The organism is Streptomyces sirii, assembly GCF_045690365.1.
Classification (GTDB): Bacteria; Actinomycetota; Actinomycetes; order Streptomycetales; family Streptomycetaceae; genus Streptomyces; species Streptomyces sirii.
In genome coordinates this window covers 2,619,284-2,676,222 of record NZ_CP147982.1, presented here as the reverse complement: position 1 = coordinate 2,676,222, position 56,939 = coordinate 2,619,284, and the positions used below count along the sequence as shown (strand labels likewise).

The 56,939-nt window shown below is 71.4% G+C and carries 53 protein-coding genes and 2 riboswitches (2 of these 55 running past the window's edge); of the genes, 35 read left to right on the top strand and 18 right to left on the bottom strand.

Annotated elements, in window-relative coordinates; translation table 11 throughout:
• A protein-coding gene (locus WAB15_RS12120; RefSeq protein WP_407286208.1) for a cysteine desulfurase/sulfurtransferase TusA family protein crosses the window boundary here: on the bottom strand, nt 1-323 show its start. The gene continues 1,117 nt to the left of window position 1, outside the view; the window shows 323 of its 1,440 coding nt (coding positions 1-323); the start codon lies at nt 321-323; its stop codon lies beyond the left edge, outside the window.
• A 352-nt stretch (nt 324-675) separates the two neighbouring features.
• Here WAB15_RS12120 and coxB point away from each other — a divergent pair, with 352 nt between their 5' ends.
• From coxB to WAB15_RS12100, 4 genes are all read left to right on the top strand, one after another.
• The gene (gene coxB, locus WAB15_RS12115; protein ID WP_399150467.1) at nt 676-1,638 is read left to right on the top strand and encodes a cytochrome c oxidase subunit II; all 963 of its coding nucleotides are present in this window, start codon (nt 676-678) and stop codon (nt 1,636-1,638) included.
• The gene (gene ctaD / locus WAB15_RS12110; RefSeq protein WP_407286207.1) at nt 1,635-3,371 is read left to right on the top strand and encodes a cytochrome c oxidase subunit I; all 1,737 of its coding nucleotides are present in this window, start codon (nt 1,635-1,637) and stop codon (nt 3,369-3,371) included. The genes coxB and ctaD overlap by 4 nt, the downstream gene beginning before the upstream one ends.
• Nucleotides 3,368-3,766, top strand: coding sequence for a cytochrome c oxidase subunit 4 (locus WAB15_RS12105; RefSeq protein WP_399151190.1), 399 nt, complete (start codon nt 3,368-3,370; stop codon nt 3,764-3,766). The genes ctaD and WAB15_RS12105 overlap by 4 nt, the downstream gene beginning before the upstream one ends.
• A gap of 144 nt (nt 3,767-3,910) precedes the next feature.
• Complete coding sequence (locus tag WAB15_RS12100; protein ID WP_407286206.1) at nt 3,911-5,182, top strand: Ig-like domain-containing protein; 1,272 nt, start codon at nt 3,911-3,913, stop codon at nt 5,180-5,182.
• Nucleotides 5,183-5,220: 38 nt separating this feature from the next.
• Here the strand turns inward: WAB15_RS12100 and WAB15_RS12095 are convergent, their stop codons facing one another.
• Entirely contained in the window at nt 5,221-5,622 is a 402-nt protein-coding gene (locus WAB15_RS12095; RefSeq protein WP_407286205.1) for a hypothetical protein, read from the bottom strand.
• A 275-nt stretch (nt 5,623-5,897) separates the two neighbouring features.
• On the opposite strand from WAB15_RS12095, the gene WAB15_RS12090 reads away from it, so the two are divergent.
• The 6 genes from WAB15_RS12090 to WAB15_RS12065 all read left to right on the top strand — a co-directional run bounded on the left by WAB15_RS12090 (nt 5,898) and on the right by WAB15_RS12065 (nt 13,089).
• Nucleotides 5,898-6,518: a heme-copper oxidase subunit III gene (locus WAB15_RS12090; RefSeq protein WP_362614683.1), complete on the top strand. Its 621-nt coding sequence runs from the start codon at nt 5,898-5,900 to the stop codon at nt 6,516-6,518.
• A gap of 72 nt (nt 6,519-6,590) precedes the next feature.
• Nucleotides 6,591-7,400, top strand: a complete 810-nt coding sequence (locus WAB15_RS12085; protein WP_384441090.1) for a c-type cytochrome — start codon at nt 6,591-6,593, stop codon at nt 7,398-7,400.
• Nucleotides 7,397-8,461 (top strand): Rieske 2Fe-2S domain-containing protein, encoded by a 1,065-nt coding sequence (locus tag WAB15_RS12080; RefSeq protein WP_399151187.1) that lies wholly within the window; start codon nt 7,397-7,399, stop codon nt 8,459-8,461. Before WAB15_RS12085 ends, WAB15_RS12080 begins: the two co-directional genes overlap by 4 nt.
• Nucleotides 8,458-10,095 carry a cytochrome bc complex cytochrome b subunit gene (locus WAB15_RS12075; RefSeq protein WP_399151186.1) on the top strand — a complete coding sequence of 546 codons (1,638 nt, stop codon included), beginning with the start codon at nt 8,458-8,460 and terminating at the stop codon, nt 10,093-10,095. The genes WAB15_RS12080 and WAB15_RS12075 overlap by 4 nt, the downstream gene beginning before the upstream one ends.
• Before the next feature lie 140 nt (nt 10,096-10,235).
• On the top strand, nt 10,236-11,300 hold the full coding sequence (gene trpD / locus WAB15_RS12070) for an anthranilate phosphoribosyltransferase (protein WP_407286204.1): 1,065 nt from the start codon (nt 10,236-10,238) through the stop codon (nt 11,298-11,300).
• Between the two features lie 116 nt (nt 11,301-11,416).
• A riboswitch (SAM riboswitch) is annotated at nt 11,417-11,534 on the top strand.
• Nucleotides 11,535-11,715: 181 nt separating this feature from the next.
• A complete protein-coding gene (locus tag WAB15_RS12065; protein WP_407286203.1) occupies nt 11,716-13,089 on the top strand; it encodes an aminotransferase class V-fold PLP-dependent enzyme in 1,374 nt (457 codons plus the stop codon).
• Between the two features lie 412 nt (nt 13,090-13,501).
• Here WAB15_RS12065 and WAB15_RS12060 read toward each other — a convergent pair whose 3' ends face one another.
• Both WAB15_RS12060 and WAB15_RS12055 read right to left on the bottom strand, forming a co-directional pair.
• On the bottom strand, nt 13,502-13,783 hold the full coding sequence (locus WAB15_RS12060; protein WP_399151176.1) for an Lrp/AsnC family transcriptional regulator: 282 nt from the start codon (nt 13,781-13,783) through the stop codon (nt 13,502-13,504).
• Nucleotides 13,780-14,460 carry a rhomboid family intramembrane serine protease gene (locus WAB15_RS12055; protein ID WP_407289208.1) on the bottom strand — a complete coding sequence of 227 codons (681 nt, stop codon included), beginning with the start codon at nt 14,458-14,460 and terminating at the stop codon, nt 13,780-13,782. The genes WAB15_RS12060 and WAB15_RS12055 overlap by 4 nt, the downstream gene beginning before the upstream one ends.
• Nucleotides 14,461-14,784: 324 nt before the next feature.
• Here WAB15_RS12055 and WAB15_RS12050 point away from each other — a divergent pair, with 324 nt between their 5' ends.
• The 5 genes from WAB15_RS12050 (at nt 14,785) to WAB15_RS12030 (ending at nt 20,533) form a co-directional block, all read left to right on the top strand.
• The gene (locus tag WAB15_RS12050; protein WP_384441105.1) at nt 14,785-15,024 is read left to right on the top strand and encodes a hypothetical protein; all 240 of its coding nucleotides are present in this window, start codon (nt 14,785-14,787) and stop codon (nt 15,022-15,024) included.
• Between the two features lie 18 nt (nt 15,025-15,042).
• Nucleotides 15,043-16,416, top strand: a complete 1,374-nt coding sequence (locus WAB15_RS12045; protein WP_407286202.1) for an NYN domain-containing protein — start codon at nt 15,043-15,045, stop codon at nt 16,414-16,416.
• Between the two features lie 303 nt (nt 16,417-16,719).
• Nucleotides 16,720-17,745 (top strand): NlpC/P60 family protein, encoded by a 1,026-nt coding sequence (locus tag WAB15_RS12040; RefSeq protein WP_399151178.1) that lies wholly within the window; start codon nt 16,720-16,722, stop codon nt 17,743-17,745.
• Between the two features lie 309 nt (nt 17,746-18,054).
• Nucleotides 18,055-19,095 (top strand): NlpC/P60 family protein, encoded by a 1,041-nt coding sequence (locus WAB15_RS12035; RefSeq protein ID WP_407286201.1) that lies wholly within the window; start codon nt 18,055-18,057, stop codon nt 19,093-19,095.
• Nucleotides 19,096-19,147: 52 nt separating this feature from the next.
• On the top strand, nt 19,148-20,533 hold the full coding sequence (locus WAB15_RS12030) for a hypothetical protein (RefSeq protein WP_407286200.1): 1,386 nt from the start codon (nt 19,148-19,150) through the stop codon (nt 20,531-20,533).
• Here WAB15_RS12030 and WAB15_RS12025 read toward each other — a convergent pair.
• Nucleotides 20,490-21,740, bottom strand: coding sequence for a glycosyltransferase 87 family protein (locus WAB15_RS12025; protein WP_407286199.1), 1,251 nt, complete (start codon nt 21,738-21,740; stop codon nt 20,490-20,492). The genes WAB15_RS12030 and WAB15_RS12025 overlap by 44 nt on opposite strands.
• Before the next feature lie 176 nt (nt 21,741-21,916).
• On the opposite strand from WAB15_RS12025, the gene WAB15_RS12020 reads away from it, so the two are divergent.
• Nucleotides 21,917-23,059, top strand: coding sequence for a glycosyltransferase family 4 protein (locus WAB15_RS12020; RefSeq protein ID WP_407286198.1), 1,143 nt, complete (start codon nt 21,917-21,919; stop codon nt 23,057-23,059).
• 411 nt (nt 23,060-23,470) lie between these two features.
• Here the strand turns inward: WAB15_RS12020 and WAB15_RS12015 are convergent, their stop codons facing one another.
• Nucleotides 23,471-25,267, bottom strand: coding sequence for an AMP-dependent synthetase/ligase (locus WAB15_RS12015; RefSeq protein ID WP_407286197.1), 1,797 nt, complete (start codon nt 25,265-25,267; stop codon nt 23,471-23,473).
• A gap of 286 nt (nt 25,268-25,553) precedes the next feature.
• Between WAB15_RS12015 and WAB15_RS12010 the strand changes: the two genes are divergently transcribed.
• From WAB15_RS12010 to WAB15_RS11985, 6 genes are all read left to right on the top strand, one after another.
• A complete protein-coding gene (locus WAB15_RS12010; RefSeq protein ID WP_399147520.1) occupies nt 25,554-26,330 on the top strand; it encodes a metallophosphoesterase in 777 nt (258 codons plus the stop codon).
• Between the two features lie 197 nt (nt 26,331-26,527).
• The gene (locus WAB15_RS12005) at nt 26,528-27,022 is read left to right on the top strand and encodes an SRPBCC family protein (RefSeq protein ID WP_399147521.1); all 495 of its coding nucleotides are present in this window, start codon (nt 26,528-26,530) and stop codon (nt 27,020-27,022) included.
• A 2-nt stretch (nt 27,023-27,024) separates the two neighbouring features.
• Complete coding sequence (locus WAB15_RS12000) at nt 27,025-28,227, top strand: ArsA family ATPase (protein WP_407286196.1); 1,203 nt, start codon at nt 27,025-27,027, stop codon at nt 28,225-28,227.
• A gap of 190 nt (nt 28,228-28,417) precedes the next feature.
• Nucleotides 28,418-28,894 carry a DUF5304 domain-containing protein gene (locus WAB15_RS11995; protein WP_399147523.1) on the top strand — a complete coding sequence of 159 codons (477 nt, stop codon included), beginning with the start codon at nt 28,418-28,420 and terminating at the stop codon, nt 28,892-28,894.
• A gap of 56 nt (nt 28,895-28,950) precedes the next feature.
• Nucleotides 28,951-29,892, top strand: a complete 942-nt coding sequence (locus tag WAB15_RS11990) for an ROK family glucokinase (RefSeq protein ID WP_407286195.1) — start codon at nt 28,951-28,953, stop codon at nt 29,890-29,892.
• A 5-nt stretch (nt 29,893-29,897) separates the two neighbouring features.
• Nucleotides 29,898-30,656: an endonuclease/exonuclease/phosphatase family protein gene (locus tag WAB15_RS11985; RefSeq protein WP_407286194.1), complete on the top strand. Its 759-nt coding sequence runs from the start codon at nt 29,898-29,900 to the stop codon at nt 30,654-30,656.
• Between the two features lie 247 nt (nt 30,657-30,903).
• On the opposite strand, the gene WAB15_RS11980 is transcribed toward WAB15_RS11985, so the two are convergent.
• Together WAB15_RS11980 and WAB15_RS11975 are read right to left on the bottom strand one after the other, a co-directional pair.
• Nucleotides 30,904-31,464: a hypothetical protein gene (locus WAB15_RS11980; protein WP_407286193.1), complete on the bottom strand. Its 561-nt coding sequence runs from the start codon at nt 31,462-31,464 to the stop codon at nt 30,904-30,906.
• A complete protein-coding gene (locus tag WAB15_RS11975) occupies nt 31,451-32,257 on the bottom strand; it encodes an alpha/beta hydrolase (RefSeq protein ID WP_407286192.1) in 807 nt (268 codons plus the stop codon). Before WAB15_RS11975 ends, WAB15_RS11980 begins: the two co-directional genes overlap by 14 nt.
• Nucleotides 32,258-32,481: 224 nt before the next feature.
• Here WAB15_RS11975 and WAB15_RS11970 point away from each other — a divergent pair, with 224 nt between their 5' ends.
• The 5 genes from WAB15_RS11970 (at nt 32,482) to WAB15_RS11950 (ending at nt 37,740) form a co-directional block, all read left to right on the top strand.
• Nucleotides 32,482-33,216, top strand: coding sequence for a lysophospholipid acyltransferase family protein (locus WAB15_RS11970; protein WP_393494267.1), 735 nt, complete (start codon nt 32,482-32,484; stop codon nt 33,214-33,216).
• A 101-nt stretch (nt 33,217-33,317) separates the two neighbouring features.
• The gene (gene macS / locus WAB15_RS11965; protein ID WP_407286191.1) at nt 33,318-34,628 is read left to right on the top strand and encodes a MacS family sensor histidine kinase; all 1,311 of its coding nucleotides are present in this window, start codon (nt 33,318-33,320) and stop codon (nt 34,626-34,628) included.
• On the top strand, nt 34,625-35,296 hold the full coding sequence (locus tag WAB15_RS11960; RefSeq protein WP_399147529.1) for a response regulator: 672 nt from the start codon (nt 34,625-34,627) through the stop codon (nt 35,294-35,296). The genes macS and WAB15_RS11960 overlap by 4 nt, the downstream gene beginning before the upstream one ends.
• 212 nt (nt 35,297-35,508) lie before the next feature.
• On the top strand, nt 35,509-36,537 hold the full coding sequence (locus WAB15_RS11955; protein WP_399147530.1) for a 6-phosphofructokinase: 1,029 nt from the start codon (nt 35,509-35,511) through the stop codon (nt 36,535-36,537).
• Between the two features lie 186 nt (nt 36,538-36,723).
• Entirely contained in the window at nt 36,724-37,740 is a 1,017-nt protein-coding gene (locus tag WAB15_RS11950; RefSeq protein WP_407286190.1) for a 2-hydroxyacid dehydrogenase, read from the top strand.
• Here WAB15_RS11950 and WAB15_RS11945 read toward each other — a convergent pair.
• Nucleotides 37,706-39,664 (bottom strand): anthranilate synthase family protein, encoded by a 1,959-nt coding sequence (locus WAB15_RS11945; protein WP_407286189.1) that lies wholly within the window; start codon nt 39,662-39,664, stop codon nt 37,706-37,708. The genes WAB15_RS11950 and WAB15_RS11945 overlap by 35 nt on opposite strands.
• Nucleotides 39,665-39,930: 266 nt before the next feature.
• Between WAB15_RS11945 and WAB15_RS11940 the strand changes: the two genes are divergently transcribed.
• A complete protein-coding gene (locus tag WAB15_RS11940) occupies nt 39,931-41,280 on the top strand; it encodes a class II 3-deoxy-7-phosphoheptulonate synthase (protein ID WP_399147533.1) in 1,350 nt (449 codons plus the stop codon).
• Nucleotides 41,281-41,458: 178 nt separating this feature from the next.
• Entirely contained in the window at nt 41,459-41,746 is a 288-nt protein-coding gene (locus WAB15_RS11935) for a bacterioferritin-associated ferredoxin (protein ID WP_399147534.1), read from the top strand.
• Nucleotides 41,747-41,800: 54 nt separating this feature from the next.
• Here WAB15_RS11935 and bfr read toward each other — a convergent pair whose 3' ends face one another.
• The gene (gene bfr / locus WAB15_RS11930) at nt 41,801-42,277 is read right to left on the bottom strand and encodes a bacterioferritin (RefSeq protein ID WP_399147535.1); all 477 of its coding nucleotides are present in this window, start codon (nt 42,275-42,277) and stop codon (nt 41,801-41,803) included.
• A 155-nt stretch (nt 42,278-42,432) separates the two neighbouring features.
• On the opposite strand from bfr, the gene WAB15_RS11925 reads away from it, so the two are divergent.
• The gene (locus tag WAB15_RS11925; RefSeq protein ID WP_399147536.1) at nt 42,433-43,056 is read left to right on the top strand and encodes a sulfite oxidase-like oxidoreductase; all 624 of its coding nucleotides are present in this window, start codon (nt 42,433-42,435) and stop codon (nt 43,054-43,056) included.
• 46 nt (nt 43,057-43,102) lie between these two features.
• On the opposite strand, the gene WAB15_RS11920 is transcribed toward WAB15_RS11925, so the two are convergent.
• From WAB15_RS11920 to thiO, 5 genes are all read right to left on the bottom strand, one after another.
• Nucleotides 43,103-44,002 carry a deoxyribonuclease IV gene (locus WAB15_RS11920; RefSeq protein ID WP_399147537.1) on the bottom strand — a complete coding sequence of 300 codons (900 nt, stop codon included), beginning with the start codon at nt 44,000-44,002 and terminating at the stop codon, nt 43,103-43,105.
• A gap of 51 nt (nt 44,003-44,053) precedes the next feature.
• Nucleotides 44,054-46,042, bottom strand: a complete 1,989-nt coding sequence (pknB, locus tag WAB15_RS11915; protein ID WP_399147538.1) for a Stk1 family PASTA domain-containing Ser/Thr kinase — start codon at nt 46,040-46,042, stop codon at nt 44,054-44,056.
• 485 nt (nt 46,043-46,527) lie between these two features.
• Nucleotides 46,528-47,268 (bottom strand): thiazole synthase, encoded by a 741-nt coding sequence (locus WAB15_RS11910; protein WP_407289207.1) that lies wholly within the window; start codon nt 47,266-47,268, stop codon nt 46,528-46,530.
• Between the two features lie 111 nt (nt 47,269-47,379).
• Complete coding sequence (gene thiS / locus WAB15_RS11905) at nt 47,380-47,595, bottom strand: sulfur carrier protein ThiS (protein ID WP_399147539.1); 216 nt, start codon at nt 47,593-47,595, stop codon at nt 47,380-47,382.
• A complete protein-coding gene (gene thiO, locus WAB15_RS11900; protein ID WP_399147540.1) occupies nt 47,592-48,815 on the bottom strand; it encodes a glycine oxidase ThiO in 1,224 nt (407 codons plus the stop codon). The genes thiS and thiO overlap by 4 nt, the downstream gene beginning before the upstream one ends.
• A riboswitch (TPP riboswitch) is annotated at nt 48,813-48,925 on the bottom strand. Its footprint overlaps the gene before it by 3 nt.
• A gap of 223 nt (nt 48,926-49,148) precedes the next feature.
• On the opposite strand from thiO, the gene WAB15_RS11895 reads away from it, so the two are divergent.
• The 5 genes from WAB15_RS11895 to WAB15_RS11875 all read left to right on the top strand — a co-directional run bounded on the left by WAB15_RS11895 (nt 49,149) and on the right by WAB15_RS11875 (nt 53,918).
• Entirely contained in the window at nt 49,149-50,390 is a 1,242-nt protein-coding gene (locus WAB15_RS11895) for an NAD(P)/FAD-dependent oxidoreductase (protein WP_399147541.1), read from the top strand.
• A gap of 90 nt (nt 50,391-50,480) precedes the next feature.
• Nucleotides 50,481-50,846 (top strand): Rv2175c family DNA-binding protein, encoded by a 366-nt coding sequence (locus WAB15_RS11890; RefSeq protein ID WP_399147542.1) that lies wholly within the window; start codon nt 50,481-50,483, stop codon nt 50,844-50,846.
• A 109-nt stretch (nt 50,847-50,955) separates the two neighbouring features.
• Nucleotides 50,956-51,612, top strand: coding sequence for a thiamine phosphate synthase (gene thiE, locus WAB15_RS11885; protein ID WP_407286188.1), 657 nt, complete (start codon nt 50,956-50,958; stop codon nt 51,610-51,612).
• A gap of 194 nt (nt 51,613-51,806) precedes the next feature.
• Nucleotides 51,807-52,724 carry a methylenetetrahydrofolate reductase [NAD(P)H] gene (gene metF, locus WAB15_RS11880; protein WP_407286187.1) on the top strand — a complete coding sequence of 306 codons (918 nt, stop codon included), beginning with the start codon at nt 51,807-51,809 and terminating at the stop codon, nt 52,722-52,724.
• 36 nt (nt 52,725-52,760) lie between these two features.
• Nucleotides 52,761-53,918: a hypothetical protein gene (locus WAB15_RS11875; RefSeq protein ID WP_407286186.1), complete on the top strand. Its 1,158-nt coding sequence runs from the start codon at nt 52,761-52,763 to the stop codon at nt 53,916-53,918.
• A 112-nt stretch (nt 53,919-54,030) separates the two neighbouring features.
• On the opposite strand, the gene WAB15_RS11870 is transcribed toward WAB15_RS11875, so the two are convergent.
• From WAB15_RS11870 to WAB15_RS11860, 3 genes are all read right to left on the bottom strand, one after another.
• Nucleotides 54,031-55,548, bottom strand: a complete 1,518-nt coding sequence (locus tag WAB15_RS11870) for a phytoene desaturase family protein (protein ID WP_407286185.1) — start codon at nt 55,546-55,548, stop codon at nt 54,031-54,033.
• Nucleotides 55,549-55,790: 242 nt separating this feature from the next.
• Entirely contained in the window at nt 55,791-56,411 is a 621-nt protein-coding gene (locus tag WAB15_RS11865) for a DUF4126 domain-containing protein (RefSeq protein WP_393494211.1), read from the bottom strand.
• Between the two features lie 372 nt (nt 56,412-56,783).
• Nucleotides 56,784-56,939 carry the end of a TetR/AcrR family transcriptional regulator gene (locus WAB15_RS11860; RefSeq protein ID WP_399147547.1) on the bottom strand. 459 nt of this gene lie beyond the right edge of the window, so only the last 156 of its 615 coding nucleotides appear in the window; its start codon lies beyond the right edge, outside the window — the gene reads right to left on this strand; the stop codon is at nt 56,784-56,786.

Below are 56,939 nucleotides of genomic sequence, written 5' to 3'. Positions count from 1 at the left end.
TGGACCTCGGCGGCGTGCAGTACGCAGGAGTGTTCGACGGCGGAGTGCAGCAGCCGGCGGCCGACGCGCCGACGGGCCGCCAGCGCACCGGCGACTCCCAAATGCACCGCTTGCGTACCCGAAGGGGTGAAAACCAACTCGTCCGGTCGACAGCCGACCGCCTCGGCCGCGGCCTCGCGCGCGGCGTCCAGCAGCAGCCGGCCGCGGCGGCCCTCGCGGTAGAGGCGGGCCGGGTCGGCCCAGCCCTCGTCGAGCGAGGCGAGCAGCGCCTCACGGGCGACCGGGTGCAGGGGAGCGGAGGACGCGGCGTCGAAGTAGGGCACGTACGAGACGTTAGTCCCATGGGGTCCGCGGCGATGGCCCCCGCCCGGCCGGACCGCGGGCCCGGCCGCGGCGCCCGGTCCGCCGGGCCGGGGCGAACGGAGGCCGGTCACACCGTCAGATGCCTGGTGGGAGCGGGTAATCGGGTGTGGCGAGGGTGCCTCACGGAGGACCCGGCCACCCCTTAGGGGTGCGTCGCGGCGCGTTGGGCACCCTCCCCGCGCGACCCCAAATAGCGTCCAGTAGGGTTTGGTCCGCATAAACATCCAAACCCCTGCCCGACGCAGGGCGGCGACCGACCAGCGAGTAAGGCCGCAGCCGACCGCGCGGGCGAGACTCTCGGGAAGGCGCTACGTGAGTCCCAACGGCTCCGACCGCTCGTCGCGGCGCCCGATGCGGCGGAAGCTGCCGCAGGTGCTTGCTGCGGGCCTGGTCCTGGCGACCGCTACTGGTTGCACATATAAGGACTTCCCCCGCCTCGGCATGCCAACGCCCGTCACCGACGAGGCGCCGCGGATCCTCTCTCTTTGGCAGGGCTCCTGGGCCGCCGCCCTCGCAACGGGCGTGCTGGTGTGGGGCCTGATCATTTGGAGCGTGATCTTCCACCGCCGCAGCAGGACCAAGGTGGAGGTCCCCGCGCAGACCCGGTACAACATGCCGATCGAGGCGTTGTACACGATCGTCCCGTTCATCATCATCGCGGTGCTGTTCTACTTCACCGCACGTGATGAGAGCGCACTCCTGAAGACTTCCAAGAAGCCGGACCACGTCATCAACGTGGTGGGCTTCCAGTGGAGCTGGGGGTTCAACTACCTGGAGGACGTCGACGGCGACAAGTCGACCACGAACATCAACTCCAGCGCGCTCTCGGCGATCCCGGACAAGTGGAAGAAGACCGCGCCGGCCGGTGCCGACGGTGTCTACGACGTGGGCGTTCCGGGCACCCGGAACCCGCAGACCGGTAACCCCGGCCCGACGCTGTGGCTGCCGAAGGGTGAGACGGTCCAGTTCGTCCTCACTTCGCGCGATGTCATCCACTCCTTCTGGGTGGTGCCGTTCCTGTTCAAGCAGGACGTCATCCCGGGCCACACCAATGTCTTCGAGGTGACTCCCAACAAGGAGGGCACCTTCATGGGCAAGTGCGCCGAGCTCTGCGGCGTCGACCACTCCCGGATGCTCTTCAACGTCAAGGTCGTCTCCCCTGAGCGGTACCGGGAGCACCTGCAGGAACTGAAGAAGAAGGGCCAGGCCGGATACCTGCCGTCGGGCATCAAGCAGACGGATCACGCCAGGAATGCGGAGACGAAGAACCAGTGAGCATCCTCAACGAACCTCAGGGTGCCGCCGCCGATACGGCTCCGGCAGCACCGCCCGTACGGAAAAAGCAGCCCGGTATCGCTGCCGTGAAGTGGCTGACGACCACTGACCACAAGACCATCGGCACGATGTACCTGGTCACGTCGTTCGCGTTCTTCTGCATCGGCGGCGTGATGGCGCTGCTGATGCGGGCCGAGCTGGCCCGTCCCGGCACACAGCTCATGTCGAACGAGCAGTTCAACCAGGCGTTCACCATGCATGGCACGATCATGCTGCTGATGTTCGCCACCCCGCTGTTCGCCGGCTTCGCGAACTGGATCATGCCGCTGCAGATCGGCGCGCCCGACGTGGCGTTCCCGCGGCTGAACATGTTCGCCTACTGGCTGTACCTCTTCGGCTCGCTGATCGCGGTGGCCGGCTTCCTCACCCCGCAGGGTGCGGCGGACTTCGGCTGGTTCGCGTACTCGCCGCTGTCGGACGCGGTGCGTTCGCCGGGCGTCGGCGCCGATATGTGGATCATGGGTCTGGCCTTCTCCGGTTTCGGCACGATCCTCGGTTCGGTCAACTTCATCACGACGATCATCTGCATGCGGGCGCCCGGCATGACGATGTTCCGGATGCCGATCTTCACCTGGAACGTGCTGCTGACCGGTGTGCTGGTCCTGCTGGCCTTCCCGGTACTGGCGGCGGCGCTGTTCGCGCTGGAGGCGGACCGGAAATTCGGTGCCCATGTATTCGATGCCGCTAATGGTGGCGCTCTGCTGTGGCAGCACCTCTTCTGGTTCTTCGGCCATCCCGAGGTGTACATCATCGCGCTGCCGTTCTTCGGCATCATTTCCGAGGTCATTCCGGTGTTCTCCCGGAAGCCGATGTTCGGTTACATCGGTCTGATCGCGGCGACGATTTCGATCGCCGGTCTGTCGGTCACGGTGTGGGCGCACCACATGTATGTGACGGGCGGCGTGCTGTTGCCGTTCTTCTCGTTCATGACGTTCCTGATCGCGGTGCCGACCGGTGTGAAGTTCTTCAACTGGATCGGCACGATGTGGAAGGGCTCGCTGTCCTTCGAGACGCCGATGCTCTGGGCGATCGGCTTCCTGATCACCTTCACCTTCGGTGGTCTGACCGGTGTCATCCTGGCCTCGCCGCCGATGGACTTCCACATCTCCGACTCGTACTTCGTGGTGGCGCACTTCCACTACGTCGTCTTCGGCACGGTCGTCTTCGCGATGTTCTGCGGCTTCCACTTCTGGTGGCCGAAGTTCACCGGCAAGATGCTGGACGAGCGGCTCGGCAAGATCACGTTCTGGACGCTGTTCATCGGCTTCCACGGCACGTTCCTCGTCCAGCACTGGCTGGGTGCCGAGGGCATGCCGCGGCGTTACGCGGACTACCTCGCGGCCGACGGCTTCACGGCGCTGAACACCATCTCGACGATCAGCTCGTTCGTGCTGGGCCTGTCGATCCTGCCGTTCCTCTACAACGTCTGGAAGACGGCGAAGTACGGCAAGAAGGTCGAGGTCGACGACCCGTGGGGCTACGGCCGCTCCCTGGAGTGGGCGACGTCCTGCCCGCCGCCGCGGCACAACTTCCTCACCCTGCCGCGTATTCGCTCCGAATCCCCGGCGTTCGACCTGCACCACCCGGAGATCGCGGCCCTCGACGCGCTGCACAACGGTCACGGCACTGAGGACGACAAGTCCCTCGCCGGCGGCAAGGAGGCGGGCAAGTGAAGATCCAGGGCAAGATGTTCATCTGGCTCTCCGTCTTCGTCCTGGCCATGGCGATCGTCTATGGCCTGTGGTCGAAGGAGCCGGCGGGCACCACCGCGCTGTTCCTCGCCTTCGGCCTGTGCATCATGGTCGGCTACTACCTGGCCTTCACGGCCCGGCGGGTCGACGCGGGCGCACAGGACAACGAGAACGCCGAGGTCTCGGACGACGCCGGTGAGCTGGGCTTCTTCAGCCCGCACAGCTGGCAGCCGCTGTCCCTGGCCGTCGGTGGCGCGCTGGCCTTCCTGGGCGTCGTCTTCGGCTGGTGGCTGCTGTACTTCTCCCTGCCGGTGATCCTCGTCGGCCTCTTCGGCTGGGTCTTCGAGTACTACCGCGGTGAGAACCGCACGCAGTAAGGCGAAACGCACGGCTGACACGCCGCAGGGCGGGCCCGGACACCTCCAACAGGTGTCCGGGCCCGCCCCGTTTGGGCGGCAGGGACACACCCGTTTGCAGTCCTCCAGCGCGCTGAGACAGGTGATTCTTCATATTTTTGGGTCATGAGTCACAGACCTCGAACCCGGACGGTGCTGAGCTGCGGCCTCCTGCTCGTGCCCCTCGCGGTGAGCTCTGCCGCGTGCGGGGGCTCGGCGTCGGACGCGCTCTCCGCCGATCCCTACGACGCGGGCGACCAGATCACCGCCAACACCCCGGACGGAAAGCGGCAAGCGGACCCCGACAAGCCGCTTGAGGTCTCCGTCACGGACGACGAGGCGCGGATCACGGACGTGACCGCCACCGATTCCACCGGCCGCTTCGTGCACGGCGAACTCAGCGCCGACGGCAGGCACTGGCGCACCACCGGGCCACTGGCCGCCGGAACCCGCTACACGGTGCGGGTCAGCACCGAGGAGGACGGCACACCGGGCCGCAAGACGCTGGTGGTCAACACCAAGGACGTCGCGGGCCAGTTGACCGCGGCCTTCGGCCCGGAGAGCGGCGAGTACGGCGTCGGCCAGCCGATCACCGCCGAGCTGAGCAAGCCCATCAAGGACCCCAAGGCGCGCGCCGTCGTCGAGAGCGCCCTGAAGGTCGACTCCATGCCGCGGGTCGAGGGCGCCTGGCACTGGGTGGACGACAAGAAGCTGCACTTCCGCCCGAAGGTGTACTGGCCCGCCCACGCCACCATCTCGGTGCACAGCAACCTGGCTGGTCTGAAGATCGCCAAGGGGTTCTACGGAGGCGTCTCCAAGCCCGTCAGGCTCACCACCGGCGACCGCGTGGAGGCCGTCACGGACGCGGCGGCGCACCGGATGACGGTCAAGCGCAACGGCTCGACGATCAACACCATCCCCGTCACCACCGGCAAGCCCGGATTCTCCACCCGCAACGGCGTCAAGGTCGTGCTCGGCAAGGAGAGCTTCGTACGCATGCGCAGCTCCACCGTCGGCATCGCCTCCGGGAGCTCGGAGTCCTACGATCTGCCGGTCTACTGGGCCACCCGGGTGACCTGGAGCGGCGAGTACGTCCACGCCGCACCCTGGTCCGTCGGATCGCAGGGCGCGGCGAACGTCAGCCACGGCTGCACGGGCATGTCCACCAGCAACGCCCAGTGGTTCTTCAACACCGTGCGGGTAGGCGACGTCGTCAAGGTCGTCAACAGCGGCGGCGAGACCATGACGCCGTTCGACAACGGCTACGGCGACTGGAACCTGCCGTGGAACGAATGGCGCGCCGGCAGCGCCCTGAAGGGCAAGGCCGGCACCACCACAGGAGCCGCCGAGCGCCAGCAGAACCCCAGCGACGACGCCCGGCTGCGCCCGAAGATCTAGGGGCCGCCATAGGCCCTAAGAGACCGTCAGCGGGCCGCTCAGGCCTGTACGAGGTGCTTGCGGCGCAGCAGCCCGGCCAGGGCGTCGGCGAAGGCCACCGGATCGACCGGATGGGTCACCGCGGCGTCCGCCCGGCTCCAGGTGGCCAGCCAGGCGTCCTGGGGGCGGCCGATCAGCAGCAGCACCGGCGGGCACTGGAAGATCTCGTCCTTGATCTGCCGGCAGACGCCCATCCCGCCCGCCGGCGCGGTCTCGCCGTCCAGCACGCAGACGTCGATGCCGCCCTGCTCCAGGGCCTCCAGGACGGCCGGGGCGGTGGCGCACTCCAGGATCTCGATCTGCGGGGCATCGGCGGCGGGGCGCCGTCCGGCCGCAAGCCGGACCTGCTCGCGGGTGGTGGCATTGTCGCTGTAGACCAGCACCGTGGCAGTCGCCTGCATCGTTCCTCCACGCTCTTCGTAGCGGCACAGCATCGGGTGGCACTGTTGCGCCGGATGCTACTCCCGCAACGGCTGCCCGCAGGAGGGGTTGAACACATCCAAGATCTGCCCGACGGGCCGTCAGGACCGGGTTCCGGCGGCCCCGCCGGCGGCCCGGCCGGCCGGCGCTTCCCCCCTTCGAGCGACCGCGGAATTGGGCCGTACGAGCAGGGCATACGTCCTTGACACACCGAACGGCACCCCCCGGAGTGAGGGCGGGATAAGCGACCGACATAATGTCGGTCGTGGCGACAGCAACGACAGTAGAAACCGGGCACGCGCACCCGTCGGTCAATCGGCCGAACCTCACCAGCGTCGGAACCATCATCTGGCTGAGTTCCGAGCTGATGTTCTTCGCGGCCCTCTTCGCGATGTACTTCACCCTCCGATCGGTGACCGGCGCCGAGTATTGGAAGGAATCCGCCGATGCGTTGAATCTTCCGTTCTCCGCGACCAACACCACGATCCTGGTGCTCAGCTCCCTGACCTGCCAGCTCGGCGTCTTCGCGGCCGAGCGCGGCGACGTCAAGAAGCTCCGGGCCTGGTTCGTGGTCACCTTCGTCATGGGTGCGATCTTCATCGGCGGTCAGGTCTTCGAGTACACCGAGCTGGTCAAGCACGAGGGCCTGTCGCTCTCGTCCGGCCCGTACGGCTCGGTGTTCTACCTGACCACCGGCTTCCACGGACTGCACGTGACGGGCGGCCTGATCGCCTTCCTGCTGGTCCTGGGCAGGACGTACGCGGCCAAGAGGTTCACCCACACGCAGGCCACCGCGGCCATCGTTGTGTCCTACTACTGGCACTTCGTCGATGTCGTCTGGATCGGCCTCTTCGCCACGATCTACCTGATCAAGTAGCCGCTGCCGGCTCCGCATCAGACAGACATATCCACAGCATCGACGCAGAAGATCCTGACACCGGGGTAATCCGTGAAAAAGCTCTCCGCACGACGGCGCCATCCGCTGGCGGCGCTCGTCGTCCTACTCCTCGCGCTGGCGGTCACCGGGGGGCTGTACGCCGCGTTCGCGCCGGCGGACAAGGCTCAGGCCGATGACACCGCCCAGTCCCTTGCCATCAAGGAGGGCAAGAAGCTCTACGCCGTGGGCTGTGCAAGCTGCCACGGCACCGGCGGTCAGGGCACCTCCGACGGCCCGAGCCTGGTCGGCGTCGGCGCCGCAGCCGTCGACTTCCAGGTCGGCACCGGCCGTATGCCGGCCCAGCAGCCCGGCGCCCAGGTGCCGCGGAAGAAGGCCATCTACAACGACGCCCAGCGTGAGGCCCTGGCGGCCTACGTCGCGTCGCTGGGTGCCGGTCCCACCGTCCCGGAGAAGTCGCAGTACAGCCCGGACGGTGCCGACATCGGCAAGGGCGGCGAGCTGTTCCGCACCAACTGCGCGCAGTGCCACAACTTCACCGGCAAGGGCGGCGCCCTCACCAACGGCAAGTACGCACCGACGCTCGAGGGCGTGGACCCGAAGCACATCTACGAGGCCATGGAAACCGGCCCGCAGAACATGCCCTCCTTCGGTGACGGCTCGCTGAGCAAGCAGAACAAGAAGGACATCATCGCGTACCTCGGCGCCGTCAACGGCGATGAATCCGAGAGCCCCGGCGGCCTGGACCTCGGCGGTCTCGGCCCGGTCAGCGAGGGTCTCTTCGGCTACATCTTCGGCCTGGGCGCGCTGGTAGTGGTCGCCATCTGGGTCGCAGCCCGGACTACGAAGGCCAAGAAGTCATGAGCGAGACTGGACGACACGCAGACGTGCCAGAAGAAATCCTTCCCAGTGAGCGGGAGACGGCTCACGAAGGCGCGGTGGCGACGGCGGACAACCCGTTCGCCGACCCGGGGCTGCCGCCCCACGAGCACCGCGCCCAGGACATCGACGAGCGGGCCGCCAAGCGCTCCGAGCGCACCGTTGCCCTCCTCTTCCTGGTGTCCATGATCGCCACGGTCGGCTTCATCGCCTCGTACGTGGCCATCCCGATCGACAAGATCGTCTACATCTGGCCGATCGGCCACATCAGCGCACTGAACTTCGCGCTCGGTCTGACGCTCGGCGCGGCGCTGTTCTGCATCGGCGCCGGCGCGGTCCACTGGGCCCGCACGCTGATGTCGGACGTGGAGGTCGCCGACGACCGGCACCCGATCGAGGCCACGCCCGAGGTCAAGGCCAAGGTCATGGCGGACTTCCAGGCCGGTGCCGAGGAGTCCGGCTTCGGCCGCCGCAAGCTGATCCGCAACACGATGTTCGGCGCGCTGGCCCTGGTGCCGCTCTCCGGCGTCGTCCTGCTGCGCGACCTCGGTCCGCTGCCGGGGACCAAGCTGCGCACCACGAACTGGAAGAAGGGCGTCCGCCTCGTCAACCAGTCCACCAACCTTCCGCTGCGTCCCGAGGACATCGCGGTCGGCTCGCTGACGTTCGCCAAGCCCGAGGGCCTGGAGGAGGACAGCGAGGACTTCAACGAGCACATCGCCAAGGACGCCCTGATGCTCGTGCGGATCCAGCCGCAGAACATCAAGGACAAGCAGGAGCTCGCCTGGTCCCACGAGGGCATCGTGGCGTACTCGAAGATCTGCACCCACGTGGGCTGCCCGATCAGCCTGTACGAGCAGCAGACGCACCACGTGCTCTGCCCCTGCCACCAGTCGACCTTCGACCTCGCTGACGGTGGTCGGGTGATCTTCGGTCCCGCCGGACACGCCCTGCCGCAGCTGCACATCACGGAGAAGGACGGCTTCCTGGAGGCCGCGAGCGGCTTCGCGGAGCCCGTCGGCCCGAGCTTCTGGGAGCGCGGATGAGTAACGAACAAGGCGCGACCAACCCGCGCCGCGGCCAGGCGCCGCGGGGCGAGCGGATCGCCGACTGGGCGGACGGCCGGCTGGGCATCTACAGCCTCGCCAAGGCCAACATGCGCAAGATCTTCCCGGACCACTGGTCCTTCATGCTGGGTGAGGTCGCGCTCTACAGCTTCATCATCATCATCCTGACCGGTGTCTACCTGACGCTGTTCTTCCACCCGAGCATGGCCGAGGTCACCTACCACGGTTCCTATGTGCCCATGCAGGGAATCCGGATGACCCAGGCCTTCGAGTCGACGCTGAACATCAGCTTCGACGTCCGCGGTGGTCTGCTCATCCGCCAGATCCACCACTGGGCCGCGCTGGTCTTCCTGGCCGCGATGATGGTCCACATGATGCGGGTGTTCTTCACCGGCGCCTTCCGCAAGCCGCGCGAGGTCAACTGGCTGTTCGGCTTCCTGCTGTTCGTGCTGGGCATGTTCACCGGCTTCACCGGCTACTCGCTCCCCGACGACCTGCTCTCCGGTACCGGTGTGCGGTTCATCGAGGGCGTCATCCTGGCGATGCCGCTGGTCGGTTCGTACCTGCAGATGTTCATCTTCGGCGGCGAGTTCCCCGGGCACGACATCATCCCGAGGTTCTTCACGGTGCACGTGCTGCTGCTGCCGGGCATCATGCTCGGCCTGCTGGTGGCGCACCTGATCCTGGTCTTCTACCACAAGCACACCCAGTTCCCGGGTGCCGGCAAGACCAACAACAACGTCGTCGGCATGCCGCTGCTGCCGGTCTACATGGCCAAGGCCGGAGGCTTCTTCTTCCTGGTCTTCGGTGTGATCTCGGTGATCGCCGCGGTCGCCAGCATCAACCCGGTGTGGGCCATCGGCCCGTACCGGCCCGACCAGGTCTCCACGGGCGCCCAGCCCGACTGGTACATGGGCTTCGCCGAGGGCCTGGTCCGCGTCATGCCGGGCTGGGAGTGGAACTTCTGGGGCCACACCGTCAACTTCGGTGTGCTGATCCCGATCGTGATCTTCCCGCTGGTCCTGGTCGCCATCGCGGTCTACCCGTTCGTCGAGTCCTGGGTCCGCGGCGACAAGCGCGAGCACCACATCCTGGACCGCCCGCGCAACGTCCCCACCCGCACCGGCTTCGGTGTGGCCTGGCTGGTCGCGTACTTCGTGATGCTGATCGGCGGCGGCAACGACCTGTGGGCGACGCACTTCCACCTGTCGCTCAACTCCCTCACCTGGTTCGTCCGGATCGGCTTCTTCGTCCTTCCGGTGCTGGCCTTCATCGCCACCAAGCGGATCTGCCTGGGTCTGCAGCGGCGCGACAAGGACAAGGTGCTGCACGGCCGCGAGTCCGGCATCATCAAGCGCCTGCCGCACGGTGAGTTCATCGAGGTCCACGAGCCGCTCGACCAGGAGCAGCTGCACCTGCTGACGCAGCACGAGCAGCCCAAGCCGCTCGAGCTGGGCCCGGAGGTCGACGAGAACGGCGTCAAGCGCAAGATCAAGCGCTCGCAGAAGCTGCGCGCCAAGCTCTCGAAGTCCTACTACGGCGAGGACAGCGTCATCGCCAAGCCGACGGTCGAGGAGTACCAGGAGATCACCAGCGGCCACGGCCACCACTGATCCCCTCGGTGCCTCGTAGCGCACCGTAGGCAGTACGCCACCCAGAGGGCCCCGTCCGGCGATCGGACGGGGCCCTCCGGCATGCCCGGCGGGTCGATAGGGTGACGGCATAGGCAGGAAACACACCAGGAGCGTGGACCATGAACGTTGTGACCCCGGCAGGCGGCGACAGCGTGGCGGCCCACACCTGGCCGGGCATCCTCAACGCCCTCCTCGACGGCCGCGACCTCAGCGCGGACGACACCGCCTGGGCGATGGACAAGATCATGCGGGGCGAGGCCAGCGACGCCCAGATCGCCGGTTTCGCGGTGGCGCTGCGGGCCAAGGGCGAGACCGTCGCGGAGATCTCCGGCCTGGTCCGCACCATGTACGCGCACGCCCGGCTGATCGAGGTCCCCGGCCCCAGCGTCGACATCGTCGGCACCGGCGGCGACGGCGCCAAGACCGTCAACATCTCCACGATGTCCTCGATCGTGGTGGCCGGCACCGGCGCGAAGGTCGTCAAGCACGGCAACCGCGCGGCGTCCTCGGCCAGCGGAGCCTCCGACGTCCTGGAGAAGCTCGGCGTCAACCTCGACCTCACCCCGCAGCGGGTCGCCGAGGTCGCGCAGGAGGCGGGCATCACCTTCTGCTTCGCGGTGAAGTTCCACCCCTCGCTGCGGCACGTCGCCAACGCCCGGGGCCAGCTCGGCATCCGCACGACCTTCAACGTGCTGGGCCCGCTGACCAACCCCGCGAAGGTCCGCGCCCAGGCGACCGGCGTCGCCGACGCCCGGATGGCGCCGATCCTGGCCGGCGTGCTCGCCGAGCGCGGCTCCTCGGCGTTGGTCTTCCGCGGCGACGACGGCCTGGACGAGTTGACCACGACCGCGACCTCCCGGGTGTGGGTCGTACGGGACGGAGCGGTGCGCGAGGAGGCCTTCGACCCGCGGGACGTGGGCATCGAGCTGGTGCCGGTGGAGGCCCTGCGCGGCGCGGACGCCTCGTACAACGCGGAGGTGGCCCGCCGGTTGCTGGACGGCGAGACCGGGCCGGTGCGTGATGCCGTGCTGCTGAACGCCGCGGCCGCGCTGGTCGCGCTGGAGCCGGGCGACGGCCCCTTGGCGGAGCAGATCCGCGCGGGCATCGAGAAGGCCGCCGCCTCGATCGACTCCGGCGCCGCCAAGCGGGCGCTGGAGCGGTGGGTGTCCGCCAGCAACGCATGAGCGGCCAGCGGGTGTCTTGAAGACACCCCCTGGTCACACAGAGTGTGACGCAGGCCCCAGTCCGTCATACGGACCGGGGCTTGCGCGTTGTTGATCGTGTGGCATGATGCTGCGCAGGTCACGAGTGACAGCGACACAGGCCCCGGCCCGCTGTCCGGCAACCCTCCTTCCGTGGCGGGGTGCCCCGGGTGATGACCAGGCCGCAGGCAGCGAGGTCTGCGGCAAGCGCGGATCCCTCGCCAGGGGTCCTGGTCCCCGAGGGAGAACTTCCGTGAATCAGCGAATGCGATAGGGCCCGACGGCCCCTTTTCCGCACCCCTTTTCCTTTCACGCTGCGGCGCCCCGGCATTGCGCTGTGACGCACCCAGACGCGCCCGCCCGCAGCGAATTCGCTTGCCTCTCACGGGAGTTCGCCATGTCTGTTTCCGCCGTTGCCGCCGACAGCTCCGTTTGTGCCCCGCTGCCGGTTCTGGGACGCGATGTCCTGGTCCCGCTCGTGACCGGCGGCGAGGTCGACTACGCCGCGCTCGACTACGCCGCCAGCGCGCCGGCCCTCCAGCGGGTCTGGGACGACGTGGCCGCCTACGCCCCGTACTACGGCAGCGTGCACCGCGGCGCCGGATACCTCTCCCAGCTCTCCACCGACCTCTTCGAGAACAGCCGCCGGACCATCGCCGAGTTCCTCGGCTGCCGAGCCGGAGACCAGGTGGTCTTCACCCGCTCCACCACCGACTCGCTCAACCTCCTCGCCGCCGTACTCCCGCGCGGTACCCGGGTGTTCGTCTTCGAGACCGAGCACCACGCCTCGCTGCTGCCCTGGGAGCAGCGCGCGGACGTCACGGTGACGTATCTGAACGCGCCGCGCACCCCGCAGCAGGCGGTGGACACCCTGGAGAAGGCGCTCGCCGAGCGCGAGCCCTACGGGCCGGCGCTGGTGTGCGTGACCGGTGCGTCCAATGTGACCGGTGAGCTGTGGCCGGTACGGGAACTGGCGGCCGCGGCCCACGCCCACGGCGCGCGGATTGTGCTGGACGCGGCGCAGCTCGCCCCGCACCACCCCCTCGACATCGCCGAGCTGGACGCCGACTGGGTCGCCTTCTCCGGCCACAAGCTGTACGCGCCGTTCGGTGCAGGGGTGCTGGCCGGCCGCGCGGACTGGCTGCAGGACGCCGAGCCGTACCTGGCGGGCGGCGGCGCCAGCCGCAGGGTCTCCCGGCGCACCGACGGCGGCGTGGACGTCGAGTGGCACAGCACCGCGGCCCGGCACGAGGCCGGCTCGCCCAACGTCATCGGCGCCTACGCGATCGCCTCCGCCTGCCAGGCGCTGACCGAGGCCGGCTTCGACACCCTGGTCGCCCGCGAGCAGGCGCTGATCGCCCGGGTGCGGGAGGGCCTGGCCGAGGTGCCCGAGGTCAAGGTGCTCTCCCTCTTCGGCGACGAGGCGCCGAGGGTGGGCGTGCTCTCGTTCGTCGTCGAGGGCTGGAACAGCTCGCACTTCGCCGCCGCGCTGTCGGCCGAGTACGGCATCGGCGTGCGCGACGGCCTGTTCTGCGCGCACCCGCTCGTACGGACCCTGCTGGGCAGCGAGCCGCAGGACCCGGGGGAGTGCGGCGCCCCGGAGGCGGCCCCCGGCGAGCGGTCCCTGAACGCCATCCGCGTCAGCCTGGGCGTCGGCACCCCCGAGGAGCACGTCGACCGCTTCGTCCACGCGGTACAGGAACTGGTGACCAACGGGGCCCGCTGGAACTACCGCACGGAGGACGGCCGTTGCGTACCCGCGTCTCTTTGACGCGGGGAGCCGTCCCACGTTGTCGGCTTTCCCGCCGTGGTGGTTTCGCTTGGTTCGCCTGCGGCGGGCTTGTTGCCGCTGCGCGGGGCTGTTCGGCTGCCGGTGACGGGCCGGAGGGGTAGGGGTGTGGGACTGCTGCGCTTTACGTCCCACACCCCTACCCCTCCGGCCCGCCCCCTCCCGTAGTGGGTGGGGGAAGAACGGTGGGGGTGGACGTCAGCTTTCGTGTGCAGGTAGTCGACGGATTTGGCCCGCCCCCACCGGGCCTTCCCACTCCCACCCACGGGAGGGGACAGACCGTAGGACGGAGTCCGTAGGGCTGTCACCGCACCCGACAACACCACGCCCGCCGCCAGGCGCAACGGCGAACAACCACCACGGCGGGACAGCCGAAAGCGTGGGGAAAAACGGGCTAGGCATCCAGCCCGATCGCGAACGCCGCCTCCAAGTCGTGCTGGGAGTACGTGCGGAAGGCGATGTGCGTCTCGGTGGAGGCGACGCCGGGGACCTTGCTGATGCGGCCGGGGATGACGTCCGCCAGGTCGTCGTGGGCGGAGACCCGGACCATGGCGATGAGGTCGTGGGCGCCGGTGACCGAGTAGACCTCGCTGACGCCGTCCAGTGCGGCGATCTTCTCGGCGATCTCCGGGATCTGGTCCACGCTGGTCTTGATGAGCACGATCGACGTGATCACGGCTGGCTCTCTCCCTCGGTCGCCGGGTCATTCGCCCTGGTGGCCCCCACACTATCCCTCCGGTAGCGGACCCAGGCGTACAGAAAGCCGAGCGTGAAGCCGAGGACGTGTGCGAGGTAGGCGACGCCGGGTCCGCGGGGGTCGTCCTGGGCGGCCTGCCACTGGAGGAAGAACCAGAACAGCAGCACGATCCAGGCGGGAAAGCGCAGCGGAAGGAAGAACAGGAACGGGAAGACGCTGGTGACCCGGGCCCTGGGAAAGAGGTAGAGGAAGGCGCCCAGGACGCCGGCGATGGAGCCGGAGGCGCCCACCAGCGTCTGGCCCGAGGAGGCGTGCGCGGCCGCGTAGCCGAGCAGCGCCAGGTAGCCGATGATGAGGTAGAAGGCGGCGAACGGCAGCCGGCCCATCCGCGCCTCGGCCATCCCGCCGAAGACGTACAGAAACAGTATGTTGCCGAGCAGATGCAGCCAGCTGCCGTGCACGAACAGCGCGGTGAGCGGAGTGATCAGCGCCCGCAGTGAACCGCTCCAGAGCTCCAGCGGGATCACGCCCCACCGCTCGAAGTACGCGGTCTGCGCTTTCAGCAGGGCGTCGCCGGTGCCGTACATCCGGTTCAGGGTGCAGACGGGGCCGGTCACGAAGACCACGCAGCACAGGCCGATCAGCACATTCGTCAGCCGCGAGAACACCGCGGTCAGGGACCGGGGGTGCGGCGGGCGGGGGAGGAGGCCGGATGGACGGGGCGAATCGGCGCGCGCGGAGCGCGGAGTACGGGGTGAACGGGGAGGAGGAGCCGGCGCCGTCATGAAGTGATCATGGCGTAATGCGGGCAATCGGGACAGAGTGCCTCGCCGCGTCCCGGCTCCTGGGCGGGGCCCGCATCGGCCCCCCATCAGGCCGTAGGGTTGCAGGCAGTACCTTGCGTACTTCCGCAGTCCGACGGCGCACCGCGTGAACGGCGCAGCAGCATGAGATCGACGAGCATGAAAGAGGACGACACGATGTCTGTTCCCCTGCCGACGGCCGAAACCCGGTGGCGCTGCACGCTGTGCGGCAACCTCACCCGTTTCGACGTGACCCGCCAGGCCAAGGTCGTGGAGTACGTCCACCTGGACCTGGCCGGGGAGCCGAAGGTGGAGGAGCGCGAGGTCCTCAGTGAGAGCATCGAGTCCGTGCGCTGCCGCTGGTGCAACGCGGTCGACCAGATCGAGCTGGTGGACCGTCCGGGCGCGAGCGCCTGAGATCGGAGCGATGCAGCCGTGGTGGACCGTCCAGAAGGGGAGCCGGGGGCCGAGCGTGACGACGCACCTGCGGGTGCGGCGGACGAGGTGCTCGACCGTCCGCTGCCCGAGGGCGTCCGGCGCCGGGTCGTGGCGCTCACCGCGGAGTCCTTCGGCGCGCTGACCGTCGCCGAACTCCCGGCTCCACTGCGGCAGTACGCCCGGTTCACGCCGACCCGCCGGGCCAAGTTCGCCGGAAACGCGATGGCCGCGGCGCTGGAAGGCGACGCGGTCTTCCGGCAGCGGATCGCCGGCAAGCTGCGCGAGGCCCAGCCGGAGCTCGCCGAGGCGCTGGAGCACGGCACCCCGCCCGCCGCCGCCGATCCGCTCGATGTCGCCGCGGCCGCCTATGTGCTGCGGCCCGACGGCTGGGTCAAGCTCGTCGCGGCGGCCGGCGAGGAGGCGCAGCGGGCGCGCGCCGAGCGGGCCGACGAGGAGGCCGAGCGGGAGCTGTCCAGGCTGCGCGCGGAGCTGGCGCAGGCGCGCGACGAGGCGCGGGCGGACTCCGAGCGGATCCGCGCGGACCTGGAGGTCGCCCGCAAGGAGAACGAGGCGCTGCGCCGCAAGCTGCGCAGCGCGCTCAGCGACGTCAAGCGCGGTGAGGCCGCGGTGCGCAAGGCCGAGGCCGAACTGGCCGACGTACGGGACCGGGCGGCGACGGAGAAGAACGCCGCGGACAGCGAGGTGCGCCGGCTCAAGGCCCGGATGACCGAGGCCGAGGCGTCGCTGGAGACCAGCCGGCGAGCCGTCCGCGAGGGGCGCAGCGTCGAGGACATGCGGCTGCGGCTGCTGCTGGACACCGTTCTGGACGCCGCTCAGGGGCTGCGCCGCGAGCTGGCGCTGCCGCCCGCCAACGTCCATCCGGCCGACACCGTCGAGGCGGTCGCGCCGGGCCGGATGACTCCCAAGGACATCGCGACGCGCGCGTTGTCGGAGACCGACCCCGCGCTGCTCGACCAGCTACTGGCGCTGCCCCAGGCGCATTTGGTGGTGGATGGCTACAACGTCACCAAAACCGGCTATCCGACCATGCCGCTCGACAAGCAGCGACTGCGCCTCCTGGGCGGGCTCGCGGTGCTGGCGGCGCAGACCGGCGCCGAGATGACCTGCGTCTTCGACGGTGCGGAGCTGGCCGCGCCGGTGCTGCTCGCACCCCCGCGCGGCGTCAGGGTCCTGTTCAGCAAACCGGGCGTAACGGCCGATGAGTTGATTCGTCAACTCGTACGTGCCGAACCGCCCGGCCGTCCGGTCGTCGTGGTCTCCACGGACCGGGAAGTGGCCGACGGTGTGGCGAAGGCCGGGGCACGTCCGGTCGCATCGGCCCTGTTGCTCAAGCGACTTGCCCGTACCTGACGGGCGAGATTCGGACTTCCGGACTGCGGAAGAAAATCGCTCGCTTTCCGTCTCTCAGTGTCAATTAGCGCTCACAGCCTGTGTGATGTTGGTAAAGGATGGGGTTTGTGGCGCAGATTTTTCCTATGAGGATTTGAAGCGATCACGGCTCGGTTACTAAGGTCGGGCGCGAACCTTCATACAGGTGATCATCCAACCGGGATGAACAGTGAAGGTACCGCCGAGTCCGCGGCGTTCACGCGGAGCCGGGGTCTTGGCCCCCACTTCCCGGTAGGCGGCTGGAGGAAGAAGGAGCTCGCCCCCGTGGCGTCCCACCGTCGACCCAAGCAGCCGAGCCGTACCCGCGTGACCGTGCTCACCGCCACCGCCGCGGCGGCCGTGGCCCTTTCGTCCCAGGCCGCCCAGGCCGCCCCCACGCCGTCGAAGAAGGACGTCAAGTCCAAGGTCGACAAGCTGTACGAGGAGGCCGAGCAGGCCACCGAGAAGTACAACGGGGTCAAGGAGCAGCAGGAAAAGCTCCAGAAGGAGGTCGACGACCTCCAGGACAAGGTCGCGCGCGGGCAGGGAGACCTCAACCAGCTCCGCAAGGGCCTCGGCGCGGTCGCCTCCGGCCAGTACCGCAGCGGCTCCATCGACCCCTCGGTCCAGCTGTTCCTCTCCGGCGACCCGGACACCTACCTGGAAAAGGCCGCCACCCTCGACCAGTTGAGCGGCAAGCAGGCCGAGCAGCTCAAGACCATCGCGGACAAGCAGCGCCGGCTCGCCCAGGAGCGCGCGGAGGCCGCGAGCAAGATCCAGGACCTCTCCGAGACCCGTAAGGCGCTCGGCGAGAAGAAGGACGAGATCAAGGGCAAGCTCGCCAAGGCGCAGCAGCTGCTCAACACCCTGACGGCCAAGGAGCGGGCGGCCATGGAGGCCGAGCAGGCCCGCGCCGACCGCAGCAACGAGCGCGCCGACCTCGGCGACGACGTGCCCGCCTCGCAGCGCGGTGCGGCCGCCCTGGCCGCCGCGCAGTCCAAGATAGGTTCGCCCTACGTCTGGGGCGCCACGGGCCCGTCGTCCTTCGACTGCTCGGGCCTGACCTCCTGGGCGTACCAGCAGGCCGGCCAGTCGCTGCCGCGCACCTCGCAGGCACAGGCCAACGCCGGTACCCGGATCGGCTCGCAGGACGCCCTCAAGCCCGGCGATCTGGTGCTCTTCTACGACGACCTGCACCACATCGGCCTCTACGCGGGCAACGGCACGGTGCTGCACGCCCCGAAGCCGGGTGCCTCCGTGCGCTACGAGTCGATCAACAACATGCCGTTCATGTTCGGCGTGCGGGTCTGACAAGCCTCACAACACCCTCAACCTGCCGCCCGAACGGGCGAATTGCGGCCTTCGCCGCACACCTCCCGCCCCGCCGGTGACCTGCACAGTCACCGGCGGGGCGGCTCTTTGCGCACCGAATGGGGCTTTTGGCCGGTGTGCACCGATGCGGTTACTGTCCTGCCCTCGCAGCATCCGGTCACCGCGCGCCCTCTTGGGCGACAGGGGATTCCCCCGCGCTCTCGGCCGCCCCGCAGGCTCTCGGCTCCGCTCAAGCAGGGGAGCACCCCCACGAGCCGGCGGGACCCCATCGGAAGGAGTGTGGCCCTCGTGGCGTCCCACCGCCGTCCCGCACAGCACGGCCAGCGCACCCTCGCCGGAGTCACCGTACTGTCCGCCGCGCTGGCGACCGCGGCCGCCGGACTGTCGGCACCGCCGGCGTCCGCCTCCCCCACGGACCCCGCGGGCCGCGAAGCGGCGCTGGCCCGGGTCCGGACGCTGTACGAGCAGGCGGAGCGGGCCACCGAGAAGTTCAACGGCGCCGACGCCCGCACCAGGAAGCTGCGCGACGAGGCCACCACCCTCCAGGACCGCACCGCCCGCGCCCAGGAGCTGGTCAACCGGATGCGCGGCCTGATCGGGGCGCTGGCCGCCGCCCAGTACCGGGCCGGCGGCCTCGACCCCGCCCTGAAGCTGATGCTCTCCGAACGGCCCGACAGCTACCTGGAGAAGGCCTCCGCACTCCACCGCCTCGGCGCCGCCCAGGCCACCCACCTGCGCGAACTGCGGGGGGCGCAGCACACCCTGGAGACCCAGCGCCGGCAGACCGCCCGGAAGCTGGCCGAACTGGAGTCCAGCCGCCGGCAGGTCGCCCGCCACAAGAAGCACGTCCAGCACAAGCTGGCCCTCGCACAGCGGCTGCTGAACACGCTCCCCATGGAGACCAGAGCGGCCTACGACCGGATCTCGCGGAGCGACGGGCGCGGCGAGATGGTCCCCGACCTCGGCGGCGCCGTACCGGCCTCCGGGCGGGCGGCCGCAGCCGTCGACGCGGTGCGCGCCGCCGTCGGCTCCCCGTACGCCTGGGGAAGCAACGGCCCCGGCGCCTTCGACTGCTCCGGACTCACCCAATGGGCCTACAGCTGGGCCGGCGTCTGGCTGCCCCGCACCTCACAGGGCCAGCGCGGCGCCGGCCGGCAGGTTCCACTCGGCCAGGTGCAGCCCGGTGACCTGGTCATCTACCGCTCGGATGCCAGTCACGTCGGCATGTACGTCGGAAACGGCCAGGTCGTGCACGCGCCCCATCCCGGCGCGCGGGTGCGCTACGACCCGGTCGGGATGATGCCGATCTCGTCCGTCACCAGGCCCTGAGACGGCGCCCCAGCGTTTTTGCCCCGGCCGGGCCGGAATTACGATCGGCCGCATGTCACACCAGTGGGCGAGACGGCCGTCACGGGCCGGGGCGGCGGCCTGTGCCGTCGTGACCGGCCTCGCGCTGCTCGCCCCCCTGGCCGGCTGCGCGCCCCGAACCTCCTCCTCGGCCCGCTTCCCGGACGTCCAGCGGATGCTCGACGACCGGGCGCGGGCCATCCAGCAGCGCGACGAGGCGGGCTTCCTGGCCGCCGTCGACCCCCGCGCCGCCGGCTACCGCGCCCGCCAGCGCGCCGTGTTCGCCCACCTCTCGGGCATACCGGTGACCGACTGGCGCTACGACCTCGACTCCACCGACGCCTTCCCCCTCACCGGCCCCGGCGGCGGCGAACGGCTCGCCGCGAAGGTCCGGCTGCGCTACCGCCTCAAGGGCTACGACACCGCCCCGGTCAACGCCGTGCAGTACCTCACCCTGACCGAGCACGACGGCCGCTGGCTGATCTCCTCGGACACCGACGGCGCGGCGGCCGGCAGGAGCGGCACCCGCCAGCTGTGGGACCAGGGCCCGGTCCGGGTGGTCCACGGCCGGCACAGCCTGGTTCTCGGCGGCGCCGCGCACCCGGACCGGCTCAAGGACCTGGCGCGCCGCGCGGACCAGGCGGTGCCCGCGGTCTCCGCGGCCTGGAAGGGCAAGTGGGCGGGGAAGGTCGTGGTGGAGGCGCCGGACTCGGTCGAGCAGATGGCGCAGCTGATGGGCAGCGACGACCCCTCCGGCTACCGGGGGATCGCGGCGGTCACCACCGGCGAGGCGGGCGTCTCCACGGCCGCCCCGGCGGACCGCGTGATCATCAACCCCAACGCCTACGAGGAGCTCAACGACCTCGGCCGCAAGGTGGTCCTCACCCACGAGACCACCCATGTCGCCACCCGCACGGTCACCACCGCGGCCACCCCCCTGTGGCTCTCCGAGGGCTTCGCCGACTGGGTCGCCTACCGCGGCACCCATCGCAAGGCCGCCACCACCGCCCCCGAGCTCACCCGCGCGGTCCACAGCGGCAAGCTCCCCGCCAAGCTGCCCACCGACGCGGACTTCGGCTTCAGCGCCGGCGCCGACCGGCTGGCCAGGGCGTACGAGGGCAGCTGGCTGGCCTGCCGCATGATCGCCGAGCGGTGGGGCGAGGCGAAGCTGATCGCCTTCTACCGGGCGGCGGGCCGCAGCGGGCTGCGTACGGCGGCGGCCGGGGGCGCGGGCGCGCCGATGGAGGCGGCCACGGCGGCACCGTCCGGTGTGCGGCCGGCGTCGCCGGCCGCCGGCTCCGGCTACCGCCCGCTGACCCGGGCCGACCGTACGGACCGCGCGATGCGGGCCCATCTGGGCGTCGGCCTCGCGGAGTTCACCGCACAGTGGCGGGCGTATGTGCGCAAGGAGCTGCGCTGAGCGGCTCCATACCGCCCACGGGGCGGCGGGTGGAGGCCCACAGCCGTCGGCAGGCCAGCAGCGACGCGGCGACCAGCAGCCCGTTGCGCAGGGCCAGCAGGGCGACGCCCCGCGGATCGCTCGCCACGACGTGCGCGAACCCGATGGGGAACTCCAGCAGGGTGACCCCGGTGGCGAGCACGACCAGCACCGCCGGCAGCGCCTGACGGCTCGCCCGTACGGTCGTGCACACCGCCCCCAGCCCCACCAGCCAGAGCATGTACTGCGGGCTGATCACCCGGCTCGTGGTGGTGAGGAGCAGGGTGGCGGTGAAGGCCGCGTCGCACAGCGTCGCGGCCGTGAACGCCCCGGCCCGCAGCCGCCACAGCACCAGCCAGCCCAGGGCGGCCCCGCTCAGCGCCAGCGCCAGGGAGCTGACCAGCTCCACGCCGGGCCCCAGGAACTCCACCGAGCCGTAGTTGAGCAGCACCTGGCCGTCCCACCCGTAATGGCGCGCGACATGGAAGACCAGCGCGCCCAGCGACTCGATCTCCGTGCCGCGGTCGCGTTGGAAGGTGAGGAAGGCCAGCGCGCCCGGGGCGGCGGCCACACAGCACACGGTCAGCCCGGCCGCGGTGGCGCCCGCGCTCCGCCACAGGGCGCCCGCCCGGCGGCCGCGCAGCGCCGCCCCGGCCAGCAGCAGCGCCGGCCAGGCCTTCAGCAGGGTGCCGAACGCGACCAGCGCGCCCGCCACCCGCGGCCGGCGCACCGCCGCGAACAGCGCCGCGACGGCCACCACGGTGACCATCAGGTCGTAGCGGGCGTACGCGGTCGGACCCAGCAGCGCCACCCCCGCGATCCACACCCAGGCGCCGGCCGGCCGGTTGCCGGCCTGCCGGCCCGCCCGCAGGAACAGCGCGAGCCCCACCGCGTCGGCGGCGAGCACCAGGGCGAAGAACGCCGGGGCGTAGTCGAGGAACGGCAGCAGACCGGGCGCGAGGACGGCGAGGGCGGCCGCAGGGGGGTACTGCCAGGTCACATCGTCCAGCGGATACGTACCGGTCTTCAGGACGTCGTACCAGCCCTGGTAGATCACCGAGACATCGGTGGTGACATCCGGCCCCGGAAGCACCACCACCCTCAGCACACACAGCAGCACCACGGCCCGGGTCACGGCCCAGCTCACGACCGGAAGCCACCCGCCACGCACTCCGCCTCCGCCGGTCATCGCCACCTCTTCGCCGCCCTTTCCCCTGCTCCCCGCATCATGCCCGGCGCGACCGGACACGGCGGCACGGCCCGCACCGGCGTGGCGGGGCGACCCGCCCCGGGCGGGGCGGCGCCCGGTACTGTCGGGCCGAACCGCCGAGAGCGACCGCTCGGACCGACCGTCGAGAGACCATCGTGCACAAGACCCTGATCGTCACGAACGACTTCCCGCCCCGGCCCGGCGGCATCCAGGCCTTCCTGCACAGCATGGCGCTGCGCCTGGACCCCTCCCAGGTCGTCGTCTACGCCTCCACCTGGAAGCGCAGCAAGGAGGGTCTCGCGGCCACCGCCGCCTTCGATGCCGAGCAGCCGTTCCCGGTGGTCAGGGACCGTACGACGATGCTGCTGCCGACGCCCCGGGTGACCCGGCGGGCCACCGCGCTGCTGCGTGAACACGGTTGCTCCTCCGTATGGTTCGGTGCCGCGGCGCCGCTCGGGCTGATGGCGCCCGCGCTACGGTCGGCCGGCGCCCGCCGCATCGTGGCGACCACCCACGGCCACGAGGCGGGCTGGGCGCAACTGCCCGCCGCCCGCCAACTGCTGCGCCGGATCGGCGAGGGCACCGACACCCTCACCTACCTCGGCGAGTACACCCGCTCGCGGATCGCCGCCGCGCTCACCCCGCAGGCCGCCGCGCGCATGGTCCAACTCCCGCCCGGCGTCGACGAGAAGACCTTCCACCCCGGCTCCGGCGGCGACGCCGTACGGGCCCGGCTCGGCCTCACCGGCCGCCCGGTCGTGGTGTGCGTCTCGCGCCTCGTCCCGCGCAAGGGCCAGGACACCCTCATCGAGGCGATGCCCGCCATCGTCGCCGCGGTGCCCGACGCGGTGCTGCTGATCGTCGGCGGCGGCCCGTACGAGAAGGAACTGCGCGCCCTGGCCCAGGAGAAGGGCGTGGCGGACGCGGTGCGCTTCACCGGCGCCGTCCCCTGGGAGGAGCTGCCGGCCCACTTCGGCGCCGGCGACGTCTTCGCGATGCCGTGCCGCACCCGCCGCGGCGGCCTCGACGTCGAGGGCCTGGGCATCGTCTACCTGGAGGCGTCCGCCACGGGGCTCCCGGTGGTCGCGGGGGACTCCGGAGGCGCACCCGACGCCGTCCTCGACGGCGAGACCGGCTGGGTCGTTCCCGGCGGCGCCCCCACCCCTGCGGCCGACCGCATCATCACCCTCCTGAAGGACCCCGACCTGCGCCGCACCATGGGCGAGCGGGGCCGGGCCTGGGTGGGGGAGAGGTGGCGCTGGGACCTGCTGGCGGAGCAGCTCAGGGAGCTGCTGTAGCTGCGCTTGGCCCGCATCCCACGTTTTCGGCTTTCCCGCCGTGGTGGTTGTTCGCCGTTTCGCCTGCGGCGGGCGTGGTGTTGTCGGGTGCGGTGACAGCCCTACGGACTTCGTCCTACGGTCTGTCCCCTCCCGTGGGTGGATGGTTGAACAGGCCGGTGGGGGCGGGCCCCTTCCCGTCGGCTACCGGCACACGAACGCTGACGTTCACCCCCACCGGTCTTCTCCCACCCACTACGGGAGGGGGCGGGCCGGAGGGGTAGGGGTGTGGGACGTAAAGCGCAGCAGTCCCACACCCCTACCCCTCCGGCCCGTCACCGGCAGCCGAACAGCCCCGCGCAGCGGCAACAGCCCGCCGCAGGCGAACCAAGCGAAACCACCACGGCGGGAAAGCCGACAACGTGGGAAGCCCTACCCCCGGTAAATCGCCTCGATCTCCTCCGCGAAGTCCTTCGCCACCACGTTCCGCTTCAACTTCAGCGACGGGGTGACATGGCCGGACTCCTCGGTGAACTGGGTCGGCAGGATGCGGAACTTGCGCACCGACTCGGCCTTGGAGACGGCCGCGTTGCCGTCGTCGACGGCGCGTTGGACGGCGGCCAGCAGCTCCGGGTCCTCGGCGATCCGCGACGGCGTGATGTCGGCGGGGTGGCCGTGCTCCTCGGCCCAGCGGGGGAGGAACTCCTCGTCGAGGGTGACCAGCGCGCCGATGAAAGGCCGGCCGTCACCGACGACCATGCACTCCGCGATCAGGGCGTGCGCTCGGATACGGTCCTCGATCACGGCCGGTGCGACGTTCTTGCCGCCCGCGGTGACCAGTATTTCCTTCTTGCGGCCGGTGATGGCGAGGTAGCCGTCCTCGTCGAGGGTGCCGATGTCGCCGGTGTGGAACCAGCCGTCGGAGAGCGCCTCTTTGGTGGCCGAGGGGTTGTTCCAGTACTCGGTGAAGAGGTGCTCGCCGTGCAGCAGGACCTCGCCGTCGTCGGCGATGCGCACGACCGAGCCCGGCAGGGGCTGGCCGACGGTGCCGATCTTCTGGCGGTCCCAGGGGTTGAAGGCGGTGGCCGCACAGGACTCCGTCAGGCCGTAACCCTCCAGGGCGGTGAAGCCGATGCCGCGGTAGAAGTGGCCGAGGCGCTCACCGAGCGGCGCGCCGCCGGAGATGGCGTGCGTGGCGCGGCCGCCGAGCACGGCCCGCAGCTTGCCGAAGACCAGCCGGTCGAAGACCTTGTACTTCAGCTTCAGGCCCAGCGACGGGCCGTCGGGGGCGTCCAGGGCGCGGCTGTAGGCGATCGCCGTCTCCGCCGCCTTGTCGAAGATCTTGCCCTTGCCGTCGGCCTGCGCCTTGGCCCGCGCCGAGTTGTAGACCTTCTCGAAGACCCGCGGGACGCCCAGGATCAGCGTCGGCCGGAAGGAGGCCAGGTCGTCGGTGAGGTTCTTGATGTCGGGGGCGTGGCCCAGCTTGATGGGGGCCATCACGGAGGCGACCTGCACCAGGCGCCCGAAGACGTGGGCGATGGGCAGGAAGAGCAGGACGGAGGAGTGGCCGGTGTTGAACAGCGGCCGCAGTCGCTCGACGACGTTGCCGCACTCGGCGAAGAAGCTGCGGTGGCTGAGCACACAGCCCTTGGGGCGGCCGGTGGTGCCGGAGGTGTAGACGATGGTGGCGGGCGAGTCCGCGTCGGCGAGGGCGCTGCGTGCGTCCACCTCGTCGTCGGACAGGCCGGAGCCGGCGGCCTGCAGCCGGGCGATGGCGTCCCGCTCGATCTGCCAGATGTTCGCCAGCTCGGGCAGCCGGTCGCGGACCGACTCGACGGTCGCCTCGTGGGCGGGCGTCTCCACCAGGCAGGCCACCGCGCCGGAGTCGCCGAGGATCCACTGGATCTGCTCGGCGGAGCTGGTCTCGTACACGGGGACGGTGATCGCGCCGGCGCTCCAGATGGCGAAGTCCAGCAGCGTCCACTCGTAGCGGGTCCGCGACATCAGCCCGACCCGGTCGCCGGGCTGGACACCTGAGGCGATCAGGCCCTTGGCGGCGGCGCGGACCTCGGCGAGGAAGGTGGCGGCGGTGACGTCCTGCCACTGCCCGTTCACCTTGCGTCCCATGACGGCAACATCCGGGTGCTGCGCGGCATTTCGGCGGATGAGATCCGTCAGATTGCCGTCCGCGGGGACCTCGTACAGGGCCGGAAGGCTGAACTCGCGCAAGACTGTTGCTCCTCAAAAGCGCCGGCGCCACGACGCTGTGTGCACACCGGCGGCGGTCCATGATCAAGCAAGGGGGATTGGACTGCCCGGACGTTACCCATGGGTATTGCTTTTGGGATAGGGGGGAACGGCCAGATGTTTCATGCGTCACACGCTTGCGGAAACGCCATGGGGACTGTCCCGCGCAGACTAGACCAGCCGGTCGGTGACCCGAAAGTAACCACGAATCGGGCGCACCGCCCGGGGGGCTCTCCCGGAGCCCGCACCCGCGATCTAGGGTGACGCCATGCGCGTGCATGTGGTCAGTGACGTACATGGCAACAGCCGGGACCTGGCGGCGGCCGGAACCGGCGCCGACGCCCTGGTCTGCCTCGGTGACCTGGTCCTCTTCCTCGACTACGCCGACCATTCGCGCGGCATCTTCCCCGACCTCTTCGGCGTCGCCAACGCCGACGCGCTCGTCGAACTGCGCACCGCCCGCCGCTTCGACGAGGCCCGCGCCCTCGGCCGCCGGCTGTGGGGCGAGCTGGACCGGGCGGGCGCCGGCCGCGAGGCCGTCATCGAGAGCGCGGTCCGCCGGCAGTACGCCGAACTCTTCGCGGCCTTCCCGACCCCCACGTACGCCACCTACGGCAACGTCGACATGCCGCGCCTGTGGCCCGAATACGCCGGGCCCGGCACCACCGTCCTGGACGGGCAGCGGGTGGAGATCGGCGGCCGGGTCTTCGGCTTCGTCGGCGGCGGGCTGACCACCCCCATGCGGACGCCCTACGAGATCACCGACGAGGAGTACGCCGCCAAGATCGAGGCGGTCGGCGAGGTGGACGTGCTGTGCACCCACATCCCGCCGGACGTCCCCGAGCTGTGCTACGACACCGTCGCCCGCCGCTTCGAGCGCGGCAGCGCGGCCCTGCTGCACGCCATCCGCACCACCCGGCCGCGGTACTCCCTCTTCGGCCACGTACACCAGCCGCTCGCCCGCCGGGCCCGTATCGGGGGCACCGAATGCGTCAATGTCGGCCACTTCAACGCGACCGGAACGCCCTACGTGCTGGAGTGGTGAGCCCGGCCGCGTCCACCGCCCATCGCCCGCGCGGTAGCCTTCAGCAGCAGAGACACCACGTTGCGGACACCGCGTAATGGGGTCTCCCCTGCTCATGGGGGTCCCCCCGCTCGAACGAAGCTGAGAGTGGGGGAGGAGTTGAGAGCTCGGGGAAACGTCGGCGGACCGGCACGAATCGGCATGGAGGAGTCACGGCGATGGCCGAACACACCAGCTCGAGCATCACGATCGAGGCGGCACCCGCCGAAGTGATGGGAGTGATCGCCGACTTTGACCGCTATCCGGAGTGGACCGGCGAGGTCAAAGAGGCAGAGGTGCTCGCCAAGGACGACCAGGGGCGGGCGGCACAGGTGCGCCTCCTGCTGGACGCCGGCGCGATCAAGGACGACCACACCCTGGCCTACACCTGGACCGGCGCCAACGAGGTCAGCTGGTCCCTGGTCAAGTCCCAGATGCTGCGCGCCCTCGACGGGTCCTACCGGCTCGCCTCGCTCAACAACGGCGCGAGCACCGAGGTGACCTACCAGCTCACCGTCGACGTCAAGATCCCGATGCTCGGCATGATCAAGCGCAAGGCCGAGAAGGTCATCATCGACCGCGCGCTGGCCGGGCTGAAGAAGCGCGTCGAGAGCGGCCCCGACGCCGGGCCCGCCGACCCGGCCGAGCCCGCCGACGAGGCCAAGAAGCTCTGAGCGTGCGCATCGTCCTCGTCACCGGCTCCGGCGGCGCCGGCCGCACCACGCTCGCCGCCGCGACCGCCCTGGCCGGCGCCCGGCGGGGCGCGCGGGCACTGCTGCTCACCACGGAGAGCAGCGCGCCGGAAACGGTGCTGGGCACCCCCCTCGGAGCCGACGCCCCCACGCTGATAGCGCCCGGCCTGCACGCTCGCCGGATCGACCCCGCGGACCGCTTCCGCCAGGAGTTCCTCGCCTTCCAGGAGCGCGCCGGCGTCGCCCTCGACCTCCTGGGCGCCGCCCCCCTCGACGAGGACGAACTCACCGAACTCCCCGGCTCCGAGGACTTCGCGCTGCTGCACGCGCTGCGCACCGAACACGCCTCGGACGACTGGGACATCGTCGTCGTCGACATGCCCTCGGCCGCCGAAACGATCCGGCTGCTGGCCCTGCCGAACCAGGTACGCCGCTACCTGCGCCGGCTGCTGCCGCCCGAGCGCCAGGCGGCCCGCGCGCTGCGCCCGGTGCTCGCCCAGCTCGCCGGCGTCCCGATGCCGGCCCAGAAGCTGTACGAGGCCGCCGAGCGCTGGGAGAGCGAACTCGCCGCCGTCCAGCGGGCGATCGACGACCCCGGCACGTCCGTACGCCTGGTCACCGAGGCCGGCCCGGTCGCCGCGGCCAACCTGCGCACCATCCGCGCCGGACTCGCACTGCACGGCCGTCGCACCGACGGCGTGGTGGTCAACCGGCTGCTGCCCACCGGCTCCGCCGACCCCTTCCTCGCCGCGCTCTCCGGCAGCCAGCAGACCGCCCTGAAGGTGCTGCGCGAGGAGTTCCCGGACGTGCCCGTCCACGAGGTGCCGCACCTGGGCCGCGACCCCCAGGGCGTCGAGGAGCTCGACGAGCTGATCGACGGGCCGACCGGCGGGCTGGGCGAGGCGCACCGCGTGCCGGAGCAGCGCACCGACCCGTGGACCGTCGACGACCGCCTGGCCGGCGACGGCATCCTGGTCTGGCGGGTCCCGCTGCCCGGCGCCGAGCGCAGGGGACTGGGCCTGGTCCGCCGCGGCGACGAGATCGTGGTGACGGTCGGCCGCTTCCGCCGGATCCGTACGCTCCCCTCCGCGCTGCGCCGCTGCACCGTCTCGGGCGCCGGACTGCGCGACGGCGTCCTGGAGATCCGCTTCAGCCCGGACCCGGACCTGTGGCCCAAGAACGACTGACGCGCGTGGTGCGGGCCGGCGCCCCATCCGGTCCGACCCGTGCGACATGCCTCACCCGGATACCACCGTTCGGGTAACGTCGAGGGTGAGCCGCCGCTTCGGCGTGCCCGCCTCGACGTGCCGTGTCCCGACGGGCCCGCCCGCACCCCTTCGCCGTACCGCCTCGCCGCAGCAGTCCACGGAGTTCATCATGAGCGATGCCACCGAGCGCCCCGCCGACCGCAAGGCCGAGCCCGACGCCGACGCCTGGGAGACCGCCTGCGCCGAGGACCTCGCGGCCGAGCAGGCCCGCCGCCGGGCCACCTACGGTCCGCCGCCGGGCAGCGCCGCCGAGGAACTGCGCAAGCTCGCCGACGCCGTGACCGACAAGCTCGCCGGCATCCAGCTGCCCGGCGCGCTCGGCGGGATCGCCGCACAGAGCGCCGTCAGCCAGCTCTTCAAGCAGGCCAAGGCCGCCGTCGAGCCGGTCATCGAGCGCAACCCCGACATCTTCGACCACCTCGCCGCGGCCGGCTCCGAACTGCTCGCCGCCTACCGCTCCGCCGTCGAGGGCAGCGAGCGCCGCTGGACCCGCGGCGACGCCGACGACCGGCCCGAGAGCCGCCGCGACGACGATCCGCGCGACGACGACGGCCCCACCGGCACCGAGCGAATCGATCTCGACTGATCCCGGCTCCGGTACGGTGGGTCCTGGCGGGGTTCGAGCGAAAAACTGAGGGACAAATGGGACTCACCATCGGCGTCGACATCGGCGGCACGAAGATCGCGGCCGGCGTGGTCGACGAAGAGGGCTCGATCCTTGAGACGTGCACGGTGCCGACCCCGCAGGCCACCGACGCGCTGACCGAGGCGATCGCGGAGGCGGTCCGCACGGTCGGTGCCGGCCACCACATCGAGGCCGTCGGCATCGGCGCGGCCGGCTACGTCGACGAGAAGCGGGCCACGGTCCTGTTCGCACCGAACATCGACTGGCGCCACGAGCCGCTCAAGGACAAGGTCGAACAGCGCGTCGGCCTGCCCGTCGTCGTCGAGAACGACGCCAACGCCGCGGCCTGGGGCGAGTACAGGTTCGGCGCGGGCCAGGGCCACAGCGACGTCATCTGCATCACGCTCGGCACGGGCCTGGGCGGCGGCATCATCATCGGCAACAAGCTGCGCCGCGGCCGCTTCGGCGTCGCCGCGGAGTTCGGCCACATCAGGGTCGTGCCCGACGGCCTGCTGTGCGGCTGCGGCAGCCAGGGCTGCTGGGAGCAGTACGCCTCCGGTCGCGCCCTGCTGCGCTACGCCCGCCAGCGCGCCTTCGCCACCCCCGAGAACGCCACGGTGCTGCTCTCGCTAGGCGACGGCACTCCCGAGGGCATCCAGGGCAAGCACATCAGCGCCGCCGCCCGCCAGGGCGACAAGGTCGCCATCGACTCCTTCCGCGAACTGGCCCGCTGGGCCGGCGCGGGCCTGGCCGACCTCGCCTCGCTCTTCGATCCGTCGGCCTTCATCGTCGGTGGCGGGGTCTCGGACGAGGGCGAGCTGGTCCTCGACCCGATCCGCAAGTCCTTCCGCCGCTGGCTGGTCGGCAACCAGTACCGGCCGCACGCCCAGGTGCTCGCGGCGCAGCTCGGCGGCAAGGCCGGACTGGTCGGCGCGGCCGACCTGGCGCGTCAGGGCTGACGCGGATGGTGGCTGAGCACTCCGGACTCCCCGCGTCCGGCACCGAGAAGGGTGCCGCGCTGGTCCGCGTGCTCAGCTACAACATCCGCTCGATGCGCGACGACCGGGCGGCGCTGGTCAGGGTCATCCGGGCCTGCGCCCCCGATCTCGTGCTGATCCAGGAGGCGCCGCGGTTCTTCCGCTGGCGCAAGGCCGCCGAGCGGCTGGCCCGCTCGGCGGGACTGGTCCACGTCACCGGCGGCGGCACGACCGCGGGCCCGATGATCCTCTCCACCCTCCGCGCCCATGTGGAGCGCACGGAGGACGTCCTGCTGCCCCGCACCCCCGGGCTGCACCAGCGCGGCTTCGCCACCGCCGTGGTCCGCATCGGCCGCGCCCGGCTGGGCGTCCTCAGCTGTCACCTCAGCCTCGCCGACCGCGAGCGGTACGAGCAGGCCGGGCTGCTGCTGGAGCGGGTGGCGGGGCTCGGGGCGCCGTACGCGGTCGCCGGGGGCGATCTCAACGACCGGCCGGAGGGCCGGAGCTTCAGGCGGGTGGCGGGCACGCTCACCGACGGCTGGGCGGCCAAGCCGTGGGGCGGGGAGTTCACCTCCACGCCCCGGGAGCCACGGCAGCGCATCGACGCCGTCTTCACGACCGACGGCATCGAGGTGCTCGGCTGCGGAGTGCCCCGCGACCTGCCCGGTCTCCGGGACGCGGACCTGCTGGCCGCGTCCGACCACCTGCCCGTACTCGCGGCCTTGCGGGTACCGGCGGACGCGTAGGGGACTGGGGGACCAGGGGATGCCTCGCGGCTAGGGGGCTCCCTGGGAGGGCACCTTTCGGCTCCCTGCGGGAACACCTCTCGCTCTGTGGGAACACCTCTTTGCCCGGCACGGGAATACCTCCCCGCCCCCACCCCGTTGTGGCTCCGCAGGGGGGCCTCGCGCCCCCTACGGGATCTGTTCGCCCTTCCCCCAGGGGCCCGGTGCACACCACGCGGTGCGCACCGCCCGGTTCATGCCACCCGGTTCACACCACCGCGCCGCCGCCCGGCAGATGGTCGTCGTCCCCGTCGTCGTTCTTCATCCGCGCGACGAGCGTGGCGAAGCCGCCCAGGAAGCCGCCGATACCCAGGACCGTGATCCACCAGGTCACGGGCTGCTGGAAGATCACCATGGCGACCAGGAGCAGCGGGCCGCCGAGCACGGCGAGCCAGGCGAACTTGGTGGTGGTGTCGGCCTTCGGCAGCGGAGGCGGCTCGGGCGGGGTGAAGTGGCCCTCGTCGGTCTCGTCGAGGTCGTCGTCGGACGCTTCGGCGGTGGACCAGTCGCGCGGGCCGACGCCCGGGGCGAAGACGACGAAGCTACCGGGACGCGGGCCGGCGCCCTCGTCCTCAGAGTCTCCGGTGGAGCTGTTCGTCGGGGGCCGACCGTTGTCGTTGCCGTCGGTCTCTTGTGTCTTCTCGGTCTTATCGGTCTTCTCGTCCGCGGTCGGGAACGACGGCTCCTCGCCGTAGCCCGCCACGATCTCGGCCCAGGCGGCCTCTTCGTCCAGCGGATCCCGGGGGTCGCGGGGGCTACGCTCCGCCACGGGCCGCCGTCCCCTCCTGGGCCGTGTCCGCCGCTTCCGCCCGCGCCTCGGGGGCGAGCCGGGAGATGAAGGCGAAGGTCTCCTCGAAGATCTGCTCCGCGTCGTGGTCGAGCGTGGCGACATGGTAGCTGCGCTCCAGCAGCGTCTGGCGGACGTCCGTGGACGAGACCCGGGCGAGGATCCGCTCGGAGTCCACCGGACGTACGACATGGTCCTGCGGGCTGGTCATCACCAGCAACGGCTGGGTGACACCCGGGAGTTCGGAGTCCACCTGCTGGAAGAACAGGCGCAGCGAGTGCGCCGCGTGCAGCGGCACCCGGTCGTAGCCGACCTCCTCGACGCCGGGCTTGGCGATGTCGCTCGCGATGCCCTTGGTCGTCTGGACGAGGTGGCGCAGCACCGGCAGCAGCGGCGCGGCCGCGTCGTGCACCTTGTTGCCGGGGTTGACCACGGCCACCCCGCTGATCGCGGAGCCGTGCTTGGCGGCCAGCCGCAGCGCCAGCGCGCCGCCCATCGACAGGCCGCAGACGAAGACCTTGGCGCAGCGCTCGGTCAGCGCGCGCAGCTCGCGGTCGACCTCGGCGTACCAGTCCTGCCAGGTCGTGATCTGCAGGTCCTGCCACCGGGTGCCGTGACCGGGCAGCAGCGGCAGGGCGACGGTCAGTCCCTGGTCGGCCAGATACTCGGCCCAGGGGCGGACGGACTGGGGGGAGCCGGTGAAACCGTGGCACACAAGGACGCCGACCTCTCCGCCGTCGCGGCGGAACGGCTCGGCTCCGGGAAGGAACGGCACCGGGGGACTCCGATCGATGAGAGGGCCTGGCGAGTTACCTCAGGGTACGCAAAGTGACCGCGAGCGGGTAGGTCCGACGGCGCTCACGGCCGGGTGAGGGCCACGTACGCGGGCGTGCACCTGCCGTCGCGCACCTTCGCAGCCCCGTCGGGGCCAGCGTGTCACCGAGGCAGGTTAAGGTCTTTGCGTCACACACAGGAGGCAGTCGGTTGATCTACGGCGCAATGAAGTTTTCCATCGGCGGGTCGCTGAAGCTTGCCTTCAGGCCCTGGGTGGAAGGCATCGAGAACATTCCCGCCGAGGGTCCGGCGATCCTCGCGAGCAACCACCTGTCCTTCTCGGACTCCTTCTTCCTGCCCGCGGTGCTCGACCGCAAGGTCACCTTCATCGCGAAGTCCGAGTACTTCACCTCGCCCGGTGTGAAGGGCAAGCTGACCGCGGCGTTCTTCAAGGGCGTGGGCCAGCTGCCGGTCGACCGCTCGGGAGGCCGGGGCGCGGGCGAGGCGGCCATCAAGAGCGGCATCGAGGTGCTGGAGCGCGGTGAGCTGTTCGGCATCTATCCGGAGGGCACCCGCTCCCCGGACGGCCGGCTCTACCGCGGCAAGCCCGGCGGCCTGGCCCGTGTGGCGCTGGCCACCGGCGCGCCGGTCATCCCCGTGGCGATGATCGACACCGAGAAGGTGCAGCCTCCGGGCAAGGTCGTGCCGAAGATGATCCGGCCGGGCATCCGTATCGGCAAGCCGCTGGACTTCACCCGCTATCAGGGCATGGAGGGCGACCGCTTCATCCTGCGGTCGGTCACCGACGAGGTCATGTACGAGATCATGAAGCTGTCGGGCCAGGAGTACGTCGACATCTACGCGACCGCCGCCAAGCGGCAGATCGCGGAGGCGGCCAAGGCCGCGGAGGCGAAGAAGAAGGCCGAGGCGGAGCAGGCCAAGAAGGCCGCCGCCGAATAGGTCGAAGCAACGGGCAGGGCCGAGGCCGGGCGCGGGCGCGTCCGGCGAGGGGTTGGGGGCCGGCAGTGACGGATGCGGGCATACGGACGGTGGACGGCGGGATGACCGCCAGGCGCCACGGCAAGCACCCCAAGGTGGTGCGGATGTCCGTCGAGCTCCCGTTGTGGCGCGCGCTCACCGGCTACCGCGTCCTCACCCTCGTCTACACCCTGTGCCTGGTCGCGCTCTCGTACCGCAAGTACGAGCATCCGCTGGTCGCCGTCGGCTACATGGGCGCGCTCACGGTCTGGATGGCGCTGACCTGGCGGCGTACCACCTCCCCCGAGCGCTGCACCCGGCACTTCCTGATCGCCGACCTCGGCTTCGCGGTCGGCGGGATCCTGCTCACCCTGCTGGTCGACAGCCGCGCCCGGATCATGGACGGTGCGCCGACGCTGCCGTCCATCTGGGCGGCGGGCGCGGTCCTGGGCTTCGCGATCAAGGGCGGCTGGCGCTGGGCGGCGGTGGCCTCCAGCGCGGTGGCGGTCGCCAATCTGGTCGTGCGTCAGGAGCTGGCCCGCGACACCATCCACAACGTGGTGCTGGTGTGGGTGGCCAGTGTCGCCATCGGCTATGTCGTCGAGGTGGCGCGCGCCAGTGAGCGGACGCTGGCCCGCGCGCTGCAGATCGAGGCGGCGACCCGCGAACGGGAGCGGCTGGCCCGCGACATCCACGACAGCGTGCTGCAGGTGCTGGCGATGGTGCAGCGGCGCGGCGCCGCGATCGGCGGGGAGGCGGCAGAGCTGGGCCGGATGGCGGGCGAGCAGGAGGTCGCGCTGCGGACCCTGGTCGCCGGCGGGCTGGTGCCGCCGGCGCGGCCGGGCACCGCGCGGCCGGTGCCCCACGAGGCCGACGGGGACGGCGAGGCGCGGTCCGTGCCGTACGACGAGGGCGCGGCGGGCCGGGCGGCGGCGTCCGGGAGCGTGCCGTCGGCGGCCGCCGGCGAGCCCTGCGACGTCCGGGCGCTGCTGGCGCCGCACGCCGGTGCCGGCGTCACGTTCTCCGAACCGGGCGCCCCGGTCGTCCTGCCGGCCGCCGCGGCGGCGGAGCTCGCGGCCGCTGTCAGTGCCGCGTTGGACAATGTACGGGTGCATGCGGGGGCCGGCGCCCACGCATGGATCCTGGTGGAGGACGAACCGCACGCGGTGATCGTGACGGTCCGCGACGACGGCCCCGGCATCCCCGAGGGCCGGCTCGCGGACGCCGAGCGCGAGGGCCGGCTGGGCGTGGCCCTGTCGATCCGCGGCCGGCTGCGGGATCTGGGCGGCAGCGCGGAGTGGGTCTCGGTCCCCGGCCAGGGTGCGGAAGTGGAGTTGACGGTCCCCAAGGGCGCGGCGCCCGAGGGTGGAAAACGGGGGAAGGCGACGGCGTGAGTGAGCAGACGGCCCTGAGGGTCATGGTGGTCGACGACCACCCGATGTGGCGCGACGCGGTCGCGCGGGATCTGTCGGAGGCCGGCTTCGACGTGGTGGCGACGGCCGGCGACGGCCTCCAGGCGGTGCGCAGGGCGCAGGCCGCCTCGCCCGAGGTGCTGGTCCTGGACCTCAATCTGCCGGGGCTGCCCGGTGTGCGGGTGTGCAAGGAACTGGTCGGCGCCAATCCGGCGCTGCGGGTTCTGGTGCTGTCCGCCAGCGGTGAGCACGCCGATGTGCTGGAGGCGGTCAAGTCCGGCGCGACCGGCTATCTGCTGAAGTCGGCGAGCACGGAGGAACTGCTGGACGCGGTGCGGCGCACGGCCGCCGGCGACGCGGTGTTCACCCCGGGCCTGGCGGGTCTGGTGCTCGGCGAGTACCGCAGGCTGGCGACGGAGCCCGCCCCGGCGACGCCGGACGAGCCGGGCGCACCGCAGTTGACGGAGCGCGAGACCGAGGTGCTGCGCCTGGTGGCCAAGGGGCTCTCCTACAAGCAGATCGCCGAGCGGCTGGTCATCTCGCACCGCACGGTGCAGAACCACGTCCAGAACACCCTCGGCAAGCTCCAGTTGCACAACCGCGTGGAGCTGGTGCGCTATGCGATAGAGCGCGGCCTCGACGAGGCCTGAGCCGGCGGAGCGCGGATTCCCGGTCGCGGGCCGGGCCGTGTCCCGAAGCTGTCCGCTCGTACGGGTGAACACCTCATGTCAACTCCCCGGTAAATCACCGGAATCACCGTTTGTCCCATCCCGGAGTGACCCAGATCACCATTAGCGTGACCGGCGTCGGATCGGCCATGGCCGTGCGCGGCCACTGAAACGGGATGAAGGTGATTGCAGCGATGCGGGTCGGAGTACTGACCGGTGGCGGCGACTGCCCGGGTCTGAACGCGGTGATCAGGGGCATCGTCCGCAAGGGCACCCAGGAGTACGGATATGACTTCGTCGGCTTCCGGGACGGCTGGCGCGGGCCGCTCGAAGGCGACACGCTGACGCTGGACATCTCGGCGGTACGCGGCATTCTGCCCCGGGGAGGCACGATCCTCGGCTCCTCGCGGACCAACCCCTTCAAGCAGGACGAGGGCGTCCGCCGGATCAAGGACAACCTCGCCAAGCAGGAGATCGAGGCGCTGATCGCGATCGGCGGCGAGGACACCCTCGGCGTCGCGGCGCGGCTCTCCGACGAGCACGCGATCCCCTGCGTCGGCGTCCCCAAGACCATCGACAACGACCTGTCGGCGACGGACTACACCTTCGGCTTCGACACCGCCGTCGGCGTCGCCACCGAGGCCATCGACCGGTTGCACACCACCGCCGAATCCCATATGCGCGTCCTGGTCGTCGAGGTGATGGGCCGGCACGCCGGCTGGATCGCGCTGCACTCCGGCCTGGCCGGCGGGGCGAACGTCATCCTCATCCCCGAGCAGCGCTTCGACATCGAGCAGGTCTGCCGGTGGATCGAATCCCGTTTCAAGGTGCGCTACGCCCCGATCGTGGTGGTCGCCGAGGGCGCCATGCCCAAGGACGGCCAGATGGTGCTCAAGGACGACTCCACCGACTCCTTCGGGCACGTCCGGCTGTCGGGCGTGGGGGAGTGGCTGGCCAAGGAGATCGAGGCGCGTACGGGCAAGGAGGCCCGTACGACGGTGCTCGGTCACACCCAGCGCGGCGGTACCCCCAGCGCCTTCGACCGCTGGCTGGCCACCCGCTTCGGGCTGCACGCCATCGACGCGGTGCGCGACGGCGACTTCGGAAAGATGGTCGCGCTGCGCGGCACGGACATCGTCCGGGTGCCGATCGCGGAGGCGACCGCGAAGCTCAAGACGGTCGATCCGGCGCTCTATGCCGAGGTCGGCGTCTTCTTCGGCTGAGGCCGGCCGCCTCCGGCCGCCCCCTGACCGACGCCCCCGGTGCCCCCGTCCGTGCTCCGGGGGCACAGCCGGGCGAGGGGCCGTATATTCGCTTACGCGGCATATGCACCGCTGTGCGGCCCTCGCTCCCCGGCCGGGCCGCTCACCGGCGGTGGTACGGAACCGGCGGGAGAACCGGGAGAGCTCGTGGAGATCGTCGCCTTCGGCGTGCAGGCGGATGAGCGTCCGTTCCTGGAGCGGGCCTTCGCCGGGCACCACCAGATCCGCGGCCTGGACGTCTTCCTCAACCGCGACACCGCTCCCATCGCGCACGGCTACGAGATCGTCAGCACCCACGTCGACGCCGATCTGAGCGCCGACGTCCTGCAGACCCTCGCGGCCGGCGGGACGAAGATGATCGCCCAGCGTTCCACGGGCTTCAACAACATCGACCTGGAGGCCGCGGCGGACCTAGGGATGAGCGTCGCCCGGGTCGCCGCCTACTCGCCGTACTCGGTCGCGGAATTCGCCTGGGCCCTCGCGCTGGCCGTCGACCGGCGGCTGATCCGGGCCGGCCACCGCACCCGCAACTTCGACTTCCGGCTGGACGGCCTGATGGGCCGCGATCTGCACGGCCGCACCGCGGGCGTGCTCGGCACCGGCAGGATCGGCGAGGCGTTCACCCGGATCGCCCACGGCTTCGGGATGAACCTGCTGGGCTGGGACATCGCCGAGAATCCGCGCTGCGTCGGGCTGGGCATGAAGTACGTCGCCCCGGAGCGGCTGTTCGCCGAGGCCGATCTGATCACGCTGCACCTCCCGCTGGTGCCGGCCACCCGACACTTCGTCGACGCCGCCGCGCTGGCCGCGATGAAGGACGACGCGATCCTGATCAACTCCAGCCGCGGCGGGCTCGTCGACACCGCCGCCCTCGTCGACACGCTCAAGGCCGGCCGGCTCACCGGCGTCGGCCTGGACGTCTACGAGGAGGAGGCCGGGCTCTTCTCCTTCGACAAGTCCCTGGACGTCATCGACGACGACACCCTCGCCCGCCTGATGACCTTCGGAAACGTCCTGGTCACCGCGCACCAGGCGTACTTCACGGAGGAGGCGGTCGGCCAGATCATCGAGGCCACCGTGGCCAACGTCGAGGACTACCTGACCGGCCGCACCAACGAGAACATGCTGGTCACACGAGGACAGCTGCCAGCAGCTGCGCGGTGACCGCGGCGCCGTCCAGCGTCAGTACCGACTCGGGGTGGAACTGCACCCCCGCGAAGCCCGGCCCGCGCAGCGCATGCACCTCGCCGGTCTCCGCGTCCCGGCTCAACTCGACGCGGTGCATGGCCAGTTCGGCCTCCGTGCGGTCGTCGCAGCGGGCCGTGTAGGTGTTGTAGAAGCCGACCGTCTCCTGGCGCCCGAAGAAGTCGATCCGCTCCTGTGCGCCCTGGTAGGGCACCTCCTTGCGGACGATGTCCAACCCCAGCTCCGCGGCGAGCAGTTCATGCCCCAGGCACACGCCCAACAGGCCGTGGCGGTGCTCGGCGACCAGCTCGGCGGTCAGTGATCGCAGAAAGCGCATCTTGGGGTCGGTGGCGTCGCCCGGGTTGCCCGGGCCCGGGCCCAGCACGACCGGTCCCCGGTGCGCGAGGGCGGCCGCGCGCAGACCCGGCTCGTCGAAGCGGCGCACCGTCACGGTCAGCCCCGAGGTGCGCAGCAGATGCGCGAGCATCGCGGTGAAGGTGTCCTCCGCGTCGACGACCAGGGCGTGCCCGCTCAGCTCGGCGGTCGGCGCGGTGGTCTGCATCCGCAGCCAGAAGGGGGCGAGGTCGGCGCGGCGGGCGTCCAGCGCGGCCCGCACCCGCGGGTCGTCGGCCAGCCGCGGCGCCGGGCCCCCGGAGGCCGGGCGCGCCGGTGCCGCGCGGACCCCCAGCGCGGTGAGCACGCCCGCCGCCTTGGCGTGGGTCTCGGCGACCTCGCCGTGCGGGTCGGAGGCGCGCACCAGTGTCGCGCCGACCGGCACCCGCAGCCGGCCGTCGGCGGCGATGTCGGCGGTACGGATCAGGATCGGCGAGTCCAGCGTCTGCGCGCCCCCGGCGTCCCGGCCCAGCAGCGCCAGCGCACCCGCGTAGTAGCCGCGGCCGCGCCCGTCCGGCCCCACCGGTTCGTGCCGCTCGATGACCCGGCAGGCGTTCTGCACCGGCGACCCGGTGACCGTCGCCGCGAACATCGTCTCCTTGAGCACCTCGCGCACATCGAGGGTGGAGCGGCCGCGCAGCTCGTACTCGGTGTGCGCCAGGTGCGCCATCTCCTTGAGGCGGGGCCCGATCACCACCCCGCCCCGGTCGCCGACGGTGCACATCATCTTCAGCTCCTCGTCCACCACCATCGACAGCTCCTCGACCTCCTTGCGGTCGCCGAGGAACGCCAGCAGGCTCTCGGGGGTGGGGCCGCCGGCCGGGTAGCGGTAGGTGCCGCTGATCGGGTTCATCACGACCGTGCCCCCGCTCATCCGCACATGCACCTCGGGGCTGGCGCCGACGAGGGTGCGCACCCCGGGGCGGTGCACGACATAGGTCCAGTACGCGCCGCGCTCACCGGCCAGCAGCCGCCGGAACAGCGCCAGCGCGTCGGCGGCCGAGAAGTCCGCGATCGTGCCCTCGAACGTCCGGCGGATGACGAAGTTCGCCCCCTCGCCGGTGCCGATCTCGTCCCGCACCACCCGTTCGACGATCTCGGCGTAGGCGTCGTCGGCCACGTCGAACGCCCCGTCCGTCACCCGTACGTCATGCGCCGGCAGCGCCGCCAGCACCTCCTCCAGGGGTAGCTCGTGGCTCTCCTGGGGGCGCAGCACCGCCAGCGGGGTGCCGTCGTCGTGGGCCCGGAAGCCGCGCTCGCGGATCTGCCGGAACGGGATCAGCGCCAGCGCGTCGATGACGGGTTCCTGGGACGCCGTCTCGGCCAGTGGGATGTCGGCCAGTCGGTCGACCTCGGTCACCTCGCCGATCAGCACCTCGACGGTGGGGGAGGCCGCCTCCCGGCCGGGGGACCTGCGGCGCAGCAGGGCGAACGGCGGGCAGGCGGGGTCGAGCAGCCGTCGGACAAGTGCTGCGGCGTCGGCGCGGGCGGGGTGGGGCTCGCGGTGCATGGCGGGTTCCTTCCGGAAGGGGCCGGGGAGAGCCGGAAGAGGGAACAGCCGCCGCGAACGCCGAAGGCCGCCCTCGGGCGGCCTTCGCGAAGTCTTGGATGTGCGCGCGAATCAGTGGGCCGCCGGATGAGCGGTCCACCACCAGTCCTGGTTCATGAACGGTCGCGTGTACACGGGGGGCACCCTACCGGACCGTCCGAGTGCGGTGCGTCTCAAAGTCCGGATGGCGGACGGACAGCTCTCCGGGACCCCGTAATGTGGGGCATGTGACCGTGAACGCTGAAACCCACGCCGGTGGCAACACCTGGCGAGACCTGCCCGCGGCGCAGCAGCCTGACTGGCCGGACCAAGAGGCTCTGCGCGATGTGATCGCGGAGCTCGAGTCCTATCCGCCGCTCGTCTTCGCGGGTGAGTGCGACCAGCTGCGCGAGCGCCTGGGAGCGGTCGCCCGTGGTGAGGCGTTCCTGCTTCAGGGCGGCGACTGCGCGGAGGCCTTCGACGCCGTATCCGCCGAGCACATCCGCAACAAGCTCAAGACGCTCCTGCAGATGGGCGCCGTCCTCACCTACGCCGGGTCCGTCCCGGTGGTCAAGGTCGGCCGGATCGCCGGCCAGTACAGCAAGCCGCGCTCCAAGCCCACCGAGACCCGCGACGGAGTGACCCTGCCGACGTACCGCGGCGACTCCGTCAACGGCTTCGAGTTCACCGCCGAGGCCCGCATCCCGGACCCGCAGCGGCTGAAGCGGATGTACAACGCCTCCGCGGCGACCCTCAACCTCGTGCGCGCCTTCACCACCGGCGGCTACGCCGACCTGCGCCAGGTGCACGCCTGGAACCAGGACTTCGTGAAGTCCTCGCCCTCCGGGCAGCGCTACGAGGCGCTGGCCCGCGAGATCGACCGTGCGCTGAACTTCATGAACGCCTGCGGGGTGGACCCGGAGGAGTTCAAGACGGTGGAGTTCTTCTCCTCGCACGAGGCGCTGGTCCTCGACTACGAGTCGGCGCTGACCCGCGTCGACTCGCGCACCGGCAACCTCTACGACGTCTCCGGCCACATGGTCTGGATCGGCGAGCGCACCCGCCAGCTGGACGGGGCGCACATCGAGTTCGCCTCGCGCATCCGCAACCCGATCGGCGTCAAGCTCGGCCCGACGACCACGCCGCAGGAGGCGCTGACGCTCATCGAGCGCGTCGACCCGGAGCGTGAGCCGGGCCGGCTGACCTTCATCACCCGCATGGGTGCGGACAAGGTCCGCGACAAGCTCCCCGAGCTGGTCGAGAAGGTCACCGCCTCTGGCGCGAAGGTCGCCTGGATCTGCGACCCGATGCACGGCAACACCTTCGAGGCGGCCTCCGGTCACAAGACCCGGCGCTTCGACGACGTGCTGGACGAGGTCAAGGGCTTCTTCGAGGTCCACAAGAGCCTCGGCACGCACCCGGGCGGCATCCACGTCGAGCTGACCGGTGACGATGTCACCGAGTGTGTGGGCGGCGGCGACGAGATCTTCGTCGACGATCTGCACCAGCGCTACGAGACCGCCTGCGACCCGCGGCTCAACCGCAGCCAGTCGCTGGACCTGGCGTTCCTGGTGGCGGAGATGTACCGCGACCAGTAAGTGGTGAACTGCACGCAAGTGGGGCGCGGATCCTGTGATCCGCGCCCCACTGCGTTGTTCGGGCCCGGGGGCCGTTGTGAAGCCCCAGGGGGCCGGGTAAGGTAAGGGTAACCTCACTCAAGATCAGCTGATCTGGTCGATGAGTCTTCCCCCGAGAGCCCCACGGAGGTGAACCCGCGTGTACGTCTGCTCCTGCTTCGGGATCACCGAGCAGCAGGTTCGCGAGCACGCGGACACGGGTGCCTGTACGCCCCGCCAGATCGCCTCCGCCTGCAAGGCCGGCACCGACTGCGGCAGCTGCGTACGGCGCATCCAGGCCCTGCTCGGCAGGGGCGACTGCCCGCGCCGGGAACTCATCGACAGCGGTGCCGCCGACCCGCTGGCCCCCGAGGACCGCACGCCCGGGCCGCAGCGGGGCGCGGAGGTGGGCGCAGTGGTGCCCGTGGCGCTCTCGGAGGCCGCGTAGTCCCCAGGGCCGTCCGGCTCCCGCCGTCGCGCTCGCGCCGGGGTGCCCGCCCGCTCAGCTCGGCTGCTCGATCACCTGGGCGATGTAGAGCGCCTCTCCGAGCTTCTCGACCAGCTCCAGCTGCGTGTCGAGATAGTCGATGTGGTGCTCCTCGTCCGCGAGGATGTCCTCGAAGATATTCGCCGAGGTGATGTCGCCCTTGTTGCGCATCAGCTCGATACCGCGCTTGAGCCGGTCGATCGCCTCGACCTCGATCTGCCGGTCGGCCTGGAACATCTCGGTGACCGACTGGCCGACCCGGACGTGGAAGAGCCGCTGGTAATTCGGTAGACCGTCGAGGAACAGAATCCGGTCGGTCAGCACCTCCGCGTGCTTCATCTCGTCGAAGGACTCGGAGCGGGTGTACTTCGCGAGCTTTGTCCAGCCGAAGTTCTCCTGCATCTTGGCGTGCAGGAAGTACTGGTTGATCGCGGTCAGCTCGGCGGTCAGCTGCTCGTTGAGGAATTCGATGACCTCGGGGTCGCCCTGCATGGCTGCGGGCTCCTTCCACGCGAGAACTGGGCAGGTGCCGCGCATCCTCGCACCGCGCGAAGAGGGCGTCCAGTAAGTTCACGCTTAGTACGAGTTGCCCGAATCTCTCCCTCCCTGGTCATCGGCACCCCTTCCGGTCTGACAACATGGAGGACATGGGTCAGCCGGAAAGCCGCGAAGAGGAGCATGCTCAGCTGCCTCCCGGGCAGCGGCTGCAGAGGGGCTGGCCGGTGACGCACTACGGGCCGGTCCCGAAGTTCCGCCCCGAACGCTGGGAGTTCCGGGCTTTCGGCGCCACCGCGGACGGCGAGAAGCACTGCTGGTCGCACGAGGAATTCACGGCACTGCCCTACGCCACGGTCGTGGCCGATATGCACTGCGTGACGAAATTCAGCATGCTGGGAGCCGAATGGGGCGGCGTGCTCACGAAGACCGTCCTGGACCTCGCGCCGCCCGCGCCGGATGTCACCCATGTGATGGTGTGGGCCGAGTACGGCTTCAGCTCGAATCTGCGGCTGGAGGATTTCGCCGCGGAGAAGTGCATCTTCGCCACACACCGCTCCGGTGAACTCCTCACCGCCGAGCACGGTTTCCCGGTCCGCCTGATCGTGCCGCATCTCTACGCCTGGAAAGGCCCCAAGTGGGTCCGCGGCATCGAATACATGCGGGCCGACCGCCGCGGTTTCTGGGAGGAGCGCGGCTACCACAACCTGGGCGACCCGTGGCGCGAGCAGCGCTACTCGTACCAGGAAGAGCCCGGGGACGGGCCCGAGTTCTGACGCCCGGCGCCGCGGGCACCTCCTCGTACGTTCCCGGTACGTCGGCCTAGTACGTCCGCAGCCCCTTGAGGCGGGCCACATCGGCCGCATGGCCCTCCTTGCCGCCCGGGGTCTCCACGACCAGCGGCACCCCGGCGGTCGAGGGGTGGGTGAACAGCTCCGCGAACGGCTCCGCGCCGATGTGGCCCGCGCCGATGTTCTCGTGCCGGTCCTTGTGGGCGCCCGCCACGTCCTTGGAGTCATTGGCGTGGATCAGCTTCAGCCGGCCCTCGCCGGTGACCTCCACCAACTCGTCCAGCAGCGCCTTCATCCCGCCCGGTGCCGCCATGTCGTGCCCGGCCGCGAAGGCATGGCAGGTGTCGAGGCAGACGCCCAGCTTCGGGTGCCGGTCCAGCGCGTCGAAGTACGGCCCGAGGTCCTCGGCCCGGGAGCACAGTGAGGCGCCCTGCCCGGCCGTCGGCTCCAGCAGCAGCCACGGGTCGTCGGGATGCGTCAGCTCGTCGAGCAACGGCCGCATCTCCTCCCTGACCTGCGCCATCGCCATCTCGCGGGGCCGCCCGCCGGTCGCCGAGCCGGTGTGCACGACCACCCCCAGCGCGCCGATCTCCCGGCCGCGACGCAGCGAATGGCGCAGCGACGCCACGGACCGCTCGACCGTCGCCTCGGTGTGCGAGCCGAAGTTGATCAGATACGGCGCATGTACATACACCGGCATCCCCTCCAGCGCGCAGGCCGCGCGGAACGCCTCGTCCTGCTCGGGACTGCCGGGCAGCGTCGCCCAGCCGCGCGGATTGGCCACGAAGACCTGCACGACCTCGTCACCCATCTCACGGGCGTACGGAATGCCGGTCTTGGCCAGGCCGCCGGCGACCGGCACATGGCCGCCGACCGGATTACGGGCACGGGCGCGCTGCTCGGCGCCCTCGGGGGAGGGGGATCTGCTCACCCTCCCAGGGTGCCAGGTGCCGGGCGGCCGCCCTGCCGGGGATCCCCGCCGCTACAGCGCACCCTTCATCTTGATGGTGATCGTGCCGCCCTTCGGGGCCTTCTCGCCGGCCTCGACGGACTGGGTGTCGACCTCGTCCTGCGGGAACAGGAACGGCTTCTTCACCTCGACCCGGAAGCCGTATGAGGTCAGCTCCTTCTTGGCGTCCGCCTCGCTCATGCCGGTGACGTCCGGGACGGCGATCATCTCGGGGCCCTTGGAGAGCGTGAGGGTGACCGTGTCGCCCTTGCCGAGCGGGTCGCCCGCATTCGGCGTCTGCCGGGCCACGGTCCCCTTGTCCTGCGGGGAGAACACCGGCTCCTCGGCGATGCGCACCCGCAGGCCCGCCGCGCGCAGCGTGGCCTCGGCCTCCGCGCGGTCACTGCCGATCACACCGGGCGCATCGACCCGGGCGCCCCGGCTGACGGTCAGCGCCACCGCCGTGTCGGGCCGCCGCTTGATGCCCGCGGCCGGGTCCGTGCGGATCACCGACCCCTTGGCGACGTCGTCGCTGAAGCCATGGGTCACGGTGCTCGGGGTCAGACCGAGGTCGCGCAGCTTGCGCTTGGCGTCCGCGACCGGGGTCCCCGACAGATCCGGGATGGTGACGATCTCCGGGCCGCGGGAGACGGTGATCGTGACCGTGTTCGTGCCGCGGATCTGCTTGCCGTTCGCCGGGTCCGTCTTCATGACATGGCCGCGCTTCACATTGGAGCTGAAGCCGCGTACGACCTTGACCCCCAGACCCGCGTCCCGCAGCTTCTTGACGGCCTTGTCCTGCGGCATGTCCAGCACCGCGGGGACGGTGGTGAACTGGCCCGAGTTGATGTACCAGACGCCGGTGCCGACGCCGAGGAGCAGCAGCACGGCCGCGATGACGGTGACGAGCCGCCGCCGCTGCTGCATCAGCCCGCCGGGGGGCGGCGCGGGGGCGGCCGGCGCCGGCCGCAGCCGGGTCGTCTGCTCCGCCGGCGGCACCTCCAGGCGGCTGGTGCGGTTCAGCTGGGCCTCGTCCGTCCCCGGCAGCGGCAGCTGCACACCGCCGGGCCGCGGCAGCACGTCCGTACGCTCCGTGCCGTCGCCCGCCCCGGCGGTGTCGGCGCCGCCCTCGGGCACCTCCTTGGCCTGCGGCGGAACGACGTCCAGCTGCTCGTCGGTCAGCCCCGCCCGGGTCTCCCGCGCCCGCGACAGCAGCGCCACCGCGTCCTGCGCGCGCTGCTGCGGATCGCGGGCGGTGGCCAGCGCGACCAGCGCGTCCAGCCCCGGCGCGAGCCCGGGGACCAGCTCGGACGGCGGCAGCACGTCCTCGTGCAGATGCTGGTAGAGCACCTGCGCCACCGAGCCGCCGGTGTGCGGTTTGCCGCCGGTGAGCATCTCGTAGAGCACCACGCCGCAGGCGTAGACGTCGACCCGGGCGTCCGCGGTGCCGTGCTCCAGCTGCTCGGGCGCCAGATACGACACGGTCCCCAGGAGCGACCCCGTCGAGGCGGTGGTGTTGGTGTCCACCGCCCGCACCAGACCGAAGTCGGCGACCTTGACCCGGCCGTCGTCGCCGATCAGGACGTTCTCCGGCTTCATGTCGCGGTGCACCAGCCCGGCGCGGTGCGCGGCCCCCAGGGCGGCCAGGATCGGCTCCAGGATGTCCAGCGCGGCCCGCGGCTGCAGGGCGCCGCGCTCGCGCAGCACATCGCGCAGGGTGCAGCCGGCGACGTACTCCATGGCCAGATAGACGTACGTACCGTCGGTGCCCTGGTCGAAGACGCCCACCACGTTCGGGTGCGACAGCCGCGCGACCGACTTCGCCTCACGGATGAAGCGGTCCACGAACCCCCCGTCCGCGGCGAGGCTCGGATGCATCACCTTCAGGGCGAGCACCCGGTCGAGGCGGGTGTCCACCGCCCGGTAGACCGTGGCCATACCGCCGGCGGCGATGCGTGCCTGGACGCGGTAGCGGCCGTCGAGCAGCTGGCCCACGAGCGGGTCTTGGAGCGTCGTATCCACGGCAGACGAGTCTACGGGTCCCCTGCGGTTGGCTTGCTTCCCACGTTGTTGTCTGCGGCGCCGTGCTGGTTTCTCGCCGTTGCTCCCCCACTGCCTAAAGGGCGTGGGAGGTACCCCCTGCGGCGGGCGGGGTCCGCTGCGCGGGGCTGTTCGGCTGCCGGTGACGGGCCTGCGGGGCAGGGGTGTGGGACTGCGGCGCTTTACGTCCCACACCCCTACCCCTCCGGCCCGCCCCCTCCCGTTGAGGGTGGGAAAAGACCGGTGGGGCTGAACGTCAGCCTTCGTGTGCCGACAGTCGACGGATCAGGCCCGCCCCCACCGGGCCTTCCCACTCCCACCCACGGGAGGGGACAGACCGTAGGACGGAGTCCGTAGGGCTGTCACCGCACCCGACACACAAACGCCCGCCGCCAGGCGCAACGGCGAACAACCACCACGGCGGGACAGCCGACAACGTGGGAAGCCAGCCAAGCGCAGCGGACAGGCTAGAACGCCGGCCGTTCCGGATCCAGTTCCGCGACGCCCCCCGTAGGGGAGGACGCCAGGGCGAAGTGCCGGCGGGGGATCCGGCCCGCCCTATAGGCCAGCCGGCCCGAGGTCACCGCGTGGCGCATCGCCTCGGCCATCAGTTCCGGCTCCTGCGCGCGGGTCACCGCGGAGGCCAGCATCACCGCCGCGCAGCCCAGCTCCATGGCGAGGGCGGCATCCGAGGCGGTGCCCGCGCCCGCGTCCAGGATCACCGGGACGCCGGCCCGTTCGGTGATCAGCTGGAAGTTGTGCGGGTTGCGGATGCCCAGGCCGGAGCCGATCGGTGAGCCCAGTGGCATGATCGCGGCGCAGCCCACCTCCTCCAGTTTGCGGGCCAGCACCGGATCGTCGTTCGTATAGGGCAGCACGGTGAAACCGTCGTCCACCAGGGTCTCGGCGGCGTCCAGCAGCTCTATCGGATCGGGCAGCAGGGTGCGCTCGTCGGCGACGACCTCCAGCTTGACCCAGTCGGTGCCGAGCGCCTCTCGGGCGAGCCGGGCGGTGAGCACGGCCTCGCCCGCCGTGAAGCAGCCCGCCGTATTGGGCAGCACCCGAATGTCGTGCCGTTCCAGTACGGACAGCACCGAGCCCTGCACGGTCGGGTCCAGCCGCCGCATGGCGACCGTCGTCAGCTCCGTACCGGAGGCGAGCAGCGCGCGCTCCAGGACGTCGAGGCTGGGCGCCCCGCCGGTTCCCATGATCAGGCGGGATCCGAAGGTGGTGCCGGCGATGGTGAGGGGGTCGGGTCCGGTGGCGGTCGGGGCGGGGGCCGCCCCTCGGGACACTGCGGTATCGGTCATGTCTGCGGATCAGCCTCCCTGGACCGCGGTGAGCACCTCGACGCGGTCGCCTTCGGCGAGCGGGGTGGTGGGCCACTGGGTGCGCGGCACCACGACTTCGTTGACGGCCGCGGCCACCCCCGTGGGCGCCGCGGACAGGGTCGCGACGAGCCGGTCGAGGGTGAGTCCGCCGGGGATCTCGCGGGCCTCGCCGTTGACCGACACGGACACACTGGCGCTGCTCATACGGGCTGCTCCTCCAGCAGGCGGGTGCGCGCGGTCCCCGGGGCGGCGGGGGAGAAGCGCGCGGGAGTGAAGGGACGGGCCTCGTCGGGGAGGTCCCCGGTGGCCAGCACCTCGGCCATCACGTCACCGGTGACCGGCGTCAGCAGCACCCCGTTGCGGAAGTGGCCGGTGGCCAGGTGGAGGCCGGGCAGCGCGGTCGGCCCGAGGAGTGGCGCGTTGTCGGGGGAGGTGGGGCGCAGCCCGGCGCTGCTCTCCACCAGCGGCAGCTCGGTGATGCCGGGGACCAGCTCGTGGGCGTCCCGCAGCAGCTCGTAGACGCCGCCCGCGGTGACGGTGGTGTCCCAGCCCAGCTCCTCCATGGTGGCGCCGACGACCAGCTCGCCGTTCTCCCGCGGCACCAGGTAGAGGGGGTTGCCGCGGACGACGGCCCGTACGGTGCGCGAGAGGAAGGCCGGGGACCCGGCGGGCACGTCCGGCAGCCGCAGCCGCAGCACCTGCCCCTTGACCGGCCGCACCGGCGGCAGCACCTCGTCGGGGACCCCGGCCAGGCGACCGCTGCGGCTGCCCGTCGCGAGCACGGTCTGACCGGCGGACAGCCGTGTGCCGTCGGCGAGTTCGGCGCCCGAGGCGCGGCCGCGGTCGACGGTCAGTCGCTCGACCCGGCTCCGGTGGAGGACCACCCCGGCCCGTTCGCAGGCCACGAGCAGGGCGCTCGCCAGCCGCCGCGGATCGACCTGGTGGTCGCCGTCGACCCGCAGGCCGCCGCGTACGCCGGGGGCCAGCATCGGCTCCAGGCGGCGGCACTCGCGGCCCGTGAGCCACTGTGAGTCCAGGCCCGAGCGGATCTGCAGGGCGTGCAGTTCGCGCAGGTGGGCGCGGTCGTCGGCGTCCAGCGCGACGGCCAGGGTGCCGCACCGCCGGTAGCCGATCGAGGTCCCGGCCGCCTCCTCCAGCTCCTCGGTGAAGCGCGGGTAGCGCCGCGCCGAGGCGAGATTGAGGGCCAGCAGGGTCTGCTCGCCGTAGTGGAGCTCGGTGACCGCGGCCAGCATCCCGGCCGCGACGTGGGCCGCGCCGCCATCGGGCGCCGGGTCGGCCACCGTGACGGTCAGCCCCCGGCCGGCCGCCCGCCAGGCGGTGACCAGGCCGATGATGCCGCCCCCGATGACGAGCACATCAGGGTGCCCGGTGACTGGTTTCGATGGTGTGGCAGATGGATGCATGGGCGTCCAGCCCCTCCCTTCGCCGGCATGACCCGGATCAGGTTCGTACGGTCGGAGGCCGGCCAGCCTCCCTCTCAGCCCGGTGCGTCCGGGCTCCCGCGAGTGCGTGTAGCCGTCACCCTAATACGGGGCGCGAGGCGGGGTAAGGGAACGGTCGGTGTACGCGGGGGCCTCGGCCGTCGGGGGAGGGGCACCGGTGGTGCGTGCGTGCCCGTCCCGCCCCCGGAGCCCGCGGGCCGGGGCGCGGCCCCCGGGGCGCGGGCATGACGCTGTGTCAGAGATCTCGTCGCGCGGTGCTGCGAGCGGCGTCGCACACCGTCCTAGAGTGATTGGGTGAGCGAGCAGAGCAAATCCTCCCAGCCTTCTGACCACACGCCGCGCGTCGTGATCGTCGGCGCCGGAATCGCGGGCGTGCAGACCGCGGTCGCCCTGCGCGAACAGGGGTGGCGCGGTGCGATCACGCTGCTCGGTGACGAGCCCCACCAGCCTTACGACCGTCCCCCGCTGTCCAAGGCGGTGCTGCTGGGCAAGGCCGACGGCTCCGCCTTCGACGTGGACTTCGCCGCGCTCGACATCGAGCTCCACCTCGACCGCCGAGTCACCGCCCTGGTGCCCGACGCCCACCGGATCGAGACGGTGCGGGGCCCGGTTCGCTACGACTACGCGGTGATCGCGACCGGCGCCGAACCGATCACGCTGCCCGGCAGCGAGGGCCTGCCCGGTGTCCATCTGCTGCGCACCCTCGACGACGCCGAGCGGCTGCGGCCGGTGCTCGCCGCCCAGCACGAGATCGTGGTCGTCGGGGCGGGCTGGATCGGCGCCGAGTTCGCCACCGCGGCGCGCGAGGCGGGCTGCGCGGTCACGGTCGTCGAGGCCGCCGACCGCCCGCTGGCCGGTGCGCTGCCCGCCGAGGTCGCCGCCCATATGGCCGGCTGGTACGCGGACGCGGGCGCCGAGCTGCGCACCGGCGCCCGGGTCGCGGCCGTCACCGCCGGCATGGTCACCCTCGCGGACGGCGCCACGCTGCCCGCCGACGCCGTGGTCGTCGGCATCGGGGCCCGGCCCGCCACCGCCTGGCTGGCCGGCTCCGGCGTCGAGGTGTCCTCCGAGGACGGCTCCGTGCTCGCCGACGACCGGCTGCGCACCTCCGCGCCCGATGTGTACGCGGTCGGCGACTGCGCCTCCTTCCCGTCGGCCCGATACGGCAGCCGGCTGCTGGTCCACCACTGGGACAACGCCCTCCAGGGCCCCCGTACGGTCGCCGAGAACATCGCCCGCGGGGAGGCGGAGGGGCTGGTCTACGACCCCGTGCCGTACTTCTGGTCCGAGCAGTTCGGCCGGTTCGTGCAGTACGCGGGCCATCACGGGGACGCCGACGAGCTGGTCTGGCGCGGCGATCCGGCGCAGGCCGCCTGGTCGGTGATCTGGCTGCGGGGCGGACGGCTCGTGGCGCTGCTGGCCGTGGGGCGGCCGAGGGACCTCGCCCAAGGGCGCAAGCTCATCGAGCGGGGCGTGACCCTCGACCGGGACCGGGCCGCGAACGCCGCCGTACCGCTGAAGGCCGCGGCTCAGTAGACAGGCGTGTCGTCACCCTCCGGTGTGCCGGAGGCCCCTGATGGCGATGCCCGGCTACCGACTGTCAGTGCGAGGTGGCAGGCTTGTCCTGTGACCGAGATTGACGCAAACATCGATGGACTCGTCCCCGCCTGGCTCACCCTCCCCGACATCGCCGAAAAGCTCGGCGTCGAGGTGACCCGTGTCCGGCAGCTGGTCAAGGAGGGCCAGCTGATCGCGGTGCGCCGCGGCGAGAACAGGGTGCTGCAGGTACCCGCCGATTTCATCCAGGACGACAAGGTGGTCAAGGGCCTCGTCGGCACGCTCACGCTCCTCAAGGACGACGGCTTCACCGACGAGGAGATGCTGGAGTGGCTGTTCACCGCGGATGAGACCCTCCCCGGAACCCCGGCGCAGGCGCTGCGCGAGAATCGCGGCACGGAGGTGAAGCGCCGGGCCCAGGCGCTCGCCGTCTGACGCGCCCGGCGCTCGTCAGCGACCGCATCAGCATCCGTAACCACATCTACGGGGTGTACGGACCGGAAGGTCCGGTCCGTACACCCCCGACCTGGGGGGAAGCCGCCCGATGAGCACCGCACGACAGGCCCTGTCCGACGCCCGGCTCTACCTCTGCACGGACGCCCGCAGGACCCAGGGAGACCTTCCCCGGTTCCTGGACGCGGTGCTCTCCTCCGGCGTCGACATCGTCCAGCTGCGCGACAAGGGCATGGAGGCCGGCGAGGAGCTCCGCCACCTGGAGGTCTTCGCGGACGCCTGTCGCCGGCACGGCAAGCTGCTCGCGGTCAACGACCGCGCGGACGTCGCCCATGCGATCGGCAGCGATGTGCTGCACCTCGGGCAGGGCGATCTGCCGGTCCCGGCCGCCCGCGCCATCCTCGGCGCGGACGTCCTCATAGGCCGCTCCACCCATGCCGAGGCCGAGGTGGACGCCGCGATCGCCGAGCCCGGGGTGGACTACTTCTGCACGGGCCCGTGCTGGCCGACGCCCACGAAGCCGGGCCGCCACGCCCCCGGCCTCGATCTGGTCCGCTACACCGCGGAGCGCGCTGCGCAGCGCCCCTGGTTCGCGATCGGCGGGATCGACGCCGGCAATCTGGACGAGGTGCTCCAGGCGGGCGCCCGCCGGGTCGTGGTGGTCCGCGCCGTCACGGAGGCCGACGACCCGGGAGCTGCGGCCGCCGCGCTGGCCAAGCGGGTGCGCGAGTGGGACGACCGGGCCTAGGGACACACCCCCTGGGCGACGGCCGGGGACGGCACCCGCTGACGCTCGGGAGAGCCGGGCACGGGTGGCGCAGGGGTCGTGAACCGGACGCCCGGGCGGCCGGAAAATGTCCAATCAGTGGACACGAAGCCGACCAACCAGGCAAAACGTCGATGACGGTTGGTGTGTGCCCGGCCCGTGGTTAACCTGCCGGTATGGCCCTAGGTACAGCTTCCACCAGGACTGATCGCGCACGCACCGTGCGCGAACTGCTGGCTTCCGGCAAGCAGTCATACTCGTTCGAGTTCGCCGCCCCGAAGACCGAGAAGGGTGAGCGGACCCTGTGGAACGCCATTCGTCGGATCGAGGCCGTCGCCCCGACGTTCGTCTCCGTGACGTACGGCGCCGGCGGCACCTCCCGTGACGGAACGGTCCGTGCCACGGAGCGCATCGCCACCGACACCACCCTCACCCCGGTCGCCCATCTGACCGCGGTCAACCACTCGACGGCGGACCTGCGCAACATCATCGGCCAGTACGCCGACGCCGGGATCCGCAATATGCTCGCGCTGCGCGGTGACCCGCCCGGCGACCCGATGGGGGAGTGGGTCAGGCATCCCGACGGCCTCGACTACGCCGCCGACCTGGTCCGGCTGATCAAGGAGTCCGGCGACTTCTGCGTCGGCGTCGCCGCCTTCCCCGAGATGCACCCGCGCTCGACGGAGTGGGACACCGATGTCGCCCACTTCGTCGACAAGTGCCGGGCCGGCGCGGACTTCGCCATCACCCAGATGTTCTTCTACCCCGAGGACTACTTCCGGCTGCGGGACCGGGTGATCGCGGCGGGTTGCTCGACGCCCATCATTCCGGAGATCATGCCGGTCACGAACGTCCGCCAGATCGAGCGGTTCGCCCAGCTCAGCAATGCCGCATTCCCGCCCGAGCTGGCCGAGCGCATCCTCGCCGTCAAGGACGACCCGGCGGCGGTACGCTCCATCGGGATCGAGTACGCGACGGATCTGTGTGCGCGCTTGATGGCCGAGGACGTTCCCGGGTTGCACTTCATTACCCTGAACCACTCCACGGCGACCCTGGAAATCTACGAGAATCTGGGGCTGCACCAGCAGTCCTGATCACGGTGGCCGGCGAACGGCGGAAGTAGGGCGTATATGGGCTGGACGGTCCTCTATATCGCGTTCGGCCTGGTCGCCCTGTGGTTGCTGGGTGAGGTGCTGCTCCAGTACAAGGCCCGGCTGCGCTGGCGGCTGCTCGCCTTCACCGGCTTCCTCGGTGTGGTCGTCGGCGTCGTCATCCCGTCGGTGATCGTGATCGGGGTGGGCCTGGGCGCGTTCGCCGTCGGCCAGGTCAATGTGACGCTCTCCTTCAAGCGCGGCTTCACCACCGGCTGGGCGCTGGGCGGCAAGCCCGGCGCCAGCCGCCGCCGGCGGGGCCGTGCGGCGGGCACGCCCGCCGCCGAACCGACCCTGCAGGTCTCCGACTTGGAGGCGGCGGAGCCCACCGACGACCCCGGCCGGGGTGCCGACGGGGGCCCGGACACCTTCGAGAGCACCGGCGGTTTCCAGAACACCGGCGGCTTCCAGAACCAGGACACCTACGCCGGGCAGGGCTCGTACGACTACCAGGTCGACGGTTACGCGGCCGACGGCGGCTACCGCGGCCAGGACCCCTACCAGGACCCGCAGGACCAGAGCGTCTTCGCCACCCAGGCCTTCCCCGCGCAGTCCTACGACGGCCCGTCCTACGGTGCGCAGCAGTACGACGGGCAGGGCGACTACGCGCGGGCCGACGCCGCCGACGTATACGCCCCCCAGCCGATGCCCGACGAGACCGGCCAGTACGGCGTCTACAGCCCCGACGCCCGCACCCCGCAGCCCGGCTACGGCGGCTACGACGCCTACGGCACCGCCGCCGACAGCGGGAACGGCGACGGCAACGGCTATGCGTACGGCGGCGGTTACGGTCAGACCGCGGCCGGCCAGGACGCCTACGCCGACCCCTACGCGGCCTACGGAGACGGCACCGGCCAGGGCCAGGCGCCCTACTCCGACCCCTACACCGGCGCCCAGCAGTACTCCGGGTCCTACGACCCCTACGAGCAGCAGGACCCGTACGCCCAGCCGTCCTACGGCGCGCAGCAGTACGACGGGCAGGGCGGGCCGACCGGCCAGAACGCGGGCCAGGGCTACGGCGGGACACCGCCCGGCGGGGCCTGGGTCCCGCAGCAGCGCGACGGCGAACTCCCGCCCGAGCAGCCGCCCTACCCGTACCAGCAGCAGGGGTACGACGGGCAGCAGTACCGCTACTGATCCGCACGGACCGGACGGGGGCGCGGCGACGGCTCCTGCCGGCCACGGCCGCCGTCAGACCCGCACCCGGCCGCCCTCAGGGCCTACCGCTCGCCTCCCGCCGCCTCCGCGCTCAGGTGGAGCCGTGCCAGTCGTCGCCGTTCACGATCAGGCCCGCGACGAGCGCGCCGGACATCCCGGAGTGCGCCAGCCCGCCGCCCGGGTGCGACCAGCCACCGACCGCGTAGAGCCCCGGTATCCGGGTGCGGTTGCCGGGCCGCAGAAAGCGGCCGTCCCGGCCCGCCAGTGCCGGGCCGGGCACCAGCGCGTCCTCCGAGGGCGGCAGCACCTCGCGCCACAGCATCCGCTCCCGCAGCCCCGGCACGGCCGCCTCGGCGACCTCCACCAGCCGGTCCGCGGCCGCCTCGGCGGCCGCCCCCTCAAGCCGGCCGGCCGGTCCGGGCGGCGCGACGGTCGCGGTCAGCGTCACGGCCTCATGGCCGTCGTCGGGCCGGGTGGCGGCGTCGTCCGGGCGCAGCACGGTCACCGTCGGTCGCGCGCAGGCCGCCACCGGACCGTCGCCGTCGCCGAACACGCCCGCCAGTTCCGCCGCGCGGTCAGCGGCGTGCACGACGGTCCGGTGGACGGCACCCGCCTCGCGCGCTCCGCGCAGCGCCAGGCAGACCGTGAGCCGCCCCGTCGCGCGAGCACCGGGGTCGGACTGCGGCCGAACGTCGTCCGGCCCGTACGGCTCGCGCCCGTCGAGGAGCGCCGGCAGCCGGGCCGGAGCGATGCCGGCGACCACGAACTCGGCTTCCGAGGCCCGCCCGTCGGCCAGCTGGACACCCGTCGCCCTGCCGTCCTTCTCGACGATCCGGGTCACCTCCGCGCCGAAGGCGAACTCCACCTTGCGCGCCAGGCAGCGCTCGTACAGCGCGTCGGCCAGCGCCCGCATCCCGCCGCGCGCGTACCAGCTCCCGAAGGTCTGCTCCATGTACGGCAGCACGGCGGCGCTCGCCGGGGCGCTGCGCGGGTCGAAGCCGTACGCCAGCGCATGGCTCTCCAGCAGCGCGATCAGCCGGGGGTCGGCCAGCTCACGGCGGGCGACCTCGGCGAGCGTGGCGGTCGTGGGGCCCTTGCCGCGCCCGAACAGCCCACGTCTGCGCACCGCCGGATACGGATCGCGCCCCAGCACCCGCCACTCCGGCCACAGCGGCTCCTCCAGGAGCGGCCGCCGGGTGGCGTCCCAGGCCTCGCGGGCGCGGCCCACCAGCGCGCTCCAGCGCTCACCGGCGCCCGCGCCCAGCGCCTCGTCCAGGGCCGCCAGAACGCCGGCCCGCGAGGCGTTGGGCAGCGACACGGCCGTGCCGTCGGCGAAGACATGGCGGCTCGCGGGGTCGACCTGGGACAGCTCGACGCGGCTCTCCAGCGGCTCGCGGCCGGTCTTGAGGAACAGGTCGCGGTAGACGGCCGGCAGATGCAGCAGGCCCGGCCCCGTATCGAAGGAGAAGCCGTCCCGCTCCAGCCGCCGTACCGCGCCGCCGTGCGTCGCGCCGCGTTCGAACACCGCCACCTGGTGGCCCGCGACGGCCAGCCGGGCGGCGGCTGCCATCGCGCCCATCCCGGCGCCGATCACCGCAATCCGTGCCATGCCTGCGACTTTATCCGGCGCCACTGACAACGCCCGCGCCGCCGGCGGCAAGGCGGCTAGGGGGTGTCCGATGGGTCAGGGTCGGATAGGCCGCGGCGTCTGGTGCGGTGCATCGCAAGGCGCCGGAGCGTCTTGATAGCGGAGCTATCGGGATGTTTCGGCAACGCCGCGAGGTGCCGTGCCAGACGCCGCGGACCCGGCCATGACCCATCGGACACGCCCTAGGCCCGGGGCGGGCGCGCTCAGCCCGCCGGTGGCACCGCCTCGCCCGCCGCGGCCAGCCGCTTCTCCTCGCGTCGGGCACGCCGGCGACGCAGGAACCGGCGGATCCGCGACCAGAGCAGGACCACCATCGCGATGCCCGCGGCCAACAGCACCGCCGCGATGACCGCCGCGGCCACCGGATAGAAGACCGCGAACGCGATGAGCCCGGCGACGCCGAGATCCTCCAGCAGGCTCAGCACGATGTTGCTGGCCGGCTCCGGCGAGGTGTTGACCGCGATCCGCGCGCCCGCCTTGACCAGATGGCTCAGCAGCGCCGTGGTGCCGCCCACCGCACCCGCCGCCAGCTCGGGCAGCGAACCGTCGTGCCCGGCCAGCAGTGCCGCCACCACGCCGCCGGAGATCGGCCGGATCACCGTGTGCACGGCGTCCCAGACCGAGTCCACGTACGGGACCTTGTCGGCGACGGCCTCGCACACGAAGAGCACCCCGGCCACGATCAGCACATCGGGGCGCTGCAGCGCCGCGGGCACCTCATCGGTGACGCCGGCCGTGCCGAGCAGGCCGAAGAGCAGGACGACGGCGTAGGCGTTGATCCCGCTCGCCCAGCCACTGGTGAAAACCAAGGGAAGTACGGACACGCCGGAGATCGTAGGCCCCCACTGGGGGCCGGTGCTCAGCTTTGAGTATCCGTACTCAGACGACCAGATGAGTAGGTACGCGGATAGGCCGGAACCCGCCAGGACGGAAGAGTATGCGCCACGGAAGGGAAGCGGCGCCGCACCGCCGACACGGGGCGGCGGAGCGGCGCGGCTCCCGGACGTGACGGGGGACACGGGGGAAGTACGGGGGCACGGGGGCTCCACGGGGGAGCACGGGGGAAGCGCTGTCCTGGTCGGATCGGCGGGGGAACGATTCGTGCCAGGGCGGCGCACTCTTTTGTGCGGGCCCACGGGGGAGAAAGGGTGCGCGCCGTTACCTGACCACGACGGCGCGCACTTCTCTCCCGGCCGCTACGAGGGCGGGCCGCCGACCCGTCCCTGGAGCAGCCGCGACAGCGCGGCGTGCACCTCGTCGATCGACCGGTCCGGCTGGTAGGACTGCCAGTCCAGGGCGGCCACCAGGACCATCCCGAACAACGCCGAGGCCGTCAGCGGGATGTCGATCTC

Bases quoted from the DNA above. Each gene is read 5' to 3' on its own strand.
- WAB15_RS12100 (WP_407286206.1), top strand. From the start codon at position 3,911: ATGAGTCACAGACCTCGAACCCGGACGGTGCTGAGCTGCGGCCTCCTG.
- WAB15_RS12095 (WP_407286205.1), bottom strand. From the start codon at position 5,622: ATGCAGGCGACTGCCACGGTGCTGGTCTACAGCGACAATGCCACCACC.
- WAB15_RS12090 (WP_362614683.1), top strand. From the start codon at position 5,898: ATGTCGGTCGTGGCGACAGCAACGACAGTAGAAACCGGGCACGCGCAC.
- WAB15_RS12080 (WP_399151187.1), top strand. From the start codon at position 7,397: ATGAGCGAGACTGGACGACACGCAGACGTGCCAGAAGAAATCCTTCCC.
- WAB15_RS12075 (WP_399151186.1), top strand. From the start codon at position 8,458: ATGAGTAACGAACAAGGCGCGACCAACCCGCGCCGCGGCCAGGCGCCG.
- trpD (WP_407286204.1), top strand. From the start codon at position 10,236: ATGAACGTTGTGACCCCGGCAGGCGGCGACAGCGTGGCGGCCCACACC.
- WAB15_RS12065 (WP_407286203.1), top strand. From the start codon at position 11,716: ATGTCTGTTTCCGCCGTTGCCGCCGACAGCTCCGTTTGTGCCCCGCTG.
- WAB15_RS12050 (WP_384441105.1), top strand. From the start codon at position 14,785: ATGTCTGTTCCCCTGCCGACGGCCGAAACCCGGTGGCGCTGCACGCTG.
- WAB15_RS12030 (WP_407286200.1), top strand. From the start codon at position 19,148: ATGTCACACCAGTGGGCGAGACGGCCGTCACGGGCCGGGGCGGCGGCC.
- WAB15_RS12025 (WP_407286199.1), bottom strand. From the start codon at position 21,740: ATGACCGGCGGAGGCGGAGTGCGTGGCGGGTGGCTTCCGGTCGTGAGC.
- WAB15_RS12010 (WP_399147520.1), top strand. From the start codon at position 25,554: ATGCGCGTGCATGTGGTCAGTGACGTACATGGCAACAGCCGGGACCTG.
- WAB15_RS12005 (WP_399147521.1), top strand. From the start codon at position 26,528: ATGGCCGAACACACCAGCTCGAGCATCACGATCGAGGCGGCACCCGCC.
- WAB15_RS11995 (WP_399147523.1), top strand. From the start codon at position 28,418: ATGAGCGATGCCACCGAGCGCCCCGCCGACCGCAAGGCCGAGCCCGAC.
- WAB15_RS11990 (WP_407286195.1), top strand. From the start codon at position 28,951: ATGGGACTCACCATCGGCGTCGACATCGGCGGCACGAAGATCGCGGCC.
- WAB15_RS11985 (WP_407286194.1), top strand. From the start codon at position 29,898: ATGGTGGCTGAGCACTCCGGACTCCCCGCGTCCGGCACCGAGAAGGGT.
- WAB15_RS11970 (WP_393494267.1), top strand. From the start codon at position 32,482: ATGAAGTTTTCCATCGGCGGGTCGCTGAAGCTTGCCTTCAGGCCCTGG.
- macS (WP_407286191.1), top strand. From the start codon at position 33,318: ATGACCGCCAGGCGCCACGGCAAGCACCCCAAGGTGGTGCGGATGTCC.
- WAB15_RS11955 (WP_399147530.1), top strand. From the start codon at position 35,509: ATGCGGGTCGGAGTACTGACCGGTGGCGGCGACTGCCCGGGTCTGAAC.
- WAB15_RS11945 (WP_407286189.1), bottom strand. From the start codon at position 39,664: ATGCACCGCGAGCCCCACCCCGCCCGCGCCGACGCCGCAGCACTTGTC.
- bfr (WP_399147535.1), bottom strand. From the start codon at position 42,277: ATGCAGGGCGACCCCGAGGTCATCGAATTCCTCAACGAGCAGCTGACC.
- WAB15_RS11925 (WP_399147536.1), top strand. From the start codon at position 42,433: ATGGGTCAGCCGGAAAGCCGCGAAGAGGAGCATGCTCAGCTGCCTCCC.
- WAB15_RS11910 (WP_407289207.1), bottom strand. From the start codon at position 47,268: ATGGGAACCGGCGGGGCGCCCAGCCTCGACGTCCTGGAGCGCGCGCTG.
- thiS (WP_399147539.1), bottom strand. From the start codon at position 47,595: ATGAGCAGCGCCAGTGTGTCCGTGTCGGTCAACGGCGAGGCCCGCGAG.
- thiO (WP_399147540.1), bottom strand. From the start codon at position 48,815: ATGCATCCATCTGCCACACCATCGAAACCAGTCACCGGGCACCCTGAT.
- thiE (WP_407286188.1), top strand. From the start codon at position 50,956: ATGAGCACCGCACGACAGGCCCTGTCCGACGCCCGGCTCTACCTCTGC.
- metF (WP_407286187.1), top strand. From the start codon at position 51,807: ATGGCCCTAGGTACAGCTTCCACCAGGACTGATCGCGCACGCACCGTG.
- WAB15_RS11875 (WP_407286186.1), top strand. From the start codon at position 52,761: ATGGGCTGGACGGTCCTCTATATCGCGTTCGGCCTGGTCGCCCTGTGG.
- WAB15_RS11870 (WP_407286185.1), bottom strand. From the start codon at position 55,548: ATGGCACGGATTGCGGTGATCGGCGCCGGGATGGGCGCGATGGCAGCC.